This window comes from Jatrophihabitans fulvus (assembly GCF_054781375.1).
Genome location: NZ_BAAGUN010000002.1, coordinates 624,398 through 682,068, shown reverse-complemented (window position 1 = coordinate 682,068; position 57,671 = coordinate 624,398). Strand labels below are relative to the sequence as shown.

General features: G+C 71.9%; 46 protein-coding genes and 1 tRNA gene (2 of these 47 running past the window's edge). 19 read left to right on the top strand and 28 right to left on the bottom strand.

Annotated elements, in window-relative coordinates:
- Positions 1-993, bottom strand: the 5' portion of a protein-coding gene (locus ACYVP9_RS11735) for an NAD-dependent malic enzyme (protein WP_460605003.1). It extends 459 nt beyond the left edge of the window; 993 of the gene's 1,452 nt are visible here — the first part of the coding sequence; its start codon is at positions 991-993; its stop codon lies off the left edge, out of view.
- A gap of 85 nt (positions 994-1,078) precedes the next feature.
- Here ACYVP9_RS11735 and ACYVP9_RS11730 point away from each other — a divergent pair, with 85 nt between their 5' ends.
- The gene (locus tag ACYVP9_RS11730; protein ID WP_460605002.1) at positions 1,079-5,908 is read left to right on the top strand and encodes an NAD-glutamate dehydrogenase; all 4,830 of its coding nucleotides are present in this window, start codon (positions 1,079-1,081) and stop codon (positions 5,906-5,908) included.
- Between the two features lie 35 nt (positions 5,909-5,943).
- Here ACYVP9_RS11730 and ACYVP9_RS11725 read toward each other — a convergent pair whose 3' ends face one another.
- The 5 genes from ACYVP9_RS11725 to msrA all read right to left on the bottom strand — a co-directional run bounded on the left by ACYVP9_RS11725 (position 5,944) and on the right by msrA (position 9,405).
- Positions 5,944-6,327, bottom strand: coding sequence for an ATP-binding protein (locus ACYVP9_RS11725; RefSeq protein ID WP_460605000.1), 384 nt, complete (start codon positions 6,325-6,327; stop codon positions 5,944-5,946).
- 193 nt (positions 6,328-6,520) lie between these two features.
- Entirely contained in the window at positions 6,521-7,441 is a 921-nt protein-coding gene (locus tag ACYVP9_RS11720; RefSeq protein ID WP_460604999.1) for a glycerophosphodiester phosphodiesterase, read from the bottom strand.
- Between the two features lie 40 nt (positions 7,442-7,481).
- On the bottom strand, positions 7,482-7,826 hold the full coding sequence (locus ACYVP9_RS11715; RefSeq protein WP_460604996.1) for a rhodanese-like domain-containing protein: 345 nt from the start codon (positions 7,824-7,826) through the stop codon (positions 7,482-7,484).
- Positions 7,827-7,840: 14 nt separating this feature from the next.
- A complete protein-coding gene (locus ACYVP9_RS11710; protein WP_460604994.1) occupies positions 7,841-8,734 on the bottom strand; it encodes an Fpg/Nei family DNA glycosylase in 894 nt (297 codons plus the stop codon).
- 5 nt (positions 8,735-8,739) lie between these two features.
- Positions 8,740-9,405 (bottom strand): peptide-methionine (S)-S-oxide reductase, encoded by a 666-nt coding sequence (msrA, locus tag ACYVP9_RS11705; protein ID WP_460604993.1) that lies wholly within the window; start codon positions 9,403-9,405, stop codon positions 8,740-8,742.
- 106 nt (positions 9,406-9,511) lie between these two features.
- Here msrA and ACYVP9_RS11700 point away from each other — a divergent pair, with 106 nt between their 5' ends.
- Positions 9,512-9,841 carry a DUF6191 domain-containing protein gene (locus tag ACYVP9_RS11700; protein ID WP_460604991.1) on the top strand — a complete coding sequence of 110 codons (330 nt, stop codon included), beginning with the start codon at positions 9,512-9,514 and terminating at the stop codon, positions 9,839-9,841.
- A gap of 542 nt (positions 9,842-10,383) precedes the next feature.
- Here ACYVP9_RS11700 and ACYVP9_RS11695 read toward each other — a convergent pair.
- Both ACYVP9_RS11695 and ACYVP9_RS11690 read right to left on the bottom strand, forming a co-directional pair.
- Positions 10,384-10,695, bottom strand: a complete 312-nt coding sequence (locus ACYVP9_RS11695) for a hypothetical protein (protein WP_460604989.1) — start codon at positions 10,693-10,695, stop codon at positions 10,384-10,386.
- Positions 10,692-10,826, bottom strand: coding sequence for a hypothetical protein (locus ACYVP9_RS11690; RefSeq protein ID WP_460604988.1), 135 nt, complete (start codon positions 10,824-10,826; stop codon positions 10,692-10,694). Before ACYVP9_RS11690 ends, ACYVP9_RS11695 begins: the two co-directional genes overlap by 4 nt.
- Before the next feature lie 141 nt (positions 10,827-10,967).
- Between ACYVP9_RS11690 and ACYVP9_RS11685 the strand changes: the two genes are divergently transcribed.
- Positions 10,968-11,534 carry an adenylate kinase family protein gene (locus ACYVP9_RS11685; protein ID WP_460604987.1) on the top strand — a complete coding sequence of 189 codons (567 nt, stop codon included), beginning with the start codon at positions 10,968-10,970 and terminating at the stop codon, positions 11,532-11,534.
- Positions 11,535-11,788: 254 nt separating this feature from the next.
- Positions 11,789-12,643 (top strand): hypothetical protein, encoded by an 855-nt coding sequence (locus ACYVP9_RS11680; protein ID WP_460604985.1) that lies wholly within the window; start codon positions 11,789-11,791, stop codon positions 12,641-12,643.
- Positions 12,644-12,702: 59 nt separating this feature from the next.
- Here ACYVP9_RS11680 and ACYVP9_RS11675 read toward each other — a convergent pair whose 3' ends face one another.
- The gene (locus ACYVP9_RS11675) at positions 12,703-14,409 is read right to left on the bottom strand and encodes an AMP-binding protein (protein WP_460604982.1); all 1,707 of its coding nucleotides are present in this window, start codon (positions 14,407-14,409) and stop codon (positions 12,703-12,705) included.
- Between the two features lie 108 nt (positions 14,410-14,517).
- On the opposite strand from ACYVP9_RS11675, the gene ACYVP9_RS11670 reads away from it, so the two are divergent.
- Positions 14,518-17,412, top strand: coding sequence for a CDP-glycerol glycerophosphotransferase family protein (locus ACYVP9_RS11670; protein ID WP_460604981.1), 2,895 nt, complete (start codon positions 14,518-14,520; stop codon positions 17,410-17,412).
- On the opposite strand, the gene ACYVP9_RS11665 is transcribed toward ACYVP9_RS11670, so the two are convergent.
- The 5 genes from ACYVP9_RS11665 to ACYVP9_RS11645 form a co-directional block, all read right to left on the bottom strand.
- Positions 17,385-18,413, bottom strand: coding sequence for a glycosyltransferase family protein (locus ACYVP9_RS11665; RefSeq protein ID WP_460604978.1), 1,029 nt, complete (start codon positions 18,411-18,413; stop codon positions 17,385-17,387). The genes ACYVP9_RS11670 and ACYVP9_RS11665 overlap by 28 nt on opposite strands.
- A gap of 95 nt (positions 18,414-18,508) precedes the next feature.
- Positions 18,509-19,459 (bottom strand): ABC transporter ATP-binding protein, encoded by a 951-nt coding sequence (locus ACYVP9_RS11660; RefSeq protein ID WP_460604977.1) that lies wholly within the window; start codon positions 19,457-19,459, stop codon positions 18,509-18,511.
- 3 nt (positions 19,460-19,462) lie between these two features.
- Positions 19,463-20,323, bottom strand: a complete 861-nt coding sequence (locus ACYVP9_RS11655; protein WP_460604974.1) for an ABC transporter permease — start codon at positions 20,321-20,323, stop codon at positions 19,463-19,465.
- Positions 20,320-21,054: a phosphocholine cytidylyltransferase family protein gene (locus tag ACYVP9_RS11650; protein ID WP_460604973.1), complete on the bottom strand. Its 735-nt coding sequence runs from the start codon at positions 21,052-21,054 to the stop codon at positions 20,320-20,322. Before ACYVP9_RS11650 ends, ACYVP9_RS11655 begins: the two co-directional genes overlap by 4 nt.
- 73 nt (positions 21,055-21,127) lie before the next feature.
- A complete protein-coding gene (locus ACYVP9_RS11645; protein WP_460604970.1) occupies positions 21,128-22,291 on the bottom strand; it encodes a glycosyltransferase family protein in 1,164 nt (387 codons plus the stop codon).
- A 142-nt stretch (positions 22,292-22,433) separates the two neighbouring features.
- On the opposite strand from ACYVP9_RS11645, the gene ACYVP9_RS11640 reads away from it, so the two are divergent.
- The gene (locus tag ACYVP9_RS11640; RefSeq protein ID WP_460604969.1) at positions 22,434-22,814 is read left to right on the top strand and encodes a hypothetical protein; all 381 of its coding nucleotides are present in this window, start codon (positions 22,434-22,436) and stop codon (positions 22,812-22,814) included.
- A gap of 71 nt (positions 22,815-22,885) precedes the next feature.
- Here the strand turns inward: ACYVP9_RS11640 and ACYVP9_RS11635 are convergent.
- Positions 22,886-22,968 (bottom strand) — tRNA-Leu (locus tag ACYVP9_RS11635).
- A gap of 200 nt (positions 22,969-23,168) precedes the next feature.
- On the opposite strand from ACYVP9_RS11635, the gene ACYVP9_RS11630 reads away from it, so the two are divergent.
- From ACYVP9_RS11630 to pknB, 6 genes are all read left to right on the top strand, one after another.
- Positions 23,169-24,188 carry an FhaA domain-containing protein gene (locus tag ACYVP9_RS11630; protein WP_460604967.1) on the top strand — a complete coding sequence of 340 codons (1,020 nt, stop codon included), beginning with the start codon at positions 23,169-23,171 and terminating at the stop codon, positions 24,186-24,188.
- Positions 24,189-24,195: 7 nt separating this feature from the next.
- The gene (locus tag ACYVP9_RS11625; protein ID WP_460604965.1) at positions 24,196-24,669 is read left to right on the top strand and encodes an FHA domain-containing protein; all 474 of its coding nucleotides are present in this window, start codon (positions 24,196-24,198) and stop codon (positions 24,667-24,669) included.
- Positions 24,670-24,672: 3 nt separating this feature from the next.
- Entirely contained in the window at positions 24,673-26,241 is a 1,569-nt protein-coding gene (locus ACYVP9_RS11620; protein WP_460604964.1) for a PP2C family protein-serine/threonine phosphatase, read from the top strand.
- Positions 26,238-27,665, top strand: a complete 1,428-nt coding sequence (locus tag ACYVP9_RS11615) for an FtsW/RodA/SpoVE family cell cycle protein (protein ID WP_460604963.1) — start codon at positions 26,238-26,240, stop codon at positions 27,663-27,665. Before ACYVP9_RS11620 ends, ACYVP9_RS11615 begins: the two co-directional genes overlap by 4 nt.
- Positions 27,666-27,720: 55 nt before the next feature.
- Positions 27,721-29,313 carry a peptidoglycan D,D-transpeptidase FtsI family protein gene (locus tag ACYVP9_RS11610; protein ID WP_460604962.1) on the top strand — a complete coding sequence of 531 codons (1,593 nt, stop codon included), beginning with the start codon at positions 27,721-27,723 and terminating at the stop codon, positions 29,311-29,313.
- Positions 29,314-29,389: 76 nt separating this feature from the next.
- On the top strand, positions 29,390-31,234 hold the full coding sequence (pknB, locus tag ACYVP9_RS11605) for a Stk1 family PASTA domain-containing Ser/Thr kinase (protein WP_460604961.1): 1,845 nt from the start codon (positions 29,390-29,392) through the stop codon (positions 31,232-31,234).
- A 5-nt stretch (positions 31,235-31,239) separates the two neighbouring features.
- On the opposite strand, the gene ACYVP9_RS11600 is transcribed toward pknB, so the two are convergent.
- Both ACYVP9_RS11600 and ACYVP9_RS11595 read right to left on the bottom strand, forming a co-directional pair.
- Positions 31,240-32,676: a sensor histidine kinase gene (locus ACYVP9_RS11600; RefSeq protein ID WP_460604960.1), complete on the bottom strand. Its 1,437-nt coding sequence runs from the start codon at positions 32,674-32,676 to the stop codon at positions 31,240-31,242.
- A 1-nt stretch (position 32,677) separates the two neighbouring features.
- A complete protein-coding gene (locus ACYVP9_RS11595; protein ID WP_460604959.1) occupies positions 32,678-33,352 on the bottom strand; it encodes a response regulator transcription factor in 675 nt (224 codons plus the stop codon).
- Positions 33,353-33,487: 135 nt separating this feature from the next.
- On the opposite strand from ACYVP9_RS11595, the gene ACYVP9_RS11590 reads away from it, so the two are divergent.
- From ACYVP9_RS11590 to ACYVP9_RS11580, 3 genes are read left to right on the top strand one after another with little or no spacing between them, the layout of a single operon-like run.
- Positions 33,488-34,609: a LolA family protein gene (locus ACYVP9_RS11590; RefSeq protein WP_460604958.1), complete on the top strand. Its 1,122-nt coding sequence runs from the start codon at positions 33,488-33,490 to the stop codon at positions 34,607-34,609.
- A 7-nt stretch (positions 34,610-34,616) separates the two neighbouring features.
- Entirely contained in the window at positions 34,617-35,582 is a 966-nt protein-coding gene (locus ACYVP9_RS11585; RefSeq protein ID WP_460604957.1) for an ABC transporter ATP-binding protein, read from the top strand.
- Positions 35,569-36,390 (top strand): ABC transporter permease, encoded by an 822-nt coding sequence (locus ACYVP9_RS11580; RefSeq protein WP_460604956.1) that lies wholly within the window; start codon positions 35,569-35,571, stop codon positions 36,388-36,390. The genes ACYVP9_RS11585 and ACYVP9_RS11580 overlap by 14 nt, the downstream gene beginning before the upstream one ends.
- Here the strand turns inward: ACYVP9_RS11580 and ACYVP9_RS11575 are convergent.
- Entirely contained in the window at positions 36,380-36,970 is a 591-nt protein-coding gene (locus tag ACYVP9_RS11575) for a peroxidase-related enzyme (protein ID WP_460604955.1), read from the bottom strand. The two genes, ACYVP9_RS11580 and ACYVP9_RS11575, sit on opposite strands and share 11 nt — an antisense overlap.
- Positions 36,971-37,075: 105 nt before the next feature.
- Between ACYVP9_RS11575 and ACYVP9_RS11570 the strand changes: the two genes are divergently transcribed.
- A complete protein-coding gene (locus tag ACYVP9_RS11570) occupies positions 37,076-39,259 on the top strand; it encodes a PP2C family protein-serine/threonine phosphatase (protein WP_460604954.1) in 2,184 nt (727 codons plus the stop codon).
- Between the two features lie 73 nt (positions 39,260-39,332).
- Here the strand turns inward: ACYVP9_RS11570 and ACYVP9_RS11565 are convergent, their stop codons facing one another.
- From ACYVP9_RS11565 to ACYVP9_RS11545, 5 genes are all read right to left on the bottom strand, one after another.
- The gene (locus ACYVP9_RS11565; protein ID WP_460604953.1) at positions 39,333-41,147 is read right to left on the bottom strand and encodes an NHL repeat-containing thioredoxin family protein; all 1,815 of its coding nucleotides are present in this window, start codon (positions 41,145-41,147) and stop codon (positions 39,333-39,335) included.
- Positions 41,148-41,199: 52 nt separating this feature from the next.
- Positions 41,200-41,334, bottom strand: a complete 135-nt coding sequence (locus ACYVP9_RS11560) for a hypothetical protein (protein ID WP_460604952.1) — start codon at positions 41,332-41,334, stop codon at positions 41,200-41,202.
- Between the two features lie 130 nt (positions 41,335-41,464).
- Entirely contained in the window at positions 41,465-42,865 is a 1,401-nt protein-coding gene (locus ACYVP9_RS11555) for a dihydrolipoamide acetyltransferase family protein (protein ID WP_460604951.1), read from the bottom strand.
- Entirely contained in the window at positions 42,865-43,821 is a 957-nt protein-coding gene (locus tag ACYVP9_RS11550; protein WP_460605071.1) for an alpha-ketoacid dehydrogenase subunit beta, read from the bottom strand. The genes ACYVP9_RS11555 and ACYVP9_RS11550 overlap by 1 nt, the downstream gene beginning before the upstream one ends.
- Before the next feature lie 23 nt (positions 43,822-43,844).
- Positions 43,845-44,957, bottom strand: a complete 1,113-nt coding sequence (locus tag ACYVP9_RS11545) for a thiamine pyrophosphate-dependent dehydrogenase E1 component subunit alpha (protein ID WP_460604950.1) — start codon at positions 44,955-44,957, stop codon at positions 43,845-43,847.
- A 214-nt stretch (positions 44,958-45,171) separates the two neighbouring features.
- On the opposite strand from ACYVP9_RS11545, the gene ACYVP9_RS11540 reads away from it, so the two are divergent.
- Positions 45,172-45,519 carry a CD225/dispanin family protein gene (locus ACYVP9_RS11540; protein WP_460604949.1) on the top strand — a complete coding sequence of 116 codons (348 nt, stop codon included), beginning with the start codon at positions 45,172-45,174 and terminating at the stop codon, positions 45,517-45,519.
- On the opposite strand, the gene ACYVP9_RS11535 is transcribed toward ACYVP9_RS11540, so the two are convergent.
- Together ACYVP9_RS11535 and ACYVP9_RS11530 are read right to left on the bottom strand one after the other, a co-directional pair.
- A complete protein-coding gene (locus tag ACYVP9_RS11535; protein WP_460604948.1) occupies positions 45,472-46,650 on the bottom strand; it encodes a glycosyltransferase 87 family protein in 1,179 nt (392 codons plus the stop codon). The genes ACYVP9_RS11540 and ACYVP9_RS11535 overlap by 48 nt on opposite strands.
- A gap of 28 nt (positions 46,651-46,678) precedes the next feature.
- Positions 46,679-48,721 (bottom strand): HelD family protein, encoded by a 2,043-nt coding sequence (locus tag ACYVP9_RS11530; protein WP_460604947.1) that lies wholly within the window; start codon positions 48,719-48,721, stop codon positions 46,679-46,681.
- A 299-nt stretch (positions 48,722-49,020) separates the two neighbouring features.
- On the opposite strand from ACYVP9_RS11530, the gene ACYVP9_RS11525 reads away from it, so the two are divergent.
- The gene (locus tag ACYVP9_RS11525) at positions 49,021-52,719 is read left to right on the top strand and encodes a S8 family serine peptidase (protein WP_460604946.1); all 3,699 of its coding nucleotides are present in this window, start codon (positions 49,021-49,023) and stop codon (positions 52,717-52,719) included.
- 79 nt (positions 52,720-52,798) lie between these two features.
- Positions 52,799-53,341 (top strand): NUDIX hydrolase, encoded by a 543-nt coding sequence (locus tag ACYVP9_RS11520; RefSeq protein WP_460604945.1) that lies wholly within the window; start codon positions 52,799-52,801, stop codon positions 53,339-53,341.
- Here the strand turns inward: ACYVP9_RS11520 and ACYVP9_RS11515 are convergent, their stop codons facing one another.
- The 3 genes from ACYVP9_RS11515 to ACYVP9_RS11505 form a co-directional block, all read right to left on the bottom strand.
- Positions 53,342-55,057 carry a S8 family serine peptidase gene (locus ACYVP9_RS11515; RefSeq protein WP_460604944.1) on the bottom strand — a complete coding sequence of 572 codons (1,716 nt, stop codon included), beginning with the start codon at positions 55,055-55,057 and terminating at the stop codon, positions 53,342-53,344.
- A 204-nt stretch (positions 55,058-55,261) separates the two neighbouring features.
- Positions 55,262-56,653 carry a metallopeptidase TldD-related protein gene (locus tag ACYVP9_RS11510; RefSeq protein ID WP_460604943.1) on the bottom strand — a complete coding sequence of 464 codons (1,392 nt, stop codon included), beginning with the start codon at positions 56,651-56,653 and terminating at the stop codon, positions 55,262-55,264.
- Positions 56,650-57,671 carry the 3' portion of a TldD/PmbA family protein gene (locus ACYVP9_RS11505; RefSeq protein WP_460604942.1) on the bottom strand. 499 nt of this gene lie beyond the right edge of the window, so 1,022 of the gene's 1,521 nt are visible here — the last part of the coding sequence; its start codon lies beyond the right edge, outside the window; the stop codon is at positions 56,650-56,652. Before ACYVP9_RS11505 ends, ACYVP9_RS11510 begins: the two co-directional genes overlap by 4 nt.

Below are 57,671 nucleotides of genomic sequence, written 5' to 3'. Positions count from 1 at the left end.
CGTCCGTCCGGCGGGGTTCGTCCGCCCGGCCAGGCGCTGTTTCGCCGGGTTCAACGACTCGTCGGTCGGGCTCAGGATTCCCTCGCGGTCCCACACCAGGACGTTCGCCGCCCCCGCCGCGAGCAGCAGCGACACGATCGCCGTGCCCGCGGCCCCGCCGCCCGCGACGACGATGCGCGCCTCGGACAGCGGGCGGTCGATGCAGCGCAGCGCGTTGGTCAGCGCGGCGGTGACCACGATGGCGGTGCCGTGCTGGTCGTCGTGGAACACCGGGATGGTCAGGATCTCGCGCAGCCGCTCCTCGATCTCGAAGCAGCGGGGGGCCGAGATGTCCTCGAGGTTGATGCCGCCGAAGCCCGGCGCGATCGCCTTGACCACGGCCACGATCTCGTCCGCGTCCTGGGTGTCGAGGCAGATCGGCCACGCGTCGATGTCGGCGAAGCGCTTGAACAGCGCCGCCTTGCCCTCCATCACCGGCAGCGCGGCCCCGGGACCGATGTTGCCCAGACCCAGCACCGCCGACCCGTCCGTCACGACCGCGACGGAGTTGCCCTTCACCGTCAGCTTCGCGACGTCCTCGGGGTGCTCGGCGAGCGCGAGCGACACCCGTCCGACCCCGGGCGTGTAGGCCATGGACAAGTCGTCGCGCGTCTTCAGCGAGACCTTCGGCGAGACGGCGATCTTGCCGCCGAGGTGCAGCAGGAACGTGCGGTCGCTGACCCGGTGGACGGTCACACCGGGCACGGTGCGCATCGCGTCGACCAGCGCGGTGGCGTGGTCGGCGTTGGTCGCCGAACAGGTGACGTCGACGGTGATGCGGTCGGGACGGGACTCGCTCACGTCGATCGCGGTCAGCAACCCGCCTGCGTAGCCGACGACCGTGGCCAGCTCGCCGACGACGGAGGCGGACGGCTCGGCGTAGACGCGCACGGTGATGCTGTACGACGCCCCGGTGGGCAGTTTGCGGCGGAAGTCGGACACCGGCTGGCTCATGTCGCTCATCCTGCCCCTTCCGTGCAGTGACAGGATGGTGACCGCGCCAGCCCCCGACCAGTCGTCACAACGGAGTGACCTGCTCATGACCGACACCACCGACAGCCAGACCGACACCGCGACGGATTCCGAGGGATCCTCCGAGGTCGACCCGGCCGTCTTCGCCCGTCGCTACCTCGCCCACGCGGGCGCGCAGCTCTCCGGACGCAGCGAGGCGTCCCTGCAGGAGCTCGCCCGCTCCGCGCTCGCGTTCGGCGCCCGGCGGCCGCCGGGGCACACCCTGCTGCAGGTCCGCGAGGCCGGCGGCCCGCAGGACCTCCCGCTGCGGACCGCGGTCGACATCGTCAGCGAGGACGCGCCCTACATCATCGAGTCGCTGGTCGCCGAGCTCGCCGAGGGCAACCGGGGTGTGCAGCGCATGCTGCACCCGCAGCTGGTGGTCACCCGCGACTCCGACGGCCGCCTGATCCGCGTCCACGACATCGACGACAACGCCGACGTCCCGTCCGACGCCGTCGTCGAGTCGTGGGTGCACCTCGAGCTCGATCCCGTCCCCGGCGCCGAGCACGACGCTCTCGCGACCGCGCTGCGCGGCGTGCTCGAGGACGTCCTGCACGCCGTCGCCGACGCGCCGCAGATGTACCGGCTCATCCGCACCCTCGCCGACCGACTCGTCGCCGAGCCGGGCGAGTTCGACCGCGAGACCAGCGAGGAGGCCGGCGAGCTGCTGCGCTGGCTGGCCGACGGCAACTTCATGGTGCTCGGTCACGCCGAGTTCTCCCCCAACGAGCTGGCGATGCCGCGGGCCCGGCGCACCGACCCCGCGGCCGACGGCGTGCTGCGCGGTCGTGCGCGCATCTCCCCCGTCGAGCTGCTGCCCGCGTTCCGCAGCGGCGCGCCGCTGGTCATCTTCAAGTCGCCCCTGGTGTCGACCGTGCGCCGCGCCGTCCACTACGACTGCGTCACCGTGGTCACCCCCGCGCAGGGCAGCGAGCCGCAGCGGGTGCACGTCTTCCTCGGCCTGATCACCAACGCCGAGGACGGCGTCGTCGGACGGGTCCCGGTCGTGCGCCGCCGCATCGCCGAGATCCTGTTGCGCGCGGGTGTCCGTCCGAACAGCCACAGCGGACGGCAGCTGCTCGCCGCCCTGCGCACCCTGCCGCGCGACGAGCTGCTCGAGGCCCCGACCAACGACCTGCTGCGACTCTCGCAGCTGGTCGTCGACCGCGCCGAACGCGGCACGGTCGGCGTCTTCGCGCGCACGCACCTCAACCGCGACTTCGTCGGCGTGCTCGTCTACTTCCCCGCAGACCGTTTCGGCCCCGACACCCGCCGCCGGGTCACGTCCGTCGTCAGCCGCTACTGGCCGGGCGAGATCATCGGCCGTGACGACCGCATCGTCGAACTCGGCCTGGCGCGCATGTCGATGCTGATCGCCGTCCGCCCGGGTGCGTCGGTGCCGCAGCCCGACCGCGCCGCGGTCGAGTCCGAGGTCGCCAAGGTGACCCGCGGATGGGGCGACGACCTGCAGGACCTTCTCGACATCGCGACCGGCCCGGACGATTCCGAGCGGCTCTACCGGCGCTACCGCGACGTGATCCCCGAGGCCTACAAGGAGGACTTCCACGCGGCCACGGCGGTGCGCGACATCGTGCGTCTCGACCAGCTGCCCGACTCCGACGGCCTCGCGTTCGACCTATACACCCCGGCCCCGGACGACGCCGCCGACAAGCGGGTCAAGGTGTACCGCTCGGGCGAGGCGGTGTCGCTGGCCAAGGCGCTGCCGATCTTCACCCAGATGGGCATCGAGGTCCTCGACGAGCGGCCCTACGAGTTCGAGGTCGGCGGCGGGTGCCGCTGGATCTACGACTTCGGGTTGCGGTTGCCGTCAGGGGTCGAACTCGACGAGCAGCGCACCACCAACGTCATCGACCTGCTGCGGCTGCTCTGGCGCGAGCAGCTCGAGCAGGACGGGTTCAATGCCCTCGTCGTGCGCACCGACCTCACGTGGTGGCAGATCAACATCATCCGCGTCTACGCGAAGTACATGCGCCAGGCCGGCACGACGTTCAGCCAGGGCTACATCGAGCAGGCACTGAACGACAACACCCGGATCGCGGCCGCGATCGTCGACCTGTTCGAGTCGCGGTTCGATCCCGACCGCGGCAACGAGGCGCCGCTGACCGACACCGCCAAGGGCCCGGTCGGACGCACGGACGTCGTCGAGCACCTGCTGTCCGGGGTCGCGAGCCTCGACCAGGACCGCATCCTGCGCACGCTGCTCGACCTGGTGAACAACACGCTGCGCACCAACGCCTACCGCACCGACTCCCGGACGAAGGACGTCGTCGCCGGCGAGCGCCGGACCACGATCGCGGTCAAGCTCGACGCGCGTCGCATCACCGACCTGCCGCAGCCGCGTCCGCGCTTCGAGGTGTGGGTGCACTCGCCGTGGGTCGAGGGGGTGCACCTGCGCTTCGGCTCGGTCGCCCGGGGCGGGCTGCGCTGGTCGGACCGGCGGGAGGACTTCCGCACCGAGATCCTCGGCCTGGTCAAGGCGCAGATGGTGAAGAACGCCGTCATCGTCCCCACCGGCGCGAAGGGAGGTTTCGTCGCCAAGCGGCTGCCCGACCCCAACGTCGACCGGGACGCGTGGGTGGCCGAGGGTGTTCGCTGCTACCGGGCGTTCATCGCCTCGCTGCTCGACGTCACCGACGACTACGCGCTCGGCGACGACGGCACCCAGGTCGTGGTGCCACCGCCGCGGGTGCGTCGCTACGACGCCGACGACCCCTACCTCGTGGTCGCCGCCGACAAGGGCACGGCCACCTTCAGCGACATCGCGAACGGCATCGCGCTCGACTACGGCTTCTGGCTCGGCGACGCGTTCGCCAGCGGCGGGTCGGTCGGGTTCGACCACAAGGCCATGGGCATCACCGCGCGCGGTGCGTGGGAGTCGGTCAAGTACCACTTCCGCGAGCTCGGTCTCGACACCCAGAACGACGACTTCACCGTCGTCGGCATCGGCGACATGTCCGGGGACGTGTTCGGCAACGGCATGCTGCTGTCCGAACACATCCGCCTCGTCGCGGCCTTCGACCACCGCCACGTGTTCCTCGACCCCGACCCGGACGCGGCCTCGTCCTTCGCCGAGCGGCAGCGCCTGTTCGCGCTGCCCCGTTCGTCGTGGGCCGACTACGACACCGCGCTCATCTCCGAGGGCGGTGGCGTCTGGCCGCGGACGGCGAAGTCGATCCCGATCAGCCCGCAGGTCGCAGCGAGGCTCGCGCTGCCCGACGGGACGACGCGCATGACGCCGAACGAGCTGCTGCACGCTGTGCTGCTCGCGCCGGTCGACCTGCTCTGGAACGGCGGCATCGGCACCTACGTCAAGGCGAGCACCGAGTCGCACGCCGACGCCGGTGACAAGGCCAACGACGGGTTGCGCGTCAACGGCGCCGAGCTGCGCTGCCACGTCGTCGGTGAGGGCGGCAACCTCGGCCTCACCCAGCGCGGCCGCATCGAGTACGCCCGCGCCGGCGGCCACGTGAACACCGACGCCATCGACAACTCCGCCGGCGTCGACACGTCCGACCACGAGGTCAACCTCAAGATTCTGCTCAACCGTGCGGTCGCGTCCGGCGACCTGACCGTCGACGAGCGCAACGACGTCCTCGCGGCCGCCACCGACGACGTCGCCGAGCACGTGCTGCGCGACAACTACGAGCAGAACGTTCTGCTCGGCATGGCCCGCAAGCTCAGCCCCGCGCTGGCGTCCGTGCACCTGCGCTTCATGCAGGAGCTCGAGCGGGCGGGCGAGCTCGACCGGGCGCTCGAGTTCCTGCCCGGTGACCAGGAGATGGCCCGGCGCGAGGCCGAGGGATACGGCCTGGTGTCGCCCGAGAACGCGGTGCTGGTCGCCTACTCGAAGATGACGCTGACGCAGCACATCGAGGACTCCACGCTCCCGGACGAGGCGTGGTTCCAGAACGCGCTCGCGAACTACTTCCCCGAGTCGATCCGCACCCGCTTCGCCGACCAGCTGCCGCACCACCCGCTCAAGCGCGAGATCATCACGACCGTCGTCGTGAACGACATGATCAACCGGGCGGGGACGACGTTCGTGCACCGCGCGATGGAGGAGACGGGCGTCGACACCGCGCAGATCGCCCGCGCCTACGCGGTGGTGCGCAGCGTCTTCGACCTGCCGTCGCTGTGGGGCGCGATCGAGGCGCTCGACAACCAGGTCCCCACCGAGGCGCAGCACGCCGGCTACCAGGAGATCCGTCGCCTCATCGACCGCGCCACCCGCTGGCTGGTCGAGGAGCGGTTCCCGATCCAGGACGTCGCCGCCGAGATCTCCCGCTACGAGCCCATCGTGCGCGAGCTCGGATCGCACTGCCCCGATCTGCTCCGTGGCGTCGAACGCCAGACGCTGTTCGACGACGCCGACAAGCTCACCGGCCTCGGCCTGCCGCGCGATCTCGCGGTCCGGCTGGCCGAACTGCTGAGCGCGTTTTTGCTGCTGGACGTCATCGAGATCGCGCACGCCACCGGACGTCCGGCCCGCGAGGTCGCGACGCTGCACTACGCGCTGTCCGAACGGCTCAGCGTCGACCAGATGCTGACCAAGGTGACCGAGCTGCCGCGCGACGACCGCTGGTCGACGCTCGCCCGCTCGGCGGCGCGGCACGACGTCTACGCGGCCCTGTCTGCCATCACGACCGCGGTCCTGACCACCACCGCCGAGCACGAGTACCCGGACGTCGACGCCCGCATCCTGGCCTGGGCCGACCAGAACACCGAGCGGGTCGAACGCGCCCGGCAGACGGTCACGGACGCGCTCTCGCGCGATCACGTCGACCTGGCGACGCTGTCGGTGGCGCTGCGGGTGCTGCGCGGGCTGGCCGGCTGAGCCGGCCGGCAGCTCGGGGGGACGGTCGCCGGGTGTCAGACCGCGTAGCGGACCGGCACCCGGGCCCACACCTGCTTGCCGTCGGTGAGCGGTTGCACGCCCCACTCGACGGCGACGGCGGCCACGATGGCCAGGCCGCGGCCGTTGGGTGAGGTCTCGGGGACGGTGCGCACGTGGGGCTGCTCGGAGCTGCCGTCGCGGACCCGCACGATGACGGTGCTGTCCTCGAGCTGCCAGGCGACGTCGAGGCTGCCGTGCTCCGCGGCGTGGGTGACGGCGTTGCCGACGAGCTCACTGGCGACGAGCACGACATCGTCGATCGCGTCCGGGGTGACCGATCGGGCAGCGAGGTCGGCGGCGATCTTGCGACGTACCTCTCCTGCGCTCGTCGCATCGTGTCGGACGCGCAACGAACCCACGTCCACGACTCCTCCGGACTGCGTTACGAATGCTCCCGGCAGGGTCCCCGACCCCGTCCGGCGTCTAACCGCCCGGGTGACGCCGGGCATGCCGCGGGCGTCCCGGACCGCCGACCCGTCGGTTGCGCGCCAACGGACTCGTCCTCGAATGCGCTGATGCCCGCTTCGCCCGGATCGCCTCACCCGGACCGCCTCACCCCGAACGCTCGGCGGACGCGAGCTGGGCGAGCACCTCCCGCGGACGGTCGGTGATGATCGTGTCGACGCCGAGCCCGCGGACGAACTCGACGTCCTCGGGCTCGTCGACCGTCCAGACGTACACCGGGTAGCCGCGGGCGTGTGCCCGCTCGACGTACCCGGGGTCGGCGCGCAGCAGGTGCAGTCCGGGACCGGCGATCGTCACCCCGGCGGGCAGCAGCCCCTCGCGCCGCAGCGGCAGCAGCCGGTCGAGCAGCAGCACCGTCGGCACGTCCGGGGCGAGCAGTTTCACCCGGCGGACGGCGGTGGGGGCGAAGCTCATCACCACGACGCGGCTGTCGGGATCGGCCGGTTCGCGCAGCGACCGCGGCGGGCCGGGCCGACCGGCCCATCCGAAGCGCTGCAGCATCTCGACGAGCGTCTTCTCGACCAGGCCGGCGTAGCGGGTCGGGTGCTTGGTCTCGATGAGCAGCTTGACCGGACGGTCGGCGTCGCGGACGAGTCCCAGCAGCATCTCGAGCGTCAGCACGCCCCCGTCGGCCGCGCTGTCGGGGGCGACGTCGGCCAGGTAGGGGTTGTCGGCGGCCTCGGTCGTGACGAGCCCGTCCGCGGACGCCGGCAGGTCGGCGTGCCACGAGGTGAAGTCGAGGGCGTCGAGCGAGCGCAGGTCGAGCTCGCTGACCACGCCCCGGCCGTCGGACGTGCGGTTGACCGTCCGGTCGTGCACGCAGACGAGATGCTCGTCGCGGGTCATGCGGACGTCGCACTCGAGGGCGTCGGCGCCGGCGTCGATCGCGAGTTGGTACGCGGCCAGGGTGTGCTCGGCCACCGCGCGGGACGCGCCGCGGTGGGCGACCAGCATCGGACGGGCCGGTGGCGTCACCGGCGGTCCGGTCCGCACTCTCACGGTGGCCATCGTGACCGCTCCAGGTGGCGTGCCGGTGAACGCGGGATGGTCAGCGGACGGTGGGGGCGCTGTCGCCGTCGGTCACCATCGGCTTGCCGGCGGCGTGCCAGGCGAGCATGCCGCCTTCGAGGTTGACGGCGTCGTAGCCGGCGTTGCGCAGGAACGCGGTGACCTGCGCCGACCGTCCGCCGGCCTTGCAGGCGACGACGATGCGCGCATCGGGGGTCAGCTCGCCGGGGTCGTACGACAGCTTCTGCGGCACCGAGTTCATCGGCACGTGCACGGCGCCGTCGACGTGGCCGGCGCGCCACTCGTCGTCCTCGCGCACGTCGAGCAGGACGGCGTCGTCGGGGATGCCGTCGATGCCGACGGACGGGACCTCGTGCGGATGCATGGTCTCGACGCTACCTACTTGATGAGGCGCGACAGCCGCCGGTCGGCGAGTTCGCGGCCCTCGGTCTGACAGGTGGGGCAGTACTGGAAGCTGCGGTCGGCGAAGGACACCTCGCGGACGGTGTCGCCGCACACCGGGCACGGCAGGCCGGTGCGGGCGTGCACCTTCATGCCGCTGCGCTTCTCGGACTTCAGGGTGGCCGCCTGGTGCCCGACCGACCGGCCGACCGCGTCGGTGAGCACCGTGACCACGGCCTCGTGCAACCGGCTGATCTCGTCCTCGGTGAGCTTGCCGGTGTTCTTGAACGGCGACAGCTTCGCCGCGTGCAGGATCTCGTCGGAGTAGGCGTTGCCCACTCCTGCCAGCACGGTCTGGTCGGTCAGGGCCCGCTTCAGCTGCGCGCGCTGCGCGGTGAGCAGGGTGCCGAGCTCGTCGCGTCCGATCGCCAGCGCGTCGGGACCGAGGCGGGCCACGCCGGGCACGTCGAGCGGGTCGCGGACGAGGTACGCGGCCAGTCGCTTCTTCGTCCCGGCCTCGGTGAGGTCGAAGCCGGGCGTGGGTCCGTCGTCGAACTCGGGGCTCAGGTGCACCCGCAGCGCGATCGTGCTCTTGCCGCCGGGACGCGGCGGGGCCGGCGGCAGCGACTCGCGCCAGTGCAGCCAGCCGCCGCGCGACAGGTGCGTGACCAGGTGCAGCACCTCACCCGCCGCCTCGGACGCGACCACGAGGTCGAGGAACTTGCCGTACCGGGCGGCGTCGACGACGTACGCGCCGTTCAGCACCGCCATGGGCGGGTCGAACGTCTTGACCGCGCTGAACGCGACGACGTCGACCCGCGTGACCCGCTGCCCGACGGCACGCTCGCGCAGGAACGTCGCGAGCGCCTCGACCTCGGGCAGTTCGGGCACGGGCGTTACCGGCTCAGGCGGCTGCCGAGGTCGGCGATCGGGAACGTGATGCCGGTGGTGCTGTGGCAGCGGTATCCGTTCGGGTTCTTCGCCAGGTACTGCTGGTGGTAGGCCTCGGCGTAGTAGAAGTGCCCGAGCTGGGCGACCTCGGTCGTCACCCGGCCGTAGCCGAGACCGTCGAGGGTCTCGCCGTACAGTGCGGCGGCCTGCTCGGCGACCTCGCGCTGAGCCTCGGACGTCCAGTAGATCGCCGAGCGGTACTGGGTGCCGACGTCGTTGCCCTGCCGCATGCCCTGCGTCGGGTCGTGGTTCTCGAAGAACGTGGCGACCAGGCGCGCGTAGTCGACCTGCTCGGGGTCGTACACCGCCAGCACGGCCTCGGTGTGGCCGGTGAGGCCCGAGCAGACCTCCTCGTAGTCGGGGTGGGCGGTGATGCCGCCGCTGTAACCGACCGCGGTCGTGAACACGCCGGGCAGCTGCCAGAACACCTCCTCGACGCCCCAGAAGCAGCCGGCACCGAACACCGCCTGCTCGTAGCCGTCCGGGAACGGCGGCTGGATCGGGTTGCCGTTGACGTAGTGGGTCGAGGGCACCGGGAACTCGTAGTGGTCGCGGCCGCGCAGCGCGCGCTCGGGCTCCACGAGCTGTGTCTTCGGGCGTGAGAACAGCATGCGTCCGAGGCTACGCAGGACGTAGGCTCGATGCCATGCACGCGGTGGGCGTCACGGCCGGTCCCGGCCTGCCGTTCCCACCCCGGTCCGACAGGAGGCGCACGGCATGACGCAGTGGGGCCTCGACACCCTGTTCAACCCGGCGAAGCGTCACATGGACGAGGAGAAGCGCCGGCTGCAGTCCACCCGCGAGGAGGTCGGCGACGCCTCGGGCGGCCGCCGCATCGACCTCGAGTCCGGCAAGGTCACCATCCAGCGCGACGACGAGGCGGCGGACGGGACCGAGGAGATCGACCCGTCCGCGACGGACGAGTCGGCCGCGGGCGCGAAGGCGTCGAAGGCATCGAAGCCGGCGAAGGCTCCGAAGACTCCGAAGGACGAGAAGGACCTCACGCCGGCGCAGCTGCGGGCGCTCAAGCGGCGCGGCCGCGCCTGACACCTCGGCGCCCCGATCGCGCAGAGCGCGGACCCGCATCTCACGGGCCGTTCTCCGGACAGCACAAACCCCCGGTGAGCGGGGGATTCACCGGGGGTCTGGACGTGCTGTGGTCTGTCGTGCGCCCGTCTCGATGAGCGGGGGATTCACCGAGTCGAACTGAAAGACCTGACTCGAGAGAATCGGTGAGCGGGGGATTCACCGATGACCCTCGGGGTACTGCGTCAGGTCCGTCCCGGACTTTGTGTTCGCCGGCTTCCGTGCCTGACAAGAAGAAATATGCCTGCGTGGCCCGCGTGAAGTCAAGTGTTGAACCCGAAACTACATACCTGTAATTCGTGAACGTCCGCAGAGCGTCCGGTATGCGGTCGTATGCCCGGGCAAACCGGACGCGATTTCGTGCTGATTGGTCCGGCTCAGGACCTCTGGCGGGACGTTCGGCGTGTCGCGGCGGGACCCTGCCGGGACCCTCCGTGGACGCCCCGATGACGCTGCGTCACGAGTCCGTCCCGCTCCGCCGGTCTTGGGCGGTTCCGGCCCGACTAGGGACCTTGCAGGCCCATCTCACCGGGCTCGTCCGGATCCCAGGAACCGCCGTGCACGCGGGCGATGAGGTCCTGCAGCACCGGCCCGACGACCTGCGGGAACCCGCCGACCTGGATCGCGATGCTGAAGCGGTCGCTCGAGACCGCCGACACGTCCTCGCTCTCCGGCGCGCCCTCGACGACCATCCGTTCCGACAGCGTCAGCACCTGGAAGCCGAGGCCGCGCGCGTTCAGGAACGCGGTCACGGCCTCGACCTCCTGCTCGTCGACGGTCTGGACGAACACCTGTCCCTGCAACCAGCCGGTCATGTCCATGGCGTGCCCGTGGACGGGACGGCCTGCGCCGGGCTGCCGGTCGCGGCCAGACCGAGGACGGTCGCGGCGGCGACGCCGGTCGCGAGGGCGATGCGGGCGCCACGGCGCCCCTGGGTGATTGACACGATTCCTCCGCTACTACCCACTTGCCGGAAATCCGCAGTTCGCGGGAAGTCTGCACCATCGAGGTGACCTGCGGGTGACGGGATTCCGCTCGACGGCCGTCCCGGACGCAGCCGTCCGAGGGCGGGTGGAAAGGTGAGGGCATGAACGTCCTGCTGATCGGGCCCCCCGGTGCCGGTAAGGGCACTCAGGGCGAGCGCCTCGCCCGCGAGCTCGGCCTCGAACATCTCGCCACCGGCGACCTGCTGCGGGCCGAGGTGAAAACGGGCACCGAGCTCGGCCTCAAGGCCGAGGCCGTCATGCAGCGGGGCGATCTCGTTCCCGACGACGTGATCATCGAGATGGTGATGCCGCGCGTGCTCGCCGCCGCCCGCGGCAACGGCTACCTGCTCGACGGGTTCCCGCGCTCGGTCGAGCAGGCCAGCGAGGCACGCAAGCTCGCCGCGTCCGAGAACGCGAGCCCCGACGCCGTCATCTACCTCGACGTCCCGCGCGAGGAACTGATGCGCCGCATCCTCGCCCGCGCCGAGACCGAGGGCCGCTCGGACGACAACGAGGAGACCGTCCGCAACCGGTTACGGGTCTTCGACGAGGCCACCCAGCCGCTCGTCGACCACTACCGCGACCGTGGGCTGCTCCACGTCGTCGACGCCGACCAGGACCAGGAGTCGGTCACCCGGGCGATCCTCGCCGTCCTCCCCTCCCGCTGAGCCGCCTGCACCACCCGCCCGGCCCGCCCCGGCCCTTTTGTTGAGTGGCGCGATCACCCGCTCTGTGGCGCGAAAAATCGCGCCACAGAATCGGGTTCCGCGCCACTCAACCGGTTCGCACCGGCCATCCGGAGAACCTGGCACGTTGGGGACCGAACCGGCTTTCCGCAAGGACCCCGGCCGGCCTGTGGACGGCGCGCGGTCGTCCACAGGCGCCAACGCGGCCAGGGCGCGGTCCACCGCAGGCTGCGCGGATGTCCTCTTCCGATCGACTGGTCCGTCTCACCCACGGGGTGCACCGCTCGCCGCTCCAGGCGTCGGACGACGTCGGCCGGATCGCCGCGCTGCTCAGTGCGTGTCCGCCGGGGACCGTCGTCGCCGGCGAGTCCGCTGCGCGGCTGCACGGCATGTGGTTGCCCGGGGAACCCGACGTCCGGCTCGAGGTCGTCCTGCACCCCACTCGCGGCTTGCCGGCGGAAAGGCCTCACAGCCGGCGCGACGAGATCCGGTGCCGGCGTCTGGTCGTGCCGTCCGCCGACGTGGTGGAGGTCGAGGGGCTCGCGGTGACGAGCCCGGCACGGACATGGCTGGATCTCGCGGCGCGCTACCGGCGCGGAGATCTCGTGGCACTGGGTGACTCGGCCCTGCGCGCCGGCGCGACGCACGCCGACATCGCGGAGGTCGTCGCCCGCGCCCGCCGGCGCCCGGGTGTCGTGGCGGCGCGACAGGTCGTGCACTGTCTGGACGGGCGTGCCCGTTCGCGACCGGAGAGTCACTTGCGGTGGGTCCTGCTCGACGCCGGGTTCCCGCGTCCGGAGGTGAACCGAGCGGTCAACGACGAGTTCGGGCAGTGGATGTTCGAACCGGACCTCGGTTTCGACGAAGTGCAGCTCGCGGTCGAGTACCAGGGCGCGGTCCATGAGACCGACGACCAGCGACCCAAGGACCTCACCCGCGCCACCGACGTCGAGTCACGCAGCAACTGGCGGGTGCTCTTCGTCGACAAGCGCCAGGTCTTCCGGCAGCCGGACGTCGTCGTCCGTCGGGTGAAGCAACTCTGGTGGGAACAGGCTCGCTCCCTCAGGTCGAGTGGCGCGGTATGGGCTTGAGTGGCGCGAAATTCTGCGCCACAGAGCGGGTTTCCGCGCCACTCAACAGAAAGGGCGGGTCAGTCGGAGTCGGAGCCAGAGTCGGAGTTCGCGTCGGAGTCGGATTTGGAGTTGGAGTCGGAGTTCGCGTCGCCGTCCGGGTCGGGGAGTTCGCGCTTGACGACCTTGCCGGCGGGGTTGCGGGGCATCTCGTCGATGAACACGATCTCGCGGGGCACCTTGTAGCGGGCGAGGTTGCTCTTGACGTGGTCCTTGAGCTCCTGCTCCTCGACGGAGGCGCCGTCGTCCTTGACCACGTACGCGCGCAGCCGCTTGCCGTACTTCTCGTCGTCGACGCCGACGACGGCGACGTCCGAGACGCCGTCGTAGGAGCCCAGCAGGTCCTCGACCTCGGCGGGGAAGACGTTCTCGCCGCCGGAGACGATCATGTCGTCGTCGCGGCCGTCGACGAAGAGCCGTCCGTCGTCGTCGAGGCGTCCGACGTCGCCGGTGGACATCAGCCCCGAGACGGTCTCCTTCGAGCCGCCGCCGGTGTAGCCCTCGAACTGCATGGTGCTGCCGACGAAGATGCGGCCCGACTCGCCGGTGGGCAGCTCGTTGCCGTCGTCGTCGAGGATCTTGATCGTGGTGCCGGGCGGTGGCTTGCCGACGGTGCCGGGCGCGGACCGCATGTCCTGCGGTGTCGCGATGGTGGCGTAGGCGACCTCGGTGGAGCCGTAGAGGTTGTAGACGATGTCGCCGAGCAGGTCCATCGTCCGCGTCGCGAGGTCGGTCGGCAGCGCGGAACCCGACAGCGCGATCACGCGCAAATTCGAGAGGTCGAGCTTGCCGATCTCGTCCTCACCGACGTCGAGCAGTCGCGACAGCAGGATGGGGACGGTCACGAGCGTGTCGGCCTTATGCTCCTCGAGCGCGTTCCAGGTGAACGCCGGATCGGTCTTGCGCGCGGTGACCAGCGTGTTGCCAAGACCCAGCGACAGCATGGACGACAGCAGTCCCCAAGCGTGGAAACCGGGGGCGGCGAGCACGACCGTCCGCCCGGCCCGCAGCGGGATCTTCGACAGGTAGCCGCCGGGCAGCGCGAGCGACAGCGCCATGTCGCGCGGCGCGCCCTTGGGCGTACCGGTCGTCCCGGACGTCAGCAGCACGATCTTCTGCCTCGCGTCGGGCTTCGGCGGACGGGACGTGCTGCCGTTCTCGATCAGGCTCATCAGGGTGTCGGCGTGGGCCTCGCCGTCGTGCCACGCGACGAACTTGCCGCCCTCGAGCGACACCGCGTCGGCGACGTCGGCGAACTCCTCGTCGTGGATGAGCGCCTTGACGCCCTCGCGCTCGCACACGTCCTTCAGCTGCGGGCCGGCGAAGTCGGTGTTGAGCAGCAGCGTCTTCGCGCCGAGCTTCGCACCGGCGGCGAGCGACAGCCACAGGCCGCGGTGGTTGCGGCACATGATGCCGAAGCCGTCGCGCGGCTCGACCCCGCGTTCGCGCAGTGAGTTGGCCAGCGCGTTGCTCTGCTTCTCCATCTCGGCGAACGAGATCGAGCCGATCTCGTCGACGATCGCGGCGCGGTCACCGAACGCGGCAGCCCCCAGGGAGATCGCGGCGCCGGCCGGCCCGTAGACGACCACGTCGCGCAGCGCCGGCGCCAGCTTGTGCGGCAGCGTGAACGCGATGTCGGTGCCACCCGCCTGCACCAGCGTCGCGGCGTACCGCGCCTCGAGCCCCGCCCGTTCGAGCGCCTGCAACGCCAGCTTCCGGATGTCCATGTAGTTGTCCTACCAGCGCGGGGGCGGCCTCGCCCAGCGGGACGTCGCCGGCCCCTGTGGCAGCATCGCCGCTGTGCCGGACCGCGTGCCCCACCCCGCCGCGCGCGCATGATCGTCGTCCTGCTCGGCACGGGCGGGTCGGACGCGGCCCGGCAGCGGTTGCGGCGACAGCTGTCCTCGCTCCCCGACCGCGCCCGCGGGCGGGTACGCGACCTCGCTCACGCCGAGACGGACGGCACGCTCGCCGCTCTCGCGGGGCTGGCCCGCCGCGCGGACGAGAACGGCGAAGGCCTCGCGATCGTCCCGGACGATCTCGTCGTGGCCGACCGCCGCGTCGTCGACCTGCTCGACGACCCGCGCCCGGCCACCCGGCTGTTGATCACGCCCACCGGACGGTCGGACGTGGTGCACCGCGCCGGGGTCGTGACGTCCGCCGGCACGTGCCGGCATCCGCTGCCCGCCGCCTCGGACGCGGGCGTGCTGCTCGCGCTCGCCGCGTCGGACGCCGCCGCCGCGGCCGTGGCCTGGGACGCCGCCGCACGCCAGGTGCGCGTCCACGGCTGGGACGACCTGGAACCACTGTCCACCGCGGTGCTGGCCGTCGTGCGGGCCGGCGTACGCGTGCAGGCGGTGCCCGCCGGGCCGTTCGTCGCCGGGCGCGGACTCGACCCGCGCGCCGCTGCGGACGTCGACGAGGCGGACCTCGTCTGGCGCCAGGCCTCGCGCGGGGGCGACGGGGTCTGGTCGACGTTCGCGCTGCGGCCGGTGAGCCGCCGCGTCACCCGGTGGGCGGTGCGGACAGGTCGCACGCCGAACCAGGTGACCGTCACCGGGTTCCTCGTCGGGCTCGCCGCCGCGGCGCTGATCGCGACCGGCAGCCCGTCCGCCGTCGTCGCGGGAGCGCTGGTGCTGCAGGTGGCGCTGCTGCTCGACTGCGTCGACGGCGAGATCGCCCGCACCACCCGTCGCTACAGCCGCGTCGGCGCCTGGCTCGACCTGGTCACCGACCGCGTCAAGGAAGCGGCCGTGCTCGCCGCGATCGGCATCGCCGACCCGCGCCTGTGGCCGCTCGCGCTCACCGCACTGCTCGTGCAGCTGGTGCGGCACATGGCCGACTACGCGTTCGCCGACACCGTGCTCGCGCGGTGGCGCCGTCCCGAACCCGACCGGCGCCCGTTCGACGACACCGCGCCGTCGACCGCGACGTCGGCCGCTCCCGCGCCCCAGGACTGGGTCCGGCAGGCCGTCCACATGCAGATCGGCGAGCGGTGGCTGGTGCTCAGCCTGGGGTCGATCGTCGGGGCGCTCGCGGCCGTCCCCGCCGTGCCCGTGGTCGCCTACCTCGTCACGGTCGGCTTCGGGCTGGCGTGGGTGCTGCTCGGCTGGACCGTCCGCACCGTGCGGCACCCACGGCGTCGCGACCGGCTCGACCCGGCGGACGGCGCCCTCGTCGCCGCGCTGCGCGACGACGGACCGCTCGCGCGCGGTCGCGCCCGGCGTGCCGCGGCCTGGTTGCTCGCGCCGCTGGTGACCGCGGTCGAGGGCGCGGCGCTGCTGGTCGCCACCGACCGTCGCGCGCTGCCGGCGGCGTTCGCGTGGGCGTGCGCGGTCGCGTGGCACCGCTACGACATCGCCTACCGACTGCGCGGCGGACGTCCCCCGGTTCCGGTCGTCGTGCAACGGCTCGGCGGCGGCTGGGCGGTCCGCACGCTCGTGGTCGTGGCGGCCGGCCTCACCGACGTCAGCGCGCCCGTGCTCTGGATCGGTGCCGCGTGGCTCGCGCTGGTGTACGTGCCCGAGAGCCTGCCCCGCACCGCGACCCCGACCCGGAACCTCTCGATCCTGCGCAAGAAGCTCAGGCGGACGCTCGCCGTCCCCGTCACCCGCCTGCTGATGCGCCTGACCCGGGCGCGGCACGTCGCCCTGGTCGCCGGGCTGCCCGACACCGAGGAGAACTCGCTCGTCACTGCGGCGGTGCTCGCCGAGCGCTACCGGGGGGAGGTCGTGCTGGTCGCGAACGATCCGGCGGCCACCCGCACCGCCCTCGACCACGTGGCCGGCCGGCTCGGTCGCGACGCCGGCCGGGTGCGCGTGATCGCCAAGCGCGGCGCCTACCGGACGTTCGTCCGCGCAGAGCTCGTCGCGTACACGCACGGCCTCTACGACTCCCCCCGCCCCGCCGGACGCCGGCTGCACGTGAACCTGTGGCACGGCACCGGACCCAAGTGGAACGCCAACGCCAACTTCGCCCAGCGCATCGGCGCGCAGGCCCACGCCGCCTCGTCCCCGCTGTGGGGGCTGTCGGCGATCGAGGCGCTGAGCCTCGGGCCCGACACCCGCCTCGTCACCGGCAATCCGCGCCAGGACGTCGTCGCCGCGGCGGGCCCCCTGCCCGCCGACCTCGGCGGCCGTCCGCTCGTGCTGTGGCTGCCGACGTTCCGCACGTCCGAACGGGCCGGTCTGGTGGGACTGCGCGAGGGCAGGCCGATCGCCCCGGACGCGGTCGCCGCCTTCGCCGCCGCGGCCGAACGTCACGGCGTGACCCTCGTGGCCAAGCCGCACCGGCTCGACAGCGAGACGTTCGCCGGCGTCCGCACGCTCACCGACGCCGACCTCGCCGCCATGGGCGTGACCCTGTACGAACTGCTCGGCCACGCGGACGGTCTGATCTCGGACTACTCGAGCGTCTGGCTCGACGTGCTCGACCGTCCGACGTCGGTCGCGCTGTACGTGCCCGACCTCGACAGCTACCGTGCCGCCCGCGGCCTCAACCGACCGGACCTCGAGGTCGCCGCCGGTGGGTTGTTCGTCGACGCCGGCACCGCGGACGGGTTCTTCGCCGACGTCGCCGCCGGACGGGTGTGGCGGACGGACGCCCGCGCCCACTGCGTCGATCGCATCGAGTACGCGACCCCGGCCGGCTCGCGCGCGGACGCCCTGCTCGACGACCTCGCGCGGTTCGCCGCCGAGCGGGGTCACGACCTGCCGCTGACCTCGTCGTAGAGCGCCTCGAGCCGCGCGGTGCAGTCGCGGACGTCGAACTCGCGCAGCACCCGCTCCCGTCCGGCGGCGCCGAGCCGGGACGCGAGCGCGTCGTCGGTCAGCACCTGCTGCAGCCGCTGCCGCAGACCGGCGAGGTCCCCCTCGGGCGCGAGCAGTCCGGTGGTGCCGTCGACGACGGCGTCGACGACCCCGCCGTGGGCGTACGCGACGGACGGCAGGCCGGCCCGCGCCGCCTCGAGGAAGACCATGCCGAAACCCTCCGCGTCACCCGCGGGTGACGTGTGGGACGGCTGCGCGTACGCCGCGCTGCGGGCGAGCAGCTCCGCGACCTGGCGTGAGGTCTGCGGGCCGAGCACCTCGACCGGACCGTCGACGGCGGCGGCGCGGGCCGTGAGCTCGGCCCGCAACGGGCCGTCCCCGGCGATGCGCAGGGGATGCGCGGCACGCAGGTCGGCGGGCAGTCCGGCCCACGCCTCGAGCAGGTCGGGCACGCCCTTCTTGGGCACGAGCCGCCCGACGAAGGCGACCCCCCGCCGGGGACCGTCCGCCCGTGCGGTCAGCGACGTGTCGATGCCGATCGGCAGCACGCGGACGTCGGTCGCGCCGAGCGCGGTCATGCGGTCGGCGACGAACCGCGATACCGCCACGCGCGCTCCCGCCGCGGCGAAGGTGGCACGCAACCGGCGGCGGTACTCCCGTCCGACGACCCGACGTCGCGGCAGCAGGGTCACGTCGTAGCCGTGGCAGGTGACCACGAGCGGGATGCCGAGCGCGGCCGCGACGGGACGGGCGGCGATCGCGTCGAGACCGAAGTGCGCGTGGAGCACGCTCACCCCGCGCGAGCGCAGGAACGCGACGAGCCGGCGGCGCAACCCGAGCGAGCCGAGCGCCTCGATGCGCAGTTCGGAGGCCCGGGACGGCCCGAGCAGGGTGAGCTCGGCCGGCACCAGCGGCTGCGCGGTGCGGCGCAAGCCGATCCGGACGGGCTGCCACGACGACATCGCCGCGGCCTGGTCGCGGACGAACGTCTCGGACCCCGCCAGCCAGGTCGACCGCCAGACGGCGACCCGCCGGTCGGCTGGTTCGGGCGGGCCGATCAGTCGCCCGCCGGGTCGTAGTCGTCGGCCTCGACGTCCAGGTCGTCCGGGTCGAGGTAGACACCCATGTCGATCTCGAACTGCTTGATGACCTCGTCGATCGGGCCGTCGGCCTTCAGGCCGCCGCCCTCGAGGTACAGGCCGCGCTCGCAGAACTTCTTGAGGTTGCCGGCGCTGTGCGAGACGAGGAAGAGGGTCTGGCCCTCGCCGAGCAGCCATTCGATGCGCTTCATGCACTTCTTGCGGAACGCGGCGTCGCCGACGGCGAGCACCTCGTCGACGAGCATGATCGGCTCGCGCAGCCGCGAGACCACCGCGAAGCCGAGCCGCACCTTCATGCCGGACGAGAAGTGTTTGAACGGGGTGTCGAGGAAGTCGTGCACCTCCGCGAAGTCGACCATCTCGTCGAAGCTGTCGGCGATCTCCTCGCTGCTCATGCCGTGCAGGCCGGCGACCATCGAGATGTTCTCGCGCGCGGTGAGGTCGCCGACGAAACCGCCGGTGAGGGCGATGAGAGGGGCGACGCCGGCCTTGACCTCGACGGTGCCCTCGTCGGGCAGCAGGACGCCCGCGAGCATGCTCAGCAGCGTCGACTTGCCCTGCCCGTTGCGGCCGACGACGCCGATCGCCTCGCCACGGGCGATGTCGAAGCTGACGTGGCGGAACGGCCAGAACTCGTCCTTGCGGGTGCCGGTGTGGCCGCGGGTGAGCAGCTCGCGGACGCTGCGGTGACGCTTGCGGCCGCGCGAGAACTGGATGCCGACGTCGCGCAGCGAGATGACGTTCTCGCCCATGGCGGGGATGCCCTGGTCGGCGTAGGCGTCGACGAACGGCGCCTTCTCGGCCTCGGCGTCCGCCCCGTCGCGCGCGGGCCGGGCCAGCTTGGCGTCGGGCGCGCTGTGCCCGGTCTTGGCGCCGCCGGTGCCCTTCGTGAAGTCGATGTCCGTCACCGCTCAGATCTCCTTGAGCACGGGGCGTTCGAGCCGCAGGAACGTGTACATGCCGATGGCGAAGAGAACCACGCAGATGACCATGGAATGCCAGATGTAGCCCCACTTCAACTCTTCGGGGAAGAACGCCGCCCGCATGAGCGACAGCGGACCCACCAGCGGGTTGAAGCCGTAGATGACACCGATCTCGGGGTGGCTCTTGATGACGCCGTTGATGCCGTACAGGATCGGCGACAGGTAGAACATGATGCGCAGGACGATCGGCACCAGCCGCTCGCTGTCGCGGACCAGCACGTTCAGCGGCGCCAGCAGCAGGCACAGGCCGGTCAGCAGCATGAACATCAGCAGGAACGAGAGCGGCAGGAGCGCCAGGTTGATGTTCGGCGCCTTGCCGTACGCCAGCGCGAAGATCGCCACCACCGGGAACGCGAAGATGAACTCGACGAATTTCGAGGCGATGACGCGCAGGACCCACAGCTCGCGGGGCACGTTGGTCGACCGGACCATTGCCGACTCGGAGCGCAGGGCGCGCGAGCCGGACAGCACGCCGCCGTTGAACCAGCCCCAGGTGAGCTGCCCGATGACGATGAACAGGATGTACGGGTCCTCGCCGGGCGCCTTGCGGCCGAAGATCTGCACGACGATGAAGTAGTAGATGAGGCTCATCAACAGCGGCTCGAGGACGGTCCACAGGTAACCGAGCGCCGAGCCCGCGTAGCGGACCTTGAGGTCACGGCGGACCAGCAGCCCGAGAATGCGCCGGAACGCGATGACGCGCCGGGTGCGTTCGAGCGCGCTCGTGCGGCTCGAGGCCGACATGACCCCGCCGGCGTGCCCGCGGATCTTGACCGGTGTGGATGTCACGCGTTCCCCCGCTGCTCGAGGTGCCCGGCTCCGAGTGATCGGCCGAGCGATCGGTTGACCCGTTCGAGGTCCTCGACGGTGTCGATCTCGACCGCGTCGAGCTCGGACACGTCGAGCGCGGCGAACCGCACGCCGTCGCGCTCGATGGCCAGCTCGACGGCCCGCTCGAAGTAGTCCTGGTCGTCGACCTCGCCCAACCGGCGCACCAGCGCGGCCTTGTCGTGCGCGGCCACGTAGTTCACGCCGATCGCCTCACCGAGACCACCGACCACCGTCTTGGACAACTGCCGGATCCAACCTTCTCCGTCGACGGTGTACTTGACCTCTTCCTCCGCCACGCTCGCAGTGTTCACCGCGACGAAGGACTGGCCCTCACCGATTGCCGAAATCGTATGAGTCAGCAGTGAACCGTCGAAGACGACGTCTCCGTTCATCCACAGCACGCCGCCGTCGTTGGTCGCGCGCAGCGCCCGCAGCAGGCTCTGCGACGTGTTCGTCTCGTCGTAGGCCTCGTTGTAGACGAACACGGCATCGGGGTGCGCCTCGAGGATCATCTCGAGCTTGAACCCGACCACCACGTAGACCTGCGGATCGCCGAAGGCGTCGGCGATCCGGCGCAGTTGGTTGCCCAGGATCGTGGAGCCGTCGGCGAGCGGGGTGAGCGGTTTCGGGTGCGGACGGCCCAGGCGGGTGCCGCGGCCCGCGGCGAGGATCGCCACCTGCTGCCTCATGGCGCGACCTCCGCGACCGGGCGGCGCGGCGTGGTGGACCTCACGTCCCCGACGGTACGGACGATGGCGCGGGTCACCGCGCGACGCGCGGCGCGGGGGCGCGGTGGCCGCCGCCCGGGGCGGTATCGAGGCTTGCGCGACCCGGCGGGCTCGAGCGGCGCGGACGTCCGCCCAACCGGGCGCGCAGGGACAGCAGCGCGTCGGCGAGCACGCCGTGCAGGAACCCGCTGCCCCAGGACAGGTGCATCGTGACGATGACGACGGGGAACCACGCCGACGCACGCGGCGACAGGCCCTCGCGGCTGGCGATCGCACCACCCAGGACCACGGCCGCGTACCCGGCGGGCACGGCGGCCGCGACGGTGGACAGAGCGCGGCTGCGCGGCCAGCGGGTGTTGCCGGCGAGCACGGCGCCGGCCGCCGCGATGGCGGCCGTGGCACCGGGCGCGGCGAGATAGCGCGCGCTCGCGGTGTCGGGGTAGGCGTGGATGATCTGCCAGCGCCAGCGTCCGGAACCGTGGAACTGCCGCACCAGCCGGCGGATGTCCGGACGGGGCCGGTACCGCACCTTCAGTCGCGGGTCGAACCACACGGTCTGGTCCAGGCCGCGGATGCGGTGGTTGAGCTCCCAGTCCTGGGCGCGGGCGAAGTTCTCGTCGAAACCGCCGGTCTTGTCGAGGACGTCCCGGGTGAACACGCCCAGGTAGACGGTCTCGACCGGCCCCGGCTTGCCGCCGGTGTGGAACGGCACCGAGCCCAACCCGATGCGGCGGCTCATCGCGCGGGCCACGGCGCTCTCGAACGGCGTCGTCCCCTCGGGGATCATCATGCCGCCGACGTTGGCGGCGCCGGTCCGTTGCATGACCTCGACGGCGATGCGGACGTAGCTGCGCGGCAGCTGCGCGTGTCCGTCGGTACGGACGACGACCTCGGTGTCGGGACCGACGGCGGCGATGGCGAGGTTGAGCCCGACCGGGGTGCGGCCGGTGGGGTTGTCGACGACCTGCATGCGCGGCGCGTGCTCGGCGGCCAGCCGGTCGGCGATCGCCCGGGTCGCGTCCTTCGACGGGCCCACGGCGAGCACGAGGTCGAGCGGGCCGGCGTAGTCCTGCGCGAAGACGCTGGCGACCGCCTCGGCGAGGTGCTCCTCCTCCTCGAGGGCGGTCATGATGACCGTGACGACCGGCGGCGGCGCGCCGTGCGCGGACGGCTCGTCGTCGTGGTCGGGCAGGGGCATCTCTCGAATCTAGCCGTCCGGACCGCCCCGACCCGCCGTCGAAGGGGCCGCGGAGGCGGCTGGCTCACAGTTGTTGTCCGTCCGTGACCTGGCCGGGATCACGTCACGCAGGGCCGCCGGGCGGACGGGGTAGGACCAGGCCGTGCACTTCGCGTTCGACTTCGAGCCCCGTTACGCCCGCGCCGCCCGGCTGTTCGGGGTGACGCCGGATCGGGCCGGTATCGAGGTGGCCCACGGCCGACTGGACGCCAGGTTCGGGCCGTGGCGCGTGACGACACTGCTGGACAACGTCGTCGGCGTCCGGGTGACGGGTCCGTACCTGTTCGTGAAGACGGCCGGCCCGGCCCGGCTCGGCATCACCGACCGCGGCCTGACGTTCGCGACGAACCACCGGACGGGGGTCGAGCTCACCTTCGCCGAGCCGATCACGGGCATCGACCCGCTCGGCGTGGTCAGGCACCCGAACCTGACCCTCACGCCGACCGACGTCGAGGGGCTCGTCGCGGCGCTGCGTCCGCGGTAGTGCGCAGTGGTGCACCGTGCCCCGGAGACGACGACGGCCCTGCGGGATCCGCAGGGCCGTTGTGGTGTGAGTGGGCAAGGGGGGAGTTGAACCCCCACGTCCTTTCGGACACACGGACCTGAACCGTGCGCGTCTGCCATTCCGCCACTTGCCCGGGCTCGCGTCGGTGATCGTGAGGACACGACCGGGTGGCGCGATTGGCAGCCGCCACGTTAGCACGCGTCCCGAGCCCGAAAACCGGGTCGCTTCAGGCGTGCCCGATAGACTCGTGCCCGCTCACGTCGCCAGGCGTGCAGTGTCGCGCGCCCGCAAGCGCCCGTCCGAGACCAGCGCACGTCCGTGAAGGGAGCCGCCGTGAGTTTGGCGCAGCGTTTCGAACGCCGCCTCGAAGGACTCGTCGGCGGTGCGTTCGCCCGGGTGTTCAAGGGCCAGGTCGAGCCGGTCGAGATCGGCACCGCACTGCAGCGCGAGGCCAGCGACAAGCGCAACGTGATGCCCAACGGCCGCGTCCTGTCGCCCAACCGCTACCGGGTGACGCTCTCGCCGTCCGACCACGAGCGGTTGATCCCGTGGGAGAACCAGCTCACGACGTCGCTGGCCGAGCTCGTCCAGGAGTACCTCGACGAGAACCGCTGGGAGACGATCGGCGACATCGAGGTCTATCTGGCCCGCGACGACGAGTTGCACACGGGCGTCTTCGGGGTCGCCTCGCGGATGGAGAACGACGCCCCGCCGCGGCGCCGTCCGCACGACTCGCTGTCGATGCCGATCGTGCCCGGCGCCGCCCCCGGCGACTATCCCGAGTACCCCGGCCACGCCCAGCAGCCCGCGCCCGTGTCGTCGCCGCCGGCGCCGAACGGCGGCGCGCCCTACGCGCCGCCGCCGTTCCCCGCTCCCGAGCCCAGCTTCGCCGTGCCGGCTGCCGGCCCGTACGCGCCCGGTCCCGGCTACGCGCCGCCCGGGTACGAGCCGGCCCCGCCGAACCCCTACGACCAGCCGGGCTACGGGCAGCAGCAGCCCGGGTACGGCCAGCCGTACGCCCCGCCCGGGTACGGCCAGCCGCCGGGCCCGCCGCCGCAGCGCCAGGCCGCGGCGATGCTCATCGTCGACCAGAGCAACCGGCGCTTCGACCTGCGCAACGGCAGCAACGTCATCGGTCGCGGCACCGACAGCGACCTGCAGCTGCTCGACCAGGGCATCTCGCGCCGGCACGTCGACATCCAGTACGACGGCAACTTCGCGACCGCCTACGACCTCGGGTCGACGAACGGCACCACCGTCAACGGTCACGAGATCAGCAGCCAGCTGCTGCGGCACGGCGACGTGATCCGGGTGGGGCACACGCGCATCGTGTTCCACCAGGAACGGACCTGAGCCGCCCGTGAACTCGGCTCTCGCGCTGCAGCTGTTCCGCTTCGGCTTCCTGGTGCTGCTGTGGCTGTTCGTGTTCCTGTGCATCAGGGTCATCCGCTCCGACCTGCGCTCGAGCGGTCAGGCCCGGGTCGCGACACCGCCGCCGGCCCGCCGCCGCGGCAAGGGCGCGTCCGCACCGCGCACCGCACCCGGTCAGCCCACGCACCTGCTGGTCACCGAGGGCGGCCTAACGGGCACCCGTATCGGGCTCACCGGCGCGCCCGTCCTCATCGGCCGGGCCAACGACTCGACGCTCGTCCTCGAGGACGACTACGCCAGCACGCGGCACGCCCGCATCAGCCTGCAGGACGGGCTGTGGGTCGTCGAGGACCTCGGTTCGACGAACGGCACGTACCTCGGCCAGCGCAAGCTGGACGGCCCCGTGGCGATGGAGCCGGGGACGCCGTTGCGCATCGGCAAGACGGTGCTGGAGTTGCGGTAGTCCATGGCCCTCTACCTCCGCTACGCGGTGCGCTCGGACCTCGGGCTCGTCAGGACGAACAACGAGGACTCCGTGTACGCCGGCCCGCGCCTGCTCGCGATCGCCGACGGCATGGGTGGGCACGCCGCGGGCGAGGTGGCGAGCAAGATCGTCATCGGCACGATGGAGCCGCTCGACGAGGACCGCCGCATCGACGACCTCATGGGCATGCTGCGCGAGGCCGTCGTCGCGGCGAACCACGGCATCGCCGAAGCGGTGCAGGAGAAGAGCGAGCTCGAGGGCATGGGCACGACGCTCACCGCCCTGCGCTTCGTCGGCAACCAGGTCGGGCTGGCGCACGTCGGCGACTCGCGCGCGTACCTGCTGCGCAACGACTCGCTGACCCAGATCACCCACGACGACACGTACGTCCAGTTCCTGGTCGACAGCGGCAAGATCTCGGCCGAGGAGGCCAAGGACCACCCGCGCAAGTCGGTCATCCTCAAGGCGCTGCTCGGTTCCGACGTCGAGCCGGACGTGTCCATCCGCGAGGCCCGGCACAACGACCGCTACCTGCTCTGCTCGGACGGGCTGTCGGACGTCGTGTCGACCGAGACCATCCTCGACACGCTGCGCATCCCCGACCCGCAGGACGCCGCGGACCGCCTGGTCGAGCTCGCCCTGCGCGGCGGCGGCCCCGACAACGTCACGGTCATCGTCGCCGACGTCATCAACGCCAGGCTCGGCGACGTCATCGACGACGTCCCGGTCGTCTCCGGAGCCTTCGTCGACCCCGGCGCAGTCGACGGCCAGGCCGACAGCGCCGCCGAGCGGGCCGCGCAGATCACCCGCAGCAAGGCGGCCGAGAACGCGCCGCCGCCGCCGGCCGAGACCCCCCGGCGACGGCGCATCCGCTGGCGCGGCCTGCTGATCAGCGCGCTCGCCTTCCTGCTCGTCGCCGGCGGTCTCGCCGGCACGTACGCCTGGACGCAGACGCAGTACTTCGTCGGCGCCGAGGGCAAGGACAGCGAGGTCTACGTCTTCCGGGGCGTCAACACCGAGTTCGGGCCGCTGAAGTTCTTCAGCGTCTACCAGAACACCGGTTTCAAGATCACCGACCTGGTGCCGTCCGTGCGCGACCAGGTGCTCAGCGGCATCACCGCCGACAGTCTCGGCGAGGCGCGACGCATCGCGGACAACATCGAGAAGAACAACCTGCTGCCGCCGTGCTCGTCGCAGCGCCCCAGCAGCACTCCCGGCCCGACCGGCGCGAACCCGACCGGCTCGACCCCCACGGGCGCGACCCCGACGGGGACCGCCCCGACGGGGGCGACCTCGTCGCGGCGGACGGAGAGCCGCTCCAGCGGGGCGCAGTCGGCGGCGCCGTCGGCCAAGCGCTCGACCGGGACCGCGACGACCTCCACGGCGCCGACCGGCACCGGGCGCTCGTCGTCGCGTCCCGCTGCCCCGTCGACGGAGTCGGCGGGCATCCCGTCCGCCACCGGCACGACCACCGGGTCGCCGGGTGCCTCGGGCAGCCCGACGGCGTCCGATGCCGTCCCCACGCCGAAGCGCGGGGAGACGTGCCGATGACCGCCTCCGGCCTCAACCCGATGCAGCGCATCCCGACTCGGCGCAACGTCGAGATCGTCATGCTGGTCTTCGCGGTGCTCATCGTCGTGATGGCCGAGGTGGCGGTCGAGGCCGCGCGTGACGGCAAGCTGCAGCCCTCGCGCCTCGCGACCTACGCGGCCGTGCCGCTGGTGCTGGGCGCCATCACCCACCTGCTCATCCGCCGCTTCGCGAAGTACGCCGACCCGCTGATGCTCCCCGTCGTCGTGCTGCTCAACGGCCTGGGCCTGGTGATGATCCATCGCCTGGACCTGGGCGAGAAGCAGCAGGACCCGAACTTCCCGAACCAGGCACCCAAGCAGGTCGTGTGGATCGCGCTGGGCCTGGCGCTGTTCGTCGTCGTGCTGCTCGTGGTCCGCGACCACCGGGTGCTGCAGCGCTACGCCTACACCCTGGCTCTCATCGGCTTGTTCTTCCTGATGCTGCCGGTCGTCCTGCCGGCGAAGTTCAGCGAGATCCCCGAGGCTCCCGGCGCGCGCATCTGGATCCGGTTGGCGGGCTTCCAGATCCAGCCGGGCGAATTCGCCAAGATCCTGCTGACGATCTTCGCCGCCTCGTACCTCGTGCAGAAACGCGACGTCCTGGCGCTGGCCGGGCGCAAGGTGCTCGGCCTGACCCTGCCCCGCGCACGCGACCTCGGGCCGCTCCTGGTCGCATGGCTGTTGTGCATCGGCGTGCTCGTGCGCGGAAGCGACCTCGGCACGTCGTTGCTCTTCTTCGGCCTGTTCGTCGTGCTGATCTACGTCGCCACCGAGCGCGCCAGCTGGGCGATCATCGGCATCGTGTTGTTCGCGGGCGGCGCGTACATCGCCTACCAGATCTTCAGCAAGGTCCAGGAGCGGGTCAGCGTCTGGTTGCACCCGTTCTCCGACGTCACCGTGTCGCCCGGGTACGACCCGACCTTCCAGTTGCGGCAATCGCTGTTCGGTCTGGGCACGGGCGGCATCTTCGGCACGGGCCTGGGCAGCGGGCACCCGGAACTCGTGCCCCTGCCGGCCACCGACTTCATCATCTCCTCGTTCGGCGAGGAGACCGGCATCTTCGGCCTCGGCGCCATCCTGACGCTGTACGGCGTCCTGGTCGCCCGCGGTTTCGCCGCCGGCCTCGGTGTGCGGGACGGGTTCGGGAAGCTCCTCGCCTGTGGCCTGTCCTGGCTGTTCGCGTTCCAGATCTTCGTCGTAGTCGCGGGTGTCACGCGCCTGCTCCCGGCGACGGGCCTCACCACGCCGTTCCTGTCCTACGGCGGGTCGTCGATGCTCGGCAGCTGGGCGATCCTCGCGTTGCTGGTGAGGGTGTCCGACGCGGCCCGGCGCCCGTTGACGACCCCACCCAGCGCATCGCCGCCCGAGGGCCACACGGCCGGGCAGGAGGCGGTGCGAGCGTGACCCCGTCCGTCCGCATCGCCGCGCCGACACTTCACGACCGAGCGGGGATCCCACGATGAACAAGCCCATGCGCAAGGTCGCGATCGCGTTCGGGGTGCTGTTCCTCGCCCTGTTCGTGAACCTCAACGTGGTGCAGGTCTTCCAGGGCGACCGCTACCGCGACGACCCCGACAACCGCCGGGTGCTGCTCAACGAGTACTCCAACCCGCGCGGTCAGATCGTCGTCGGCGGCAACGCCGTCGCGACATCGGTCAAGACGAAGGACGAGCTGAAGTACCTGCGCCGTTACCCGCAGGGCCCGGTCTACGCGCCGGTGACGGGCTTCTACTCCTACATCTACGGCAAGACCGGCATCGAGAACTACGAGAACAGCATCCTGACCGGCGACGATCCGTCGCTGTTCGGCTCGAACCTCGCCGACCTGCTGACCGGCCGCGACCCCAAGGGCGGCACCATCGAGCTCACGCTCAACGGCCCGGCGCAGCAGGCGGCCTACCGGGCCATGGGCAACCGGCGCGGCGCCGTCGTCGCGCTCGACCCGAAGACCGGCGCGATCCTCGCGATGGTCTCGACGCCGTCGTGGGACCCGAACAAGCTGGCGAGCCACACCGCGAAGACCCAGACGGACGCGTATGCCCAGTACAACAAGGGTTCCGTGCCCGCGTTCATCAACCGCACGATCAAGCAGGTCTATCCGGCCGGTTCGATGTTCAAGATCATCGACGTCGCGGCCGCGCTCACCGACGACGACAAGCTGACGCCCGAGACGCGCCTGTCGTCGCCGAACTCGTACTGGCCGCTCGACAAGACCCGCAAGAGCGCGTGTCCCGCGAACGGCGAGGGGGCGTGCGTCGAGAACTTCGAGGGCGAGACGTGCGACAACGGGACGACCGCCACGCTGGCGCTGGCACTGGCGAAGTCGTGCAACACCACGTTCGCCAAGCTCGTGTCCGAGGATCTCGGCGGACGCAAGCTGGCCGACCAGGCGCAGAAGTTCGGCCTCGACGCGCCCTACTCCGGCGACGAGCCGGGAGACCTCTGCACGCCCAGCAAGTACCAGATCCCGCTGCCGGTGTGCCATTCGACACCGGGCAGCGAGACCGACCTGCGCGACCCGGCCGCCCTGTCGCAGACGGCCATCGGCCAGCGCGACGTGTCCGTCACGCCGCTGCAGGCGGCGATGTGGTCGGCGGGCGTGGCCAACAACGGCACGATGATGAAGCCGTACCTGGTGAAGCGCGAGCTGCGTCCCGACCTGTCGGTGCTGAGCACGACGTCGTCGCAGCAGGAGAGCCAGCTGCTCGACAGCGACAAGAACGCCTACCTGCAGCAGATGATGATCGGCGTCGTCGACAACCCGAAGGGGACCGGCGGACCTGCGGCCATCACCGACCTGCAGGGGGTGAAGGTGGGCGGCAAGACCGGTACCGCCGACCACGGGTCCCGTGACCCGCAGACCGGCAAGTTCCCGCCACCGCACGCGTGGTTCACCGGGTTCGCGCTGGCGAACGGCGACCCCAAGATCGCGGTGGCCGTCATCATCGAGGACGGCGGCGTGAGCGGCAACGAGACCACCGGTGGCCTGGCCGCCGCGCCCGTGGCGAAGCGGGTCATGGAGGCCTACCTGCGCTCGATCGGGGTGAACTGATCGTGCCGACGACGGCGACGACCACCACCAGCACCATGACGACAGCGACGACAGCGACGACAGTGAGGTTTCCGGCATGACGCAGCCGCGATTCGTCGGCGGCCGTTACGAGCTCGGGGAGCTCATCGGCTACGGCGGCATGGCCGAGGTGCACCGCGGCCAGGACACGCGCCTCAACCGCGAGGTGGCCATCAAGGTGCTGCGCGCCGATCTGGCGCGTGACCCGTCCTTCCTCACCCGGTTCCGCCGCGAGGCGCACTCGGCGGCGGGACTGAACCACCCGTCCATCGTCGCGATCTACGACACCGGCGAGGACACCGCGCCCGACGGCACCGCCATCCCCTTCATCGTCATGGAGTACGTGAAGGGTCGGACGCTGCGCGAGGTGCTGCGCACCGAGGGACGGCTGCCCGGTCCCCGCGCGATGGAGATCACCGCCGACATCTGCGCGGCGCTCGAATTCAGTCACCGCAACGGCATCGTGCACCGCGACATCAAGCCCGCCAACGTGATGATCACCAACGCCGGCGCGGTCAAGGTGATGGACTTCGGCATCGCTCGCGCTGTCGCCGACACGTCCGCGACCGTCACGCAGACCGCGAACGTCATCGGCACCGCCCAGTACCTCTCGCCGGAGCAGGCGCGCGGCGAGCAGGTCGACGCCCGCTCGGACGTGTACTCCACCGGCTGCCTGCTGTACGAGCTCGTGTGCGGGGTGCCGCCGTTCCAGGGCGACTCGCCGGTGGCGGTCGCGTATCAGCACGTGCGCGAGAACCCGGTCATGCCGTCGGCGCGCAACGCCGACATCCCGCGCGCCATCGACTCGATCGTCATGAAGGCGCTCGCGAAGAACCCCTTCAACCGCTACCAGTCGGCCGGCGACATGCGCGCCGATCTGCAGCGCGCGCTGGCCAACCAGCCGGTCACGGCCGAGGCCGTCATGACCGACGACGAGCGCACGCAGTTCATCGCGCGCGCGCCCGCACCGGTCCCGGTGGCCGGACGGCGCGACTACGACGACGAGGACGAGGACCACACGCGCCGCAACGCGGTCATCTGGGTCGCCGTCGTGCTCGCGCTGCTGCTCGTCATCGGCGGCGGCGTGTACCTGTTCTCGCAGAGCGGTGGCGGCGGCGACGACAAGAAGATGGTCGCGCTCGAGTCGGTGATCGGGCAGACGCCACAGGCGGCGCGCGACGCGTTGCGGCAACAGAAGCTGCAGGCGCGGCAGGGCCCCAACACCGGCGGCGACTGCACCGACGAGAACGGCCAGAAGATCACCGTCAGCGAGGGCAACGTCTGCACCACCAGCCCGGCCCCGGGCACCTCCGTCGAGGAGGGCTCGGTCGTCACCTACCGCCTCTACCAGCAGCAGCTGGTGCCCGTGCCCTACGTCGTCGACAAGCAGTACTCGGCCGCGGTCAACGAACTCGGCAAGTACGGGCTGCTCGCCAAGAAGAAGGGTGTCTTCAACACCAAGCCGGCGGGCACCGTGCTCGACCAGAGCGTCACCGCCTACAAGCAGCTCAAGCCGGGCTCGACCGTGACCCTCACCGTCTCCAACGGCCTGGTGAAGCTGCCCAACCTCGTCGGCAAGACCGAGGACGAGGCGAAGAACGCCATTCCGGACGACTTCCAGGACGTCCGCACGATCCCCCGCATCACCCGCGACCGCGGGCAGGACGGCAAGGTCTTCCAGCAGTCGCCGAAGGCGGGCGGCTACCCGGCGAAGACGCAGATCACCCTCTACGTCTACCGCTACCGGGCGCCGGAACCGACCTGCAACCCGTCGGCGCCGCCGTCGACGCCCGCGTCCGGAGCGCCGACGTCACCGTCGTCGCCGTCGTCGGACGGCCCGGTGAACACCCTGCCGCCGTGCAACACCGGCTCGAGCGCGCCGTCGGGAGCGCCGTCGAGCTGACCCGGTCAGCGCGGCGGCCGCGCCGGTTCGTCGAGCGGCAGCACCACGGTCGCGAGCAGGCCGGGGCGGCCGTCGGCGCGGTCGCCGAGCCGGACCCGTCCGCCGTGGTTGTTCACGATGTCGCGCACGATCGGCAGGCCCAGGCCGGTGCCGCCGCTCTCGCGTGAGCGTGACTCCTGCACGCGGTAGAAGCGGTCGAACACCCGCTCGCGCTCGGCCGCCGGGATGCCCGGGCCGTCGTCGGTGACGGTGAGGACGGCGACCCGCTTGCCGTTGCGCCGTTGTGCCGACAGGTCCACCTGCACGCCGGTCGCGGCGTAGCGGACGGCGTTGTTGACGAGGTTGATGACGACGCGGCGCAGGGCGTCGGTGTCGCCGAGCACGGTGACGTCGGCGCTCGTCGCGGTGACCGGCACGCGCGACTGCGTGTATCCCGCGGCCACCGAGTCGACCAGCTCGCCGAGCGCGACGGGTTCGCGGGTCCTGGTGCCGGTCTCGTCGAGGCGGGCGAGGGCGAGCAGGTCCTGCACCAGCCGGTCGAGGCGGTCGACGTCGACCATGACGTCGTCGATGAGGCCCGACCAGTCGTCGGCCGGGCCGAGGCGTTGCCCCACCTCGAGCTGCACCCGGATGGACGCGATGGGCGAGCGCAGCTCGTGAGCCGCGTCGCCGACGAAGGTGCGCTGCCGGCTGGTCGCGGAGTCGATGCGGTCGAGCATCGCGTTCAGGGTCACGGCGAGGCGGTGGATCTCGTCCTGCGCGCCCGCGACCGGCAGCCGCTGTTCGGACAACCCCGCCGCGGTGATGTCGTCGGCCCCGTGCCGCAGCGCGGCCACCCGGCGCAGCGTGAGCGCCACGACCCCGTAGGTCGCGGCGGCCATCAGCAGCACCGCGAGCGGACCGCCGATCAGTGCTGCGCGCGTGAGCACGCGCAGGCTCTCGTCGACCCGGCTGACGTCGGTGAACACCACGACGGTGCGGCTCTCGACATTGCGCGCGATCACGCGATATCGCGGCGCCGACGTCGAGTCGCTGGTGCTGAACTCGATGCGGTCGCCCGCGCGCACCTGGTCGAGCTGCGACTTGCTCAGCAGGGAGACCGTCTGGTCGGTGCCGGGGGACGCGGCCAGCACCGCGTCGTTGCGGTCGAGCACCTGCAGGGCCGCGATGCCGCCCGTGGTGGGATACACGACCCGCGGCAGGTCCTGGCCGCCCAGGCGGACCTGGCGCGCGATGTCGCGCGCGGTCTGGTCGGCGTTCGAGTCGAGCACCCGGGTCAGGGCGTAGCTCTGCAGCACCAGCAGCAGGATCGCGCCGGTGGCGACGGCGAACGTGAACAGGGCCGTCGCCAGCAGGGTCAGTCGGGCCCGCAGCGACTGGCGCGCCCACCAGCGACGCGGCCACCGCGTCAGCCGGGCGACCACGGCGCGCGGTCGGGACAACTCAGTTCTCGGCGGTCAACCGGTAGCCGGCGCCTCGCACCGTCTGCAGGCTCTGCCGTTCGAACGGGACGTCGATCTTGCGGCGCAGGTAGCCGACGTAGACCTCGACCACGTTCGCATCGCCGTCGTAGTTCGCGTCCCACACGTGGTGCAGGATGTCCGCCTTGCTCACGGCGTCACCCGCCCGTCGCATGAGGAACTCGAGCAACGAGAACTCGCGGGGGGTCAGCTCGATGGCGGTCTCGCCCCGGTGCACGGTGTGCGCGGCCGGGTCGAGCACCAGGTCGCTGACCGTGAGCGACGCCGGTCGCGGCTGCACGCCGCGCCGCAGCAGTGCCCGGATGCGCGCCAGCAGGACGACGAACGAGAACGGCTTGGTGAGGTAGTCGTCGGCGCCGAGGTCGAGGGCGTCCGCCTCGTCGTACTCGCCGTCCTTGGCGGTGAGCATGAGGATCGGGACCCAGTTCTCCGCCGCGCGCAGTCGCTCGATGATCCGGTAGCCCGACAGCTCGGGGACCATGATGTCGAGGATGACGGCGTCGTAGGCGGACTCCTGCGCCAGGTGCAACCCGTCCGGCCCGGTGTGGGCGACGTCGACGGTGAAGCCCTCCGCTCCCAGGCCGCGCTGCAGGGCGGACGCAAGGCGAACCTCGTCCTCGACGATCAGCAAGCGCACGGCGAGCCTCCTGTGGATCCGGTGATCACGGCGTCCGGACAGCCCCGCCGCCGGTGTGAGAATGCCAGGGTGAGCCTGCCGCAGTCCGGGGATACCTCAGCCCCGACACAGCGCGACGCAAGCACCCTCGACCCGGTGAACGTACCGCCCCTCCTGCAGCGACACCCTTCGCTGCGCTGGCTCGCCCCGCTCGCCGTCCTCGGCGTCGCCGGGCTGGCGGCCACCGGGGTGTTCCGCGCCCAGGCCACGGCGGACGACCTGCCGGGCACCACGCCGAAGGCGCTGATCGCCGCGGTGCAGGCGCCCGAGGCCACCGGATTCTCCGGCACCGTCGTCTCGCGCCTCTCGCTCGGCCTGCCCGACCTGCCCATGCTCGACACCGGCGGCTCCGGCTCGTCGGCGCTGTCGCTGCTCAGCGGGTCGCACACGCTGCAGGTCTGGTACGGCGGTCCCGAACAGCAGCGCATCGCGCTGCTCGGCGCCACCGACGAGACCGATCTCTTCCGTTCCGGACGCCAGGTGTGGCAGTGGACCAGCGCCGACCGCACGGCCGTGCACGCGGTCCTGCCGGACCGTCCGCAGGAACGGACGCGGCCGGCCGTGCCGCTGCCGAGTTCGCCCGCGTCGATGACGCCGACCGGGCTCGCCCGTGACCTGCTGCGCAATCTCGACCCCACGACGGCGGTGACGGTCAAGGACAACCGTCGCGTCGCCAACCGCAGTGCCTACGAACTGGTGCTGCGCCCGCGCACGGCCGCCACCCGCGTCGGGGCGGTGCACATCATGGTCGACGGGCGCACGAAGGTGCCGCTCGGCGTCGAGGTCTACCCCCGCGGTTCGGGCACCCCCGCCGTCGACGTCGCCTTCACCAGCATCCGGTTCCAGCGTCCGCCGAGCACCTACTTCTCGTTCACGCCGCCGTCGGGCGCGACGGTGCGCGAGGCCGAACCCGGCTCGCTGCGCGGGGCGCTCCCGCGCCTGCGCACCACCGCCCCGGCCGGCGGGCCGTCCGGCCGCCCGAGGGTGACGTCCTCGGGCTCCGGCTGGACGACCGTGCTGCGGGTCGACTCCGGCGCCACCGGCGCGACCCGTGCCCTCGCGAGGAGCGGCTTCCGTGACGCGTTCACGCGGGTGTCGGGCACGTGGGGCAAGGGACGGTTGCTGACGTCCGACCTGCTCAGCGTCCTGGTCACCGATTCCGGACGCGTGCTGATCGGCGCCGTCGATCCGCAGTCGCTGTTCGCGGCCGCCCGCTGAGGCCCAGGTGGCCGCTGCGCCCGGCACCGTCGACGTCACCGCCCCGCCCGCCGCGATCACGACGTCCGGTCTGACCAAGCGGTACGGCTCGGCCACCGTCGTCGACGGCATCGACCTGGCCGTCCCCACCGGCAGCGTCTACGGCTTCCTCGGCCCCAACGGGTCGGGCAAGACGACGACGATCCGCATGCTGCTCGGGTTGGTGCACCCGACGGCGGGACACCACAGGTTGCTCGGCGCCGACTTTGCGCGGCACGGCGCGAAAGCGCTCGAACGGGTCGGGTCGCTCATCGAGGGGCCCGCGTTCCACCCCTACCTGAGCGGGCGGGCCAACCTCGCCCGCCTCGACGCCGCGGCGCGCACGGCCGACGGCCGCACCGCCCGCACCCGTGTCGGCGAGGCACTCGAGCGGGTCGGACTCACGTCGGCGGCGGGCAAGCGGTACCGCAACTACTCGCTCGGCATGCGGCAGCGGCTGGGCATCGCCGGGGCGCTGCTGCGTCCGCGCGACCTGCTCGTGCTCGACGAGCCGACCAACGGCCTCGACCCGCAGGGCACCCGCGAGGTCCGCACGCTCGTCGGCGAGCTCGCCCGCGACGGCGTCACCGTCTTCCTCTCCTCCCACCTGCTCAGCGAGATCGAGCAGACCTGCGACCGTATCGGCGTGATGAGCGCCGGACGCCTCGTCTGGCAGGGCGCCCTCGACGAGCTGCGCGCCGCGCAGGCGCCCGTGGTGGTCGTCGAGACGGCCGATGCCGGCGCCGCCGCCGAGGTGCTGCGCCGCGCGGCACTCGCCGACGTCACCGTCGACGGCGTCCGCGTCACGGGCCTGCTCGGCGACGCCGTCCCCGAGCGGCTCGTCGCCGACCTGGTCGCCGCCGGCGTCGGAGTCCGCGGCTTCGCGCTGCAGCGTCCCGGCCTCGAGGAGCAGTTCGTGCACCTGACCGGGAGCGGCTTCGATGTCTCCGGTTAGGGTCCCGGGCCGCTTCCTGCGCTCGGAGCTGGCGTTGGTGTTCGGCCGCCGCCGCAACCACGTGCTGCTGGCCGTCCTCGCGCTCGTGCCCGTGCTGATCTCGGTGTCGGTGCGCGCGAGCGGACGCTCGGGTCGCGGCGGGTCGATCTTCGGCGGCATCACCGAGAACGGGTTGTTCGCCGCCCTGGCGTCCTTCCTCGTGTCCGGCCCGCTCTTCCTGCCGCTGGTCGTCGCGGTCGTGGCGGGTGACGCGATCGCGGGTGAGGCGCACACCGGCACGCTGCGCTACCTGCTCGCGGTGCCGGTGGGCCGCACCCGGTTGCTGGCGGTGAAGTTCGCCGCGATCGCCGCATGGTGCCTGGCCGCGGTGGCCGTCGTCGCGCTTCTCGGGGTGCTCTCGGGACTCGTGCTGTTCCCGTCCGGCGAGCTCACGCTGCTGTCCGGACGGACCATCTCGTACGCCGAGGGCCTGGGACGGCTCGTTCTCGTCTGCATCTACGTCGCGGCGGGTGTGCTCATGGTGGGTGCCCTCGGACTCTTCGTCTCGACCATGACCGAGGTGCCGATCGCCGCCATCGCCGCGACGCTGACCCTGACCATCGCGAGCCAGGTGGTCGACCAGGTGCCGCAGCTGTCGTCGATCCACGGCTGGCTGCCCACGCACTACTGGCTGCGCTGGGTCGACCTGCTGCGCGAGCCCGTCACGACCGACGGCATGGCCACCGGCCTGCTCGTGTCGGGGGGCTACGTCGCCCTGTTCGCCGCCGCGGCCTGGGCGCGCTTCGGCGGCAAGGACGTCACGAGCTGATCGGACGGTCCAGCGAGTGGTACTGCTCGTTGGGCTGCTGGCCGGTCGCCATCGCCATGCGGTTGGTGAAGTTGTACATCGACGCGATCTCGGCCACGTCCCAGATCTCGTGGTCGCTCAACCCGACGTCACGCAGCGTGTGGAGGTCCGCCTCGGACATCTCGTGCGGACGCGCGGTGAGCTTCTCGGCGTAGGCACAGATGGCCCGGCGCCGGTCGTCGAGGTCGGCGTGACGCCAGTTGACCGCCACGTGGTCGGCGAGCACCGCCGCCTCGGCCGTGCCCCCGAGCGCGACCCGCAGCGCGTGACCGTGCGAGACGATGCAGTAGGTGCAGCGGTTCCACGCGCTGACGACCACCGCGATCAGCTCCCGGTCGGCGGCGTCGAGATGCTCGGTGGGCTCGTGCAGCAGCTTGTAGTGCCCGAACCACGCCGACAGCCGCTCGGGCCGGTAGGAGAACGCGCGGAACACGTTCGGGACGAACCCGATGGTCTCGCGGGCCTTGGCGAACAGGCCCTGCAACCGCTCGGGCAGCTCGGACTCGTCGGGGACGGGGAAGAACCATGTGGCACGCGCCATGTGCGCCACCGTACGTGGCGGCTTTCCGCGGGTGCGGGCCTGCCGTTGCGCTTTCCGGACGATCGGACGGGTGCCGCTGTCACGTCCGGCAGCTAGTCTCACGCCGTGGACGGCAACGGGGTGGCGCAGGGGCGGTCGTCCGCCCCCGGCGAGGCGCAGGCGGACGCCGCGCTCGCCACGCTGCTCCCGCCGCTGGTGCACGAGGCGAGCGTCGCGGTGCTCGTCGTCGACCTGACCCGCCGCGAGGTCACGTTCGCCAACGACCTCGCCCGTCAGCTCGCCCCGAACCGCGACCTGCCCATGACGGTCGACGAGTGGTCCCAGGCCGCCGGCCTGGAGGACGTCACCGGCGCCGACCTGCCCGAGGGGCCCGGCGAGTCGACGTCGCCGGCCGAATCCCTGCTGCGGGTCGCCCAGGGCACGCCGGTGACGGGCGAGGCCATCACCGCCATGCGGGCCACGGCCGCCACCGACGCCCGTGAGGCGCTGTGGGTGCTCGGCCTGCCCCTCGAGGGCGCGCCCGGTGCACTCGCCTCCCTGGCGCTCGTCGTGTTCCTGCCCGCCCGCAACGCCAACCTGATCGCCGGGGTCCAGGAGTCGGCGGTGACGTTGCGCGACCGCGCTGTCGACGCCACCCGCATGTCGTTCACGATCACCGACCCCACCCAGCCCGACAACCCGCTGGTGTGGGTCAACCCCGCCTTCACCGAGACCACCGGCTACACCTTCGAGGAGGCCGTCGGGCACAACTGCCGCTTCCTGCAGGGCGAGCACACCGACGGCACCGTCGTCGCGATGATCCGCGAGAGCCTCGAGGCCGAGAAGGCGTGCACGACGACGCTGCTGAACTACCGCAAGGACGGCCGGACGTTCTGGAACGAGCTGTCCATCTCCCCGGTGAAGGACGCGTCGGGCACGGTGACCCACTTCGTGGGCGTCCAGGCGGACGTGACCGCCCGCGTCGACGCCCAGCAGGCCCGGGACGACGCGCTGTCGCAGGTCGCGCACGCCGCCGACCGGCTCGCGCTGCTCGCCGACTTCACGTCGCGCATGGCCATGAGCCAACAGCCGCAGCACATCCTGCAGCTGCTGGCCGACGTGCTCGTCCCGCGGGTGGGCACGTGGTGCGCGCTCTACACGCTCGACCCGACCGGACGTCCGACCCGTCCGCACGTCCTGCACGAACGCATGGAGACCGATCCCGAGGTGGCCGACCGGGTCGCGGCGCTGCAGGCGGCGCTGCCCGACCAGCTGGTCGACGACAGTCCGCTGTGGCGGGTGATCGACGGCCGGGTGCGCGACGTGCTCATCCCCGAGTACGGCGAGGCGACGGTCGACGCGACGGGCACGACCGAAGGCCCCGTGGCCGAGCTGGTGCGCGACCTGGGCATCCGCAGCCTCGTCGTCGTGCCGCTGCTCGCGCGCACCGGAATCCTGGGGGCGGTGACGCTGGTCGGCGACGCCGACCGGCCGCCGCTCGGCGAGGCCGACCTGGCGCTGGTGCAGGACCTCGCCGTCCGCGCCGGTCTGATGCTGGAGAACACGCAACTGTTCGCCCGCGAGCGCGCGGCCGCCGCGACCCTGCAGCGCAGCCTGTTGCCGCGCCTGCCCGTCATCGACGGGTTCACCTTCGCGGCCGAGTACGTGCCCGCCGCCGACCAGGCCGCCGTCGGCGGTGACTGGTACGACGTCTTCGCGCTGCGGGGCGACCACGGGGTCGCCGTCGTGGTCGGCGACGTCATGGGCCACGACATCGACTCCGCCGCCCGCATGGGCAAGCTGAGCACGATCGTCCGCTCCTACGGCTGGCCGGGCAGCGACCCGAACGTGGTGCTGACGGCGGTCGACGAGCTGCTCGAGGGCTCCGATCTCGAGTTCCTCGCCACCTGCATCTACGCCACGGTGGTCCGCGACGAGCAGGGCGCGACCCTGCGCTACTCCAGCGCCGGCCACCCCCCGGCGATCGTCCGCGACCCGGACGGTGTCGTGTCGGTCGTGCGCGGGGGCCGCGGCCCGATGCTCGGCGTCTCGCAACTGCTGGACCGCTCGGCCCGTCCGGCCGACGCGGTCGTGTCGCTGCCGCGCGGAAGCATCCTGATCTGTTTCACCGACGGGCTCACCGACGGCTTCGGTGACGAGCCCGACCTCGACGAGGGCCTCGCCGAGATCTGCCGGCTCACCGCCGAGCTGCCCCTCGACGCCGGCCCGCGCCGCATCATCGACACGCTCACCAAGGGCGCGGTCCGCCATCTCGACGACGTCGCCGTCGTCGCGATGCGCATCGACTGACGCGTCTGCGCCCCCGAACGGTGCGATCGGCACCCTGACCTGCCTCCGACGTGGAAGCAAGTCAGCAGGACGGTCACCCCAGCAGCGTGAGCTCGAAGCTGTCGGCGGCGTCCGGGTCGTCGTCGACGACCGTGATCGGGATGCCCCAGTCCTGCCGCGCGAGCCGACACACCGGGTGCTCGACCGCCGGGTCGTCGTCGCAGGACGCCGCCTGGGCCGTCACCTGCAGCACGCCCGTGCCGGCGACGAGCACCAGCTCGCGCACGAGCTCGACGCCGTCACCGGTGCCCTCGGCCAGCAGCGGTTCGGGTGAGGCCGACACCGCCAGGTGCGTGGACGGGCCGTAGCGGTCGTCGAGCCTGCGGCCGGGCGGGGGTTCGAAGCGGACGGTCAGCCGCAGCGGTCCCGGCTTCAGCACCGCCGGCGGACGCTCGGTGCGCAGCGGCGGTCCGTGCACCAGCTCCGCCGCGGGCACCGGGCGCACGATGCGGTGCGCGGCCGACTCGACGACCAGCAGGTCGCCGTCGACGACGAGCCCGGCGGACGGTTCGGCGAGCTCGCGCGCGAGCGTCGTCACGGTGTCGGTCGCGGGGTCGTAGCGGCGCACGGCGCCGTTGTAGGTGTCCAGCACCGCGACACCGCCGTCGGGCAGCACCGTCACGCCGAGCGGGTGCTGGAACAGCGCGGCACCGGCGGGCCCGTCCGCGTGCCCGAAGTCGAAGAGTCCCTCGCCCACCGCCGTGCGGACGACACCGTGCCGGTCGATGCTGCGCAACGCCGACGACTCGGCGTCGACGAACCACACCGTGTCGCCGTCGACCGCGAGTCCGGACGGCTGCGCCAACCAGGTGTCGAGGGCCGCGCCGTCCTTGAGGCCCTCGACGGTGGTGCCGGCGAGCACCTCGGCGGTGCCGGCCACGACGTCGACGGACAGCAGCAGGTGCACCCCGGCGGCCGCGACGACGGCACGTCCGGTGGCGGGCCACCAGACGACGTCCCAGGGTGAGAGCGCGAGCGGGACCGGCCCGGCGATCGTCACCTCGTCCGCGAGCAGGGCAGGCAGGTCGAGCGTGACCACGACCGTGCCGCCGGCGAGTTCGATGCCGCGCAGCACGTGGTTCGCGGTGTCGGCGACGAGCACGTCGTACCCCACCTCGGCGGCGAGGTCGGGGGGCAGCAGCGCGAGCCCGTTGGGCTCGGCGAAGGGGCCGCCACGCTCACCGGTGCCGAGGCGCCGCACCTCGGTCTCGGCGTCGAGTTCGAGCTCGACGATCTGGTGGTGCCCGGCGTCGGCGACGAGCAGCGTGTCGCGGTCACGTCCGGTGCGGGCGGCGGGCAGCAGCACCGCGTCCGCGGGGAAGCGCAGCAGTCCGGGCGCGGGCGCGGGCGGACGGAAGTCCGCGTCGCCGCGACGCAGCACACCGCGGGCGTCGTAGTCGGGGAGGCGGGCATCGATCAGGGCGCCCAGGGCGTCGACCTGCCCCTCGCCGGCGGCCTGCGCGATCACGTAGCCCTCGGGGTCGACGAGCACGAGCGTCGGCCAGGCGCGCACCGCGTACTGCTGCCACATCGACAGCGCGGGGTCGTTGACGACCGGGTGGCCGACCTCGTACCGCTCGACGGCGGCGGCCAGCGCGGCCGGGTCGGCCTCGTGGGGGAATTTCGGCGAATGGACGCCGATGACGGTGAGGACGTCCGCGAGGCGGTGCTCGAGCGGACGCAGCTCGTCCAGGACGTGCAGGCAGTTGCCGCAGCAGAACGTCCAGAAGTCGAGCAGGACGAACCGGCCGCGCAGTCCGGCGAGCGTCAGCGGGGAGTCGGTGTTGAACCAGGGCCCGTCGACGAGGTGCGGGGCACGCACGCGCGGCCCGGTGCGAACAGCGTCCATACCGGGTTCAAGTACCCGGCCGGGTGCGCTGTTCCCCGGGCCGCGTCGGTTGCTAGCGGTTCGCGCGGGCGGCGGCGGCGACGAGCTCGGAGCGCATCGACGGCGACGCGGTCTCGAGGGCGCGGTTGAACTCGTACGCGTCGCGGCGGGCGCGGAGCTTGCGGGTCAGGGTCTGCATCTTGCTCATGGTCGGTTCCTTTCAGCGGGCACGTCGACAATGACGGTATCCGTGTCAACCGAACGGATAACGCCTGTATGCCCGCCAGTGGCTCACATCACCGGGGGTGTGACCACGTCTGACCGACGAATCGAAGGTCTCACAGCATCGCGAGACCCGGATCGTTCAGCATCGCGGCGACGTCGGCCAGGAACTGCGACCCCTGCTGCCCGTCGACGAGGCGGTGGTCGAACGAGACCGCCAGCTGCGTGACCCAGCGCGGCTCGATGCGCTCGTCGGCACCGGACCCGACCACCCACGGCTGCCGCCGGATCGCGCCGACCGCGACGATGCCGGCCTCGCCGGGGTTGAGGATCGGCGTGCCGGTGTCGACGCCGAACACGCCGACGTTGGTGATCGTGATCGTGCCGCCGCTCATGTCGGCCGGCGTCGCCCGACCGGCGCGCGCGGTCTCGGTCAGCCCGCCGAGCGCGGCCGCGAGGTCGCGGAGGGACAGCCGGTCGGCGTCCTTGATGTTGGGGACGACGAGCCCGCGGTCGGTCGCGGCGGCGATGCCGAGGTTCACGTAGTGCTTGAGGACGATCTCGCCGGCGGCCTCGTCCCAGGACGAGTTGATCTCGGGGGTGCGCGCGCACGCCAGCACGACGGCGCGGGCCACGAACAGCAGCGGCGACACCTTGACGTCACGGAACTCGCGGCGGGCCGCCACCCGATCGCGCAGCTCCATCGTCGCCGTCACGTCGACGGTGACGAACTCGGTGACGTGCGGCGCGGTGAACGCCGACGCGACCATCGCCGCGGCCGTGTGCTTGCGGACGCCCTTGATCGGCACGCGGGTCTCGCGATCGCCCGTGCGGACCGCTGCCGGGGCGGAGCCGGCCGGGGACGGTGCCTGGGCGGCCTGCTGGACGTCCTCGCGCGAGATGGTGCCGTTCGCGCCCGTGGGCGTGACGCTGCCGAGATCGACCCCGAGGTCCTTGGCGAGCTTGCGCACCGGCGGCTTGGCCAGCACCCGGTGCCGGGCACGGCGCTGCGCCGGCTCCTCGGGCGGTTCGGTGACCGACGGTGCCGGGGCGGGGTGCTCGGCGTTCGCGGGCGGCAGGTTGAAGGAGGCCTGCGCCCCCGCGGACGTGACCGGGGGCCGGGAACCGCGGCGGCGCCGGCGGGGGCCGGAGTCCTCGCGGGGGCCGTACCCGACCAGCGTCATCTGCTTCTCGTCGTCGGCGCCGGCCTTGGCCGCCACGTCGGGGACGAGGTCCTCGTGCGCGGGCGGTGCGGTGTCGGACGCAGCGGGGGAACCGCCGGTGTCGATCGAGATGATCGGGGTGCCGACGGGCACGGTCTCGCCCTCGGCGGCGTGCAGCGCGGTGACGACACCCGCGAACGGCGAGGGCAGCTCGACGGCCGCCTTGACGGTCTCGACCTCGGCGATGGTGTCGTTGACCTCGACCGTGTCGCCCACCGAGACCATCCACTTGAGGATGTCGCCCTCGGTGAGGCCCTCGCCGAGGTCGGGCAGCTTGAAACTCTCTACGGGCATCAGTAGTCCATCGCCTTGTCGATCGCCGCGAGCACACGGTCGAGGTTGGGCAGCCACTCGTGCTCGATGCGGCTGGGCGGGTAGGGGGTGTCGAAGCCGCCGACGCGCAGCACGGGCGCCTCGAGCGAGTAGAACGCCTGCTCGGTCACCCGAGCGGCGACCTCGGCGCCGACGCCGAAACTGGTCGGGGCCTCGTGCACGACGACGAGTCGTCCGGTCTTCTCGACCGAGCGCAGCACAGTCGGAATGTCCAACGGACTGACGGTGCGCAGGTCGACGACCTCGACCTCGACGCCGTCGGCCGCCATGGCCTCGGCGGCGTCGAGCAGCGTCGGCACGGTCATGCCGTAGCCGGCGAGGGTGACGTGCGAACCCGTCCGCCGCACCCGCGCCTGGTACAGCGGGGTCGGCTCGGGGGCGATGTCGGCCTTGGCGGCGTGGTACAGCCGCTTGGGCTCGACGAAGATCACCGGGTCGTCGTCCGCGACGGCCTCCTGGATCATCCAGTAGGCGTCGGACGGGTCGGCGCACGCGACGACCTTGAGGCCGGCGGTGTGCGCGAAGTAGGTCTCGACCGACTCGCTGTGGTGCTCGACCGCGCCGATGCCGCCACCGGACGGGATGCGGATGGTGATCGGCATCTTCATCTTGCCGGCGGAGCGGTTGTGGAACTTCGCCACCTGGCTGACGATCTGGTCGAAGCCGGGGAAGACGAAGCCGTCGAACTGGATCTCGCACACCGGGCGGTAGCCGCGGATCGCGAGCCCCACGGCGGTACCGATGATCGCCGACTCGGCGAGCGGGGTGTCGATGACGCGGGCCTCGCCGAAGTCCTTCTGCAGTCCGTCGGTGATGCGGAAGACGCCGCCGAGCTTGCCGACGTCCTCGCCCATGACGATGACCTTCGGGTCGTGCTCCATCGCCTTGCGCAGTCCGTCGTTGAGGGCCTTCGCCATCGTCTTCTTCTCGAGCTGCTCGGTCACGAGGACACCTCCGAGACGAAGGAGACGAACTCGTCGCGCTGGGCGCGCAGCTCGTCGGGCATGGTGACGTGCACGTGCTCGAACACCGACTCGGGTGTGGGGTCGGGCAGCGCGCGGCAGCCGGCGCGGATGCGGTCGGCCAGCTCGCGGCCCTCGGCCTCGACCTCGTCGAAGAAGCTCGCGCGGTAGCCGGCCTCGCGGGTGAGGTAGGCGCGGACGCGCTCGATCGGGTCCTTGAGCTTCCAGGTCTCGGCCTCGCTGCCCAGGCGGTAGCGGCGCGGGTCGTCGTTCGTCGTGTGCGGGTTCATGCGGTAGGTGAACGCCTCGATGAACGTCGGACCCTGGGCCGAACGCGCGTCGTCGAGGGCCTTGCGCGTCACCGCGAGGCAGGCCAGCACGTCGTTGCCGTCGACCCGCACGCCGGGGAAGCCGAACCCGGCCGCGCGCTTGTACAGCGGCACCCGGCTCTGCACGCCGACCGGCTCGCTGATGGCCCACTGGTTGTTCTGGCAGAAGAAGACGATGGGCAGGTTCGCCGCGCCCGCCCACACGAACGACTCGTTCACGTCGCCCTGGCTGGACGCTCCGTCGCCGAAGAAGGCGATGACGGCGGTGTCGCGGTCGGGGTCGCCGGTGCCGACCGCGCCGTCGCGCACCACGCCCATGGCGTAGCCGGTCGCGTGCAGCGTCTGTGCGCCGATCACGATCGTGTACAGGTTGAAGTTGTTCTCGTTCGGGTCCCAGCCACCGAGGTTGGTGCCGCGGTAGAGCCCGAGCAGGGTGAGGGCGTCGACGTCCCGGCACCAGGCGAGACCGTGCTCGCGGTAGGTCGGGAACGCCATGTCCTGGGTGCGCAGCGCCCGGCCCGCGCCGATCTGCGCCGCCTCCTGGCCGAGCAGCGAGGCCCACAGGCCCAGCTCGCCTTGGCGCTGCAGCGCGATGGCCTCGGTGTCGATGAGGCGGACGAGACGCAGGTCGCGGTAGAGGCTCGCGATCTGGTCGTCGCTGATGTCGAGCGGGTACTCGGGATCGTCGACACGCTGGCCCTCGGGCGTCAGCAGCTGGACGAGATCCGGTTCCGGGTGCACCGCATGGACGTGTTCGCTCAAGTCGGTCTCCTCGCGTCACGGCGTCGCGGGGTCACCACGACGGACGTGCTGTGGGTTGGCATCCCGTGGGTACAGGGGTGGCGTACCGGCCGAGATGTCCAGGGGTTCCGAGCATATCCGTGACCCCTGTCACTCGCGCGCGGCCGGTGAATTGGGGAGGCCTTCCGACGCCGAACGGGTTCGCAGCGGACGCTGCCGCGGGGACGCTCCTGGCATGACTTCCTCGACCGCTCACCCCGTGTCCCCGTCCGGCCGTCCGCTGCAGTTCTACGGCCACCGCACCGACGACTCGTCGTACCGCGACACCGGCCCGACCGCGTGCCCGTCCTCGCACGTGGGCTGGGTGGTCGCGAGCGCCGTCCTGTTCTGGCCGCTGGCGATCGTCGCCTTCTGCTACTCGATCCAGGTGCGCTCGCGCTATCACGCCGGCGACCGCAACGGCGCGCTCGGCGCGTCGAACGAGGCGGAGCACTGGGGACGGATGGGTGCCGCCATCGGCGGCACCTTCTGGGCGCTATCGCTGGTGGCGGTGCTGTTCCTCGCGGTCGGTTCGCTCTTCTGACGGGGAGCGCGCCAGCAGCACCGCCAGGACGGCCAGGCCCGCCCACACGTAGAGGTTGCCGACGACCGCGTCCCCGACGGGGTTGCCGAACGTCCAGGCCAGCGGCGGCTTGTTGCAGCCGATCAGGAACAGCAGCGCCAGCGCGCCGAAGGCGACCCGTCCGCCCCGGGTGGGCATCAGCAGTGGCCACAGCGCGACCAGCAGCGGCACGCACCACACCCAGTGGTGCGTCCACGAGACCGGCGAGACGAGGCAGGCGACGACACCGGTGAGGCTCCACGCGAGCAACCGGAGGCCACGCTCGAGCAGCCGGCGCACGACCACGACCGCTGTCAGCAGCACCACGACCGACGCCGCCAGCCAGAGCGCCCGCACGGCCGACTCGCCGTGCAGGGCGCGTTCGGCCACTGCGTACAGCGACTGGTTGCCCGAGCGGGCGGTGTCACCGAGGTTGCCCTTGTCGAACAGCCCGTGCAGCCAGAACCGGCGGGAGTCGGCGGGCAGCACGGCCGCGGCGACACCGACGCAGACGAGCGTCGTGACCGCCGAGCGGACGAACGCGCGACGGTCTCGCTCGAGCAGGAACAGCAGGACGAACAGGCCGGGGGTCAGCTTGATCGCCGTCGCCACGCCGGTCGCCACGCCCCGCCACCGCGACGACGGCGGCAGCACGTGGTCGAGTGCCAGCAGCGCGAGCAGCACCAGGTTGATCTGGCCGTTCCACACCGTCACCCGCACCGGCTCGCAGAACAGCACGGCGAGCACGACGGCGAGCAGCGGCAGGGTCGGGGCGAAGCGCACCCCGGTCGCGCGCAGCACCCCGGCCAGGCACAGCAGCGACACCGCGAAGGCGACCGCCACCGCCACCCCGAAGGGCGGCAGCGTCAGCGGCACGAACAGCAGCGCGGCGAAGGGTGGGTACGTGAAGCCGTACCCCCGCACGTCCACGGCGGGTCCGTAGAGGTCGACACCGTCGCGCACGCCGTGCCCGCCCGCGAGGTACACCTGCAGGTCGAGCGGCGCCTGGCCGGCGAGGAACGGGACGGCCAGCCCGACGACGGCGAGCGCCGCGACCGTCCACCACAGGACGGGCGACACCGGCCGGGTCGCCGCTCGGGTGGACGTCGTCACCGGATCAGTGTCGCGGACGGCGACGGCGTCACGTGGAGGGCGCGAGTTCCGGCGGCAGCGGACGCTCGTGCACGACCCGCACCCGCGACACGGCGCGGGTGAGCACCACGTAGAGCCGGCGCAGCCCGTCGACGCGGCTGGGCTCGGCGGCCACGATGGCGTCCGGTTCGAGCACGATCACCGAGTCGTACTCGAGACCCTTGGCGCCCGTGGCCGGTACGACCGTCACCCGCGGATCGTCGTCCGCGCCGAGCAACCCGGCGCCGAACGGGGCCAGGGACGCGAGCACCGTCCCGGCGTCCGCGTCGGGGACGATCACCCCGACCGACCCCTCGACGGACAGGCAGTCGCGCACCTCGTCGACGACCGATCCGTGCGGCACCAGCCGGAACGCGTCGTCGCCCTGCCGGACGGACGTGGCCGGCGGCACCTCGGGCGCGATGTGCGGCAGCAACCGGTTCGCCACCGCGAGCACCTCCCCCGGCACGCGGTACCCGGTGGTGAGGGGCTGGATCTTCGCGTCGTGGCCGAGGTGGTCGAGGGTGATCGCCCAGGCGCCCGGTGCCCACGGCGTCGTCGCCTGCGCGAGGTCGCCGAGCACGGTGAGCGACCCGAGCGGGCAGCGCCGGGCGATGACCCGGCACTGCATGGGGCTGAGGTCCTGGGCCTCGTCGACGACGACGTGCACGAAGGTGTCCCGGCCGTGGATGGCCGCGTCGAGCTCGTCGAGGAGCACGGTGTCGGCGTCCGTCCACTTGACCGCGCGCAGCGTCTTCGGCGCCGGTCGGGCCAGCAGCGCCCGCTCGTCGTCCGACAGGGTCGGCGAGCAGCGGGCGAGGAAGTCGGCGTCGTCCCACAGCCGGGCGAGCAGCGCCGGCGCGGTGAGGTCGGGCCAGACCGAGTCGACCCAGGCCTTGACCTCCTTGCTGCGGGCGACCCGCGCGGTCTCGGCGTCGGACGGTGCCCCGCCGGCGTCCTCGCGCTGCCGGCGGACGTCCTCACCGATCTGCTGCCGCAACCGGTCGCGGGCCTGGGCCCAGCGCAGGCCGCCCTCGACGAGCTGGCGGCGGGCGTCGTCGACGTAGCGGCGCAGCCGGTGGGACCCGACCCGGTAACGCTTCGTGCCGACGATCGGCACGACGTCCTCGTCCGGTTTGAAGACGTGGGCGAGCACCGCGCGGTGCAGCACGTCCGCCAGGCGCGCGTCGCCCTTGAGGACGGCGACCTCGACCGGCTCCGAGCCGCGGGACGGGAAGGGCACCAGCTCGGCGAGCGTGGCCTGGGTGATGCCGCCCTCGCCCAGTGACGGCAGCACCTGGGCGATGTAGTGCAGGAACGCCTCGTTGGGGCCGACGACGAGCACGCCCGAACGCCGCAGCCGGTCGGGATAGGTGTAGAGCAGGTAGGCCGCGCGGTGCAGGCCCACCGCGGTCTTGCCCGTGCCCGGCGCACCCTGGATGCACAGCGACGTGTCCAGGTCGGCGCGCACGAACTCGTCCTGGTCGGGCTGGATGGTCGCGACGATGTCGCGCATCGGTCCGACGCGGGGCCGCTCGATCTCGGCGCGCAGCAGGTCCGACTCGAGCCCCAGCGCCTCGCCGCGGTCGAGGTGCTCGTCCTCGAACGAGCTCAGCGCGCCGCCGGCGAACCCGAAGCGCCGGCGCAGCCGCACGCCCATCCGGTCGTCCGGCGTGGCGCGGTAGAAGCCGCGGGCGATGGGGGCGCGCCAGTCGACGACGACCGGGTCGCCGGACGTGTCGCGTACGTGGCGCCGTCCGATGTGGAAGACCTCGGCGCCGGGTCCACCGTCCTCGCGGTCGCGGTCGGTACGGCCGAAGAACGGCGGCGCGTCCGGTTCGGCGTTCAGCGATGCGAGGCGTTGGGCACGCAGCGTGCCCAACGCGTGGCCGGCCAGTTCGTCGACGCCGTAGTCGGCGATGCGGTCGGCGGAGTCACGCATGGACACCAGGCACGCGCGGGCGAGCTGGAGGTGGGCCTCCTCGTCCGCGAGGACGGGGTCGGCGGCGGGTGGGGAGTCGGGGACGGGACCGGGGCGGGATTCGTCGGCCACAGTCCGGCGACGTTACGCCCCGCCGCCAGCGGATTTCCGCCGTGACCGGCGGGCGCGGCGCCGGGACGTTCTGCGAACGCGTGAAGGCCCTGTGGGGCTTGTCGATCGAATCTGTGGTGTCCTCGGGGCTGACGATTCGCTGAGGGTGTGGATACCATCCGGCCCGAGCAGGTTGACCGGAATCTCCGTGAGTGCGGAGTTCGTACGCGGTGTCACGAGTGCCGCAGATCGGTCGAAGATCCCTCTCGGGTGGAGTTGTATCGATGAGTCGCGTACGCGCGCGCCGGTCCGGACGGACGATGGCAGTCGCGGTCACCGCCGCAGCCGTCGTCACCGGGCTGGTCACCAGCACCGACGCCGGGGCCGCCCCGGCAGGCACGAAGCTCGCACCGGGCGTGAAGACGTCCGACGCGAAGCTGACCGGCGGCCAGGGCACCAACGCCCTGAACGGCCTCCCGGCCGGCGTCCCGAAGAAGGGGACGTACTCGTTCCTGCTGCAGCTGGACACGGCGTCCACCGCAACCGTGCAGCGCACGGCGCAGCGGCAGAGCGGCAAGGCGGCCGGCAAGAGCGCCGCCAAGAAGCAGCTCGGCCGCATCCGCACCGAGCAGACCCGGGTCGCCGGCGATCTGCCCGCCAACTCGCGCGTGCTCTACCGCACCCACTCAGCGCTGTCGGCCGTCGCCGTCCGCACGAACGTCGCGAACTACGACCGGCTGACGAAGATCGGCGGCGTGACGGCCGTCTACCCGATCGCCCCGAAGAAGCCGACGAACTCCTACGCGGTGCCCTTCCAGGGCGCCCCGCAGGCCTGGGAGGCGTACGGCGACCGCGGCCAGAACGCCACCATCGGCATCATCGACACCGGCATCGACTACACCCACGCCGACTTCGGCGGCAGCCGCGACACCGCCGACTACGAGACCGCGCAGTCGGCCGCGCAGCAGACGAACCCGACGGTCTTCCCGACCGACAAGGTCATCGGCGGTTACGACCTCGTCGGCGACGACTACAACGCCGACCCGGCGAGCGAGTCGTACCAGCCCGTGCCGAAGCCGGACGCCAACCCGCTCGACTGCAACGGCCACGGCTCCCACGTGGCCGGCAGCGCCGCGGGCTTCGGCGAGAACGGCGACGGCACCACCTACACCGGCGCCTACGACACGAACACGCCGTTCACGGGCATGAAGATCGGCCCCGGCATGGCGCCACTGGCCAAGCTCTACGCGTTCCGCGTGTTCGGCTGCGACGGCAGTACCGACGTCACCGGTGCCGCGATCGAGCGGGCCATCGACCCCAACCAGGACGGCGACACGTCCGACCACGTCGACGTCGCCAACCTGTCGCTGGGCTCGGACTTCTCCTCCCCGCAGGACGCCGACACCGTGCTGGTCAAGAAGGCCACCGACGCCGGCGTGACGATGGTGATCTCGTCCGGCAACAACGGCGACCTCTACGACACCGGCGGCTCGCCGGGCAACGCGCCCAGCGCTCTGACCGTCGCGGCCAGCCAGGACGCGCAGGCCGTCGTCGACGCCCTGAACATCACCGACCCGGCCGCCGCGCAGTACGCGGCGGAGCGGTCGATCGCCTACGACTGGGCGACCAAGCCCGACCTCGCAGGGAGCGTCTACAAGCTGTCGTCCGCCAACCCGTACGGCTGCCAGCCGCTCGCCGGCGCCGACGCCGACAACGCCAAGGGCAAGATCGTGTTCGTCGAGTGGAACGACTCGGCTCCCGAGTGCGGTTCGGTCGCCCGCAGCGGCAACATCGCCGCCGCCGGTGGCACCGGGTTCATCTTCGGCAGCAACGCCGAGAACTTCTCGGCCGGCATCACCGGCTCGGCCGCGATCCCGGGCGTGCTCGTCGCCAAGTCGGGCGCCGACGCGATCCGCGGCCAGCTCGCCGGCGGCCAGACCGTCACCGTCGGCAGCACCGAGGCCAACGGCGTCAAGCAGGACGACCCGGCGCTGAACGACACGCTGACCGACTTCAGCTCGCGCGGCATCCGCGGCGCGGACAACGTGAAGCCGGACGTCACCGCCGTCGGCGGCACCGTGTTCTCCGCGGCGGTCGGCACCGGCAGCGACGGCGTGAACGAGAGCGGCACCTCGATGGCCGCCCCGATGACGGCGGGTCTCGCGGGCCTCGTGGCCTCGCAGCACCCGGACTGGACCGCCGAGCAGGTCAAGGCGAACATCATGAACACCGCCGGCACCGACATCACGACGGAGGCCAACGGCGACGGTCTGCCCTACGCCCCCAACCGGGTCGGTTCGGGTCGCATCGACGCCAAGCAGGCGCTGGACAACGACGTGCTCGCGTACGTCACCGGCACCGGCGCCGACGGCAAGCCGCTGACCGGCGTGGTCAGCGCGTCCTTCGGCCCGGTGGCGGTCACTGCCGACACCAGCCAGCAGCGGACGATCAAGGTGCAGAACACGGGCCTGTCGACCCGCAGCTACGACGTCGACTACACCGCCCGCACCGAGGTTCCCGGTGTGACCTACTCGGTCTCCCCGGCGTCGGTGACCGTGCCGGCGCGCTCGTCGAAGACGGTCACGCTGACGATGACCGTCGACTACTCGGCGCTCACCAAGACGATCGACCCGACTGTCGACCGTGAGACGCCCGTGCAGACGGCCGGTGGCAGCGTCGACCTGCCGCGCGAGTACGTGGCGGACGCCAGCGGCCTGGTCACCTTCACGTCCGACGGCGACGTGCCGTCGCTGCGGGTGCCGGTCTACTCGGCCCCGCGTCCGGCCTCGAAGATGACGCAGGCGTCGTCGCTGACGATGCCGGGTGGCGTGAACCAGGACGCGTTGCTGCCCCTCACCGGGCAGCGGGTCAACCAGGGTTCGGGCGAGGAGAACGTCACCTCGATCGTGGCGGGCTTCGGGCTGCAGGGCACCAGCGGGCAGCTGCCGACCTGCACCTCGGCCGGCCAGACGGCGTGCGTCCACTTCCCGGACGAGCGCTCGGCCGACCTGCGCTACGTGGGCGCGACGACGAGCTCGCCGCAGCTGAAGTCCGTGGGCGAGAACCCCTACACCTCGGGCAACGGCCTGGCGTACTTCTCGGTGACGACCTGGGGTCCGTGGCGCACGCCGGCCGGCTTCCAGGACGCCGAGGTGTACATCGACAGCACCGGCGACGGCAAGGCCGACGTGGTCACCTACAGCACGCGGCTCACCTCGGGTGCCGACCAGACCGACATCATGGTCGCGACGACGCAATCGCTCACGCTGAAGAACCCGGACGGGTCCCCGAAGGTGCTCGACGTCGAGGGCATCAACGACCGCTTCGGTGACACCGACACGGCGCTGTTCGACAGCGACACGCTGGTGCTGCCGGTCGCGCTCGGTGCCCTGCCGGGCCTGTCGGCGAGCAAGCCGCGCATCAGGTACTCGGTGCTCACCTACACCGGCTCCTCGGCCGGCCAGGTCGACCAGATCGGTGACGTCGCCGGCGACCTCACCCTGGTCAAGCCGATGACCCTGAACACCAACGACCCGGGGCTCGCCGTCTACGGCAGCTACAACGGTGACAGCAGCCCGCTGCTGTACGCCGACTCGCCGGGCTCGGTGCTGAAGGTCCACCGCAACTCGAAGTCGTACCAGCTCGACGGCACCAAGGGCGCCCTGCTGATCCACTTCCAGAACACGGTGGGCACCAAGGCGCAGATGGTGTCGCTGTCCAAGGGCAGGACGACCGCGAAGCTGACGATGACGCCGAACCCCGCCACCAAGAACAAGGCGCTGTCCGGCACGGTGACGGTCACGTCGGCCGACGGCGTGCCGCTCTCCGGCACGGTGACCCTCAAGCGTCTCACCGCCGGCCCGGCCACGGTCGGCACCCCGGTGGCGCTCAAGAACGGCACCGCGAAGATCACCTACACGCCGAGGGGATCGGGCTCGTACAAGTACCAGGCCGTCTACGCCGGTGACGGGTACTCCGCGGGTTCGTCGTCCAACGTCGTCACGGTGACGATCAGGTAGCACCCGCTCGACCCCGACGGGGCCCGTGCCGATCACCCGGCACGGGCCCCGTCCTCGTCCGTAGGCGAAACTGGGCGGCGTGAGCGAGGGGACGATCCGGACGATCGGCAGTCGCGAGGTGTTCCGCAGCCCGTGGTTGCGGTTGCGGGAGGACGAGGTCGAGTTCCCGGACGGCAGCCGCGGGCAGTACGCGGTTGTCGACAAGCCCGATTTCGTGTGCGTGCTCCCCCGGGAGCGCAACGGTTTCTGGCTCGTCGAGCAGTACCGCTACCCGATCGGACGGCGCGAGTGGGAGTTGCCGCAGGGCGGCTGGCCGGCCGGACGGCAGGGCACGCAGCTGGAGCTCGCCCGCGCCGAGCTGCGGGAGGAGACCGGCCACGAGGCCGGACGGATGACGCACCTGGGCCGGTTGCACGCCGCGGTCGGGTTCTGCTCGCAGGGCTACGACGTGTATCTCGCCGAGGACCTCGAGGCGGGCGAACCCGACCGCGAGCCGACCGAGTCGGACATGGTCGCGCGCTGGTTCGGCGACGACGACATCCGCGCGATGGTGCTCGCCGGCGAGTTCGCCGACGGGCACAGCGTCGCGGCGCTCGCGCTCTTCGCGCTCAGCCGGCGGTGATCAGCGGACGGTGATCGTCCGCTTGATGATCACCGTCTGGTAGCGCGAGTCGTAGCTCGAGAGCGTCAGGGTGTACCGGCCCGCCCTGCGGTAGTTGTGCTTGGCGGACGCCGACGTGGTGCGCAGCGTGCGACCGTCGCCCCACGACCAGGTCGTCGAGCGGATGGTCGTGCGCGGCAGCGGAGCCCGCAGGAACGCCGAGAACGTCGCGTACCTGCCGTGGGTCGGCGTGGCGAAGCGGACGCCGAGATACGGGTCGGTGCGCCAGAACAACCGGGTGCTGGTGGGGGTGCCGACGCCGGTGGGCCCGTCGTACCCCTTCGCGGCGCTGCACTCGAGCCTGCGTGTGCTCGGCACCGCGTAGGGCCTCGACTCCGAGCGCACGAACGAGCAGTCGAGCGGACCGGCGCCGAGCGCGTTCGGGTTGCTGGCGTAGCCCCACTGCCCCTCGGTGCCGGTGGCGCAGGCTGCGGGTGAGTCGCCGTTGCAGTAACCGTTGCCGCCGACGGTCACGTCGTAGCGACGACCCGGAAGCGTCGCGGCGTTGGCGTACAGGGCGGACGAGGGGTAGCGCGCGCCGTGCGCGCCGCCGGCCAGGGCGAGCACGCCCGCGGCGAGCGGTGCCGACAGCGACGTGCCGCCGATCGTGATCCACCCGCCGGCGCTGCTGTCGTAGATGTCGTACCCGGTGGCCGGGTTGGCGACCATCGACATGTCGGCGGCCAGGCGACGGCCGTTGCAGAACGACTTCGCGTAGTTGGGGGTCATGCGCTGCCACGGCTGGGCGTTGAAGTACTTGCTGCATCCGCCGCCGCTCGCGCCGAGCGCCCGCTCGCGGTCGTAGCCGTTCGCGTTGTGGGGGCCGTTGCTGTTCCACACCGTCTCGGACGCGCGCTTGTTCGCGGACGTCAGTTTGAGCGTCGTGCCGCCGACGGCGATGACGTAGGGCGAGGTGGCCGGGAACGACGCCGCCCCCTCGCCGACGTAACCCTCGTTCATCCCGTCCCAGCCGAACCAGCCGCTGTCGCCGGTCGACGCGAGGATCGCGACGCCCGGGTGCTTGTAGGCGCGTTGGACGGCGGTGTCGAACCTGCGCTCGGTGGTGCCGTAGGAGTTCGTGACGATCGTGGCGCCCAGGCGGACGGCGGTGTTGACCGCGTTGGCGAGATCGGTGTCGTACGGGCCGTCAGCCTCGACGAGCAGGATGCGGCAGGTGTTGCAGGCCCCGCGCACGGCCTGCGTGTCGAGGGCGACCTCGACGCCGGCGTCGGCGTCGCGGCGCGGCAGCGGCGACGGGCGGCCGCGCTCGTTGACCTTGCGGAAGGTGTACGCGGTCTCCTTCTTCAGCCCGTACCGGGCGTTGAAGCGGTTGAGGTCCGACAGCACGGTCGGGGCGTCGTGCCACAGCACGATCGCGACGGTCGTGCGCGGACGGGGGGTCTGGGGGTTGTAGCCGTAGGCGGCGGCGAGCTGACGGGGGGTGAACCCGCCCACGGGCCCGCGGCCGACGTGGGGCACCGGATAGGCGCCCGTCGTCGTGCGCGCTGCGGGCACCTGGCGCATCGCGAAGCAGCGCATGGCCCTCGGATCCTTCGGCTTCGCGCACACCGGCTTCGACACCGCGTAGCGCGCCGGGGTGGCCGCGGGTGCGGCGCCGGCCGGCGCGGTCACGGTGGTGAGCGCGGCCGTGAGACCGGCGGCGGCGACAGCGGCCACGGACACCAGGGTGAGGAAGCGGCGGGCCGGGCGCGAGGGCCGGTGCATGGGCGAACTCCGAGAGGCAGGGGGTGTGACAGCCGCGGACGCGGACGGCGCGGGTGATCGTCGCCGCGGGGGACGGCGCGATCATTGTCGCCGCCCCAGCTCCTCACGTCGATCTGACAGAAGTCCCGATCTGTGGTGATTCAGGGGGCAGGCGGTTCAGGAGGCGGGGCTGACCGTCGACATGTTGAAGTCGGGGATGCGCAGCGCCGGCATCGACGTGCGGCGGAAGTAGTCGCTCCACTCGCGCGAGAGCGTCGGCACGCTCGCGCCCACCTCGGCGGCCCGGGCGAGCAGATCGACCGGCGACTCGTTCCAGCGGAAGTTGTTCACCGCCGCAGTGACCTCGCCGTTCTCGACGAGGAACACGCCGTCGCGCGTCAGTCCGGTGAGCAGCAGGTTCTGCGGGTCGACCTCGCGGATGTACCACATGCTGGTGACGAGCAGCCCGCGCTCGGTCGCGGCGATCATCGCCTCGAGGTCGGCGTCGGCGCCGGGACGCTCGAGCAGCAGGTTGTCGACGGCGGGACGGGCCCGGTCGCCGGTGCGGGCGGCATGACCACGGGTGCGGATGAGGTCGGTGAGCACGCCGTCGTCGATCCACGTCGTCGCGTCCACGGGGGCGCCGTTGTCGAACACCGACTGGACGCCGGCATGGGAGGCGGAGGCCACCACGAACGGCTCGCAGCCGATGCCGGACGCCGCCGGGTCGGACCACAGCCGGAAGGGCACGTCGGTGAGCCGCTCGCCGATGCGGCTGCGACCGTCGGCGCCGGCGAACACGCTGCGACCTTCTTCGGCGTCGCGGGCCGAGCCGTGCCAGTACGTGTAGATCATCAGGTCGGCGACGGACGTCGGCGGCAGCAGCGTCTCGTAGCGACCGGGCTCGAGCTCGACGCGACGCCGCGCCCAGCCGAGCCGCTGTTCGAGACCGGCGGTCGCGGCCTCGACGTCGACGTCGGTGAAGTCCTCGGTGTAGCAGGCCCACCAGCTCGACGCGGACAGGTCACCGGCCTTGCCGTTGAGCTCGAGCCGGCCGGACGGCTGGTCGACCCGGCGCCGCAGGCCGGTGGAGACGCCGACGAAGGTCGACGTCATCTCGTGCTCGGCGAACCCGTAGAGCAGGCGGTCGTCACCGCGCCACCGGCCCAGCACCCCGCCGAGGCCCTCGGCCAGACCGGCGAACACCTCGACCGAGGTGGCAGCCGAGTCGGCCTGCCAGTCGTCGCCGTGCTCGTAGGGCTCGACGAGCGGCGCGACGTCGTCGGACGGGCCGGCCTCGCGACCGGCGGCGTCCGCGGCCCGCACGAGGTCCTCGACGTCCTCTAGGTTCGTGACCGACCGGGTGATCACGCCCGCGCTCGTGCCCGCGGACGAGTCGAACGTGGAGATGACGGTCAGCGAGCGGTCGCGCATCTGCCCGTTGGTGGTGAGCGCGTTGGCCGCCCACCGCAGGTTGGTCTCGGTGTGGTCGTGGGCGATGACGACGCAGCCGTCCGCGGCCGACGCCGCCAGCGCTGCCTCGACGAGCTCCTGGGGACTCGTGGTCACTGCGAACCTGCCTCACGCCGCGTGTTGAGCACGTTGATGTCCCGGAACAGCGCGGCCGGTGCCCCGTGCGACACCGACGCGACCTGGCCGGGCTGGCCCTTGCCGCAGTTGAGAGCGCCGCCGAGCAGATAGGTCTGCGGGCCGCCGACGGCCTCCATGGCGCCCCAGAAGTCCGTCGTCGTCGCCTGGTACGCGACGTCGCGCAGCTGGCCGACCACCCGTCCGTCCTCGATCTTGTGGAACTGCTGGCCGGTGAACTGGAAGTTGAAACGCTGCATGTCGATCGACCACGAGCGGTCGCCCTTGATGAGGATGCCGCGTTCGACGCGGGACACCAGCTCCTCGAGCGACGGCCCGTCGGGTGCGGGCTGCAGCGACACGTTGGGCATGCGCTGCATCGGGATGTGACCGGCCGAGTCGGCGTAGGCGCACCCGTTCGACCGGTCGGCGCCGAGCAGGCCGGCGTTGGCGGCCGCCATCTCGCGGTTGAGCTGGTAGCCGACGAGCACCCCGTCGCGGATGATGTCGAACTCCTGGCCGGCGACGCCCTCGTCGTCCCAGCCGATGGTGGCCAGGCCGTGCTCGACGGTGCGATCGCCCTTCACGTTCATGACCGGGCTGCCGTAGCGCAGCGAGCCCAGCTTGTCGGGGGTGGCGAAGCTGGTGCCGGCGTAGGCGGCCTCGTACCCGAGCGCGCGGTCGAGCTCGGTGGCGTGACCGATCGACTCGTGGATGGTCAGCCACAGGTTGGTGGGGTCGATGACGAGGTCGTAGCGGCCCGGCTCGACGCTCGGCGCCTTCGCGTGCTCGCGCAGCAGCTCGGGCAGCTCGGCGATCTCGGTGTCGAAGTCCCACCCCGTGCCGGTGACGTACTCCCAGCCGCGGCCGGCCGGCGGTGCGAGCGTGCGCATCGAGTGGAAGGCGCCGGCGCCGCGGTCGACGAGCGTGGCGGTGAACTCGGGCTCGATGCGCACCCGCTGCTGCGTGGTGCTGGTGCCCGCGCTGTCGGCGTAGAACT

Excerpts from the sequence above, each read along its gene's own strand:
- ACYVP9_RS11695 (WP_460604989.1), bottom strand. The coding sequence starts at position 10,695 with ATGACCGGCTGGTTGCAGGGACAGGTGTTCGTCCAGACCGTCGACGAG.
- ACYVP9_RS11665 (WP_460604978.1), bottom strand. The coding sequence starts at position 18,413 with ATGTCGTCGTGGCAGCCCGTCCGGATCGGCTTGCGCCGCACCGCGCAG.
- ACYVP9_RS11580 (WP_460604956.1), top strand. The coding sequence starts at position 35,569 with ATGTCTCCGGTTAGGGTCCCGGGCCGCTTCCTGCGCTCGGAGCTGGCG.
- ACYVP9_RS11525 (WP_460604946.1), top strand. The coding sequence starts at position 49,021 with ATGGCAGTCGCGGTCACCGCCGCAGCCGTCGTCACCGGGCTGGTCACC.
- ACYVP9_RS11550 (WP_460605071.1), bottom strand. The coding sequence starts at position 43,821 with ATGGCGAAGGCCCTCAACGACGGACTGCGCAAGGCGATGGAGCACGAC.
- ACYVP9_RS11560 (WP_460604952.1), bottom strand. The coding sequence starts at position 41,334 with ATGAGCAAGATGCAGACCCTGACCCGCAAGCTCCGCGCCCGCCGCGAC.
- ACYVP9_RS11685 (WP_460604987.1), top strand. The coding sequence starts at position 10,968 with ATGAACGTCCTGCTGATCGGGCCCCCCGGTGCCGGTAAGGGCACTCAG.
- ACYVP9_RS11715 (WP_460604996.1), bottom strand. The coding sequence starts at position 7,826 with ATGCATCCGCACGAGGTCCCGTCCGTCGGCATCGACGGCATCCCCGAC.
- ACYVP9_RS11555 (WP_460604951.1), bottom strand. The coding sequence starts at position 42,865 with ATGCCCGTAGAGAGTTTCAAGCTGCCCGACCTCGGCGAGGGCCTCACC.
- ACYVP9_RS11615 (WP_460604963.1), top strand. The coding sequence starts at position 26,238 with ATGACCGCCTCCGGCCTCAACCCGATGCAGCGCATCCCGACTCGGCGC.
- ACYVP9_RS11680 (WP_460604985.1), top strand. The coding sequence starts at position 11,789 with ATGTCCTCTTCCGATCGACTGGTCCGTCTCACCCACGGGGTGCACCGC.
- ACYVP9_RS11565 (WP_460604953.1), bottom strand. The coding sequence starts at position 41,147 with ATGGACGCTGTTCGCACCGGGCCGCGCGTGCGTGCCCCGCACCTCGTC.
- ACYVP9_RS11540 (WP_460604949.1), top strand. The coding sequence starts at position 45,172 with ATGACTTCCTCGACCGCTCACCCCGTGTCCCCGTCCGGCCGTCCGCTG.
- ACYVP9_RS11700 (WP_460604991.1), top strand. The coding sequence starts at position 9,512 with ATGACGCAGTGGGGCCTCGACACCCTGTTCAACCCGGCGAAGCGTCAC.
- ACYVP9_RS11610 (WP_460604962.1), top strand. The coding sequence starts at position 27,721 with ATGAACAAGCCCATGCGCAAGGTCGCGATCGCGTTCGGGGTGCTGTTC.
- ACYVP9_RS11670 (WP_460604981.1), top strand. The coding sequence starts at position 14,518 with ATGATCGTCGTCCTGCTCGGCACGGGCGGGTCGGACGCGGCCCGGCAG.
- ACYVP9_RS11575 (WP_460604955.1), bottom strand. The coding sequence starts at position 36,970 with ATGGCGCGTGCCACATGGTTCTTCCCCGTCCCCGACGAGTCCGAGCTG.
- pknB (WP_460604961.1), top strand. The coding sequence starts at position 29,390 with ATGACGCAGCCGCGATTCGTCGGCGGCCGTTACGAGCTCGGGGAGCTC.
- ACYVP9_RS11675 (WP_460604982.1), bottom strand. The coding sequence starts at position 14,409 with ATGGACATCCGGAAGCTGGCGTTGCAGGCGCTCGAACGGGCGGGGCTC.
- ACYVP9_RS11730 (WP_460605002.1), top strand. The coding sequence starts at position 1,079 with ATGACCGACACCACCGACAGCCAGACCGACACCGCGACGGATTCCGAG.
- ACYVP9_RS11620 (WP_460604964.1), top strand. The coding sequence starts at position 24,673 with ATGGCCCTCTACCTCCGCTACGCGGTGCGCTCGGACCTCGGGCTCGTC.
- msrA (WP_460604993.1), bottom strand. The coding sequence starts at position 9,405 with ATGCTGTTCTCACGCCCGAAGACACAGCTCGTGGAGCCCGAGCGCGCG.
- ACYVP9_RS11645 (WP_460604970.1), bottom strand. The coding sequence starts at position 22,291 with ATGCCCCTGCCCGACCACGACGACGAGCCGTCCGCGCACGGCGCGCCG.
- ACYVP9_RS11720 (WP_460604999.1), bottom strand. The coding sequence starts at position 7,441 with ATGGCCACCGTGAGAGTGCGGACCGGACCGCCGGTGACGCCACCGGCC.
- ACYVP9_RS11650 (WP_460604973.1), bottom strand. The coding sequence starts at position 21,054 with ATGAGGCAGCAGGTGGCGATCCTCGCCGCGGGCCGCGGCACCCGCCTG.